Annotated in this window: 52 protein-coding genes, 1 pseudogene and 1 riboswitch (1 of these 54 running past the window's edge); of the genes and pseudogenes, 27 read left to right on the top strand and 26 right to left on the bottom strand. The window is 40.5% G+C overall.

Features of this window, described 5'->3' with window-relative positions; all coding sequences use genetic code 11:
• The 4 genes from treC to BTR25_RS23515 form a co-directional block, all read left to right on the top strand.
• Positions 1 to 107, top strand: the 3' end of a protein-coding gene (treC, locus tag BTR25_RS23530; RefSeq protein WP_075690427.1) for an alpha,alpha-phosphotrehalase. 1,561 nt of this gene lie to the left of the window's left edge; only the last 107 of its 1,668 coding nucleotides appear in the window; its start codon lies off the left edge, out of view; the stop codon is at positions 105 to 107.
• A gap of 88 nt (positions 108 to 195) precedes the next feature.
• Positions 196 to 912 (top strand): trehalose operon repressor, encoded by a 717-nt coding sequence (gene treR / locus BTR25_RS23525; protein ID WP_075690426.1) that lies wholly within the window; start codon positions 196 to 198, stop codon positions 910 to 912.
• A gap of 108 nt (positions 913 to 1,020) precedes the next feature.
• Positions 1,021 to 1,509, top strand: coding sequence for a hypothetical protein (locus tag BTR25_RS23520; RefSeq protein ID WP_139311320.1), 489 nt, complete (start codon positions 1,021 to 1,023; stop codon positions 1,507 to 1,509).
• Positions 1,506 to 2,003: a hypothetical protein gene (locus BTR25_RS23515; RefSeq protein ID WP_075690424.1), complete on the top strand. Its 498-nt coding sequence runs from the start codon at positions 1,506 to 1,508 to the stop codon at positions 2,001 to 2,003. Before BTR25_RS23520 ends, BTR25_RS23515 begins: the two co-directional genes overlap by 4 nt.
• A 61-nt stretch (positions 2,004 to 2,064) precedes the next feature.
• Here BTR25_RS23515 and BTR25_RS23510 read toward each other — a convergent pair whose 3' ends face one another.
• Positions 2,065 to 2,667, bottom strand: coding sequence for a hypothetical protein (locus tag BTR25_RS23510; RefSeq protein ID WP_075690423.1), 603 nt, complete (start codon positions 2,665 to 2,667; stop codon positions 2,065 to 2,067).
• Positions 2,668 to 2,875: 208 nt separating this feature from the next.
• Here BTR25_RS23510 and BTR25_RS23505 point away from each other — a divergent pair, with 208 nt between their 5' ends.
• From BTR25_RS23505 to BTR25_RS23485, 5 genes are all read left to right on the top strand, one after another.
• A complete protein-coding gene (locus tag BTR25_RS23505; RefSeq protein ID WP_075690422.1) occupies positions 2,876 to 5,959 on the top strand; it encodes an efflux RND transporter permease subunit in 3,084 nt (1,027 codons plus the stop codon).
• A gap of 29 nt (positions 5,960 to 5,988) precedes the next feature.
• Positions 5,989 to 7,350: a TrkH family potassium uptake protein gene (locus BTR25_RS23500; protein ID WP_075690421.1), complete on the top strand. Its 1,362-nt coding sequence runs from the start codon at positions 5,989 to 5,991 to the stop codon at positions 7,348 to 7,350.
• A gap of 201 nt (positions 7,351 to 7,551) precedes the next feature.
• Positions 7,552 to 7,848, top strand: coding sequence for a DUF5658 family protein (locus BTR25_RS28690; RefSeq protein ID WP_075690420.1), 297 nt, complete (start codon positions 7,552 to 7,554; stop codon positions 7,846 to 7,848).
• Between the two features lie 142 nt (positions 7,849 to 7,990).
• Positions 7,991 to 8,512: a YfiT family bacillithiol transferase gene (locus tag BTR25_RS23490; RefSeq protein ID WP_075690419.1), complete on the top strand. Its 522-nt coding sequence runs from the start codon at positions 7,991 to 7,993 to the stop codon at positions 8,510 to 8,512.
• A gap of 25 nt (positions 8,513 to 8,537) precedes the next feature.
• On the top strand, positions 8,538 to 8,987 hold the full coding sequence (locus BTR25_RS23485; protein WP_075690418.1) for a DinB family protein: 450 nt from the start codon (positions 8,538 to 8,540) through the stop codon (positions 8,985 to 8,987).
• Between the two features lie 43 nt (positions 8,988 to 9,030).
• Here the strand turns inward: BTR25_RS23485 and BTR25_RS23480 are convergent, their stop codons facing one another.
• Entirely contained in the window at positions 9,031 to 9,696 is a 666-nt protein-coding gene (locus BTR25_RS23480; protein ID WP_075690417.1) for an Ntn hydrolase family protein, read from the bottom strand.
• A 202-nt stretch (positions 9,697 to 9,898) separates the two neighbouring features.
• Between BTR25_RS23480 and BTR25_RS23475 the strand changes: the two genes are divergently transcribed.
• The gene (locus BTR25_RS23475) at positions 9,899 to 10,414 is read left to right on the top strand and encodes a DUF6241 domain-containing protein (RefSeq protein WP_075690416.1); all 516 of its coding nucleotides are present in this window, start codon (positions 9,899 to 9,901) and stop codon (positions 10,412 to 10,414) included.
• Between the two features lie 223 nt (positions 10,415 to 10,637).
• Positions 10,638 to 11,612, top strand: a complete 975-nt coding sequence (locus tag BTR25_RS23470; protein ID WP_075690415.1) for a ring-cleaving dioxygenase — start codon at positions 10,638 to 10,640, stop codon at positions 11,610 to 11,612.
• A gap of 82 nt (positions 11,613 to 11,694) precedes the next feature.
• Here the strand turns inward: BTR25_RS23470 and BTR25_RS23465 are convergent, their stop codons facing one another.
• Positions 11,695 to 12,627, bottom strand: coding sequence for an LCP family glycopolymer transferase (locus tag BTR25_RS23465; RefSeq protein ID WP_075690414.1), 933 nt, complete (start codon positions 12,625 to 12,627; stop codon positions 11,695 to 11,697).
• 429 nt (positions 12,628 to 13,056) lie between these two features.
• On the opposite strand from BTR25_RS23465, the gene BTR25_RS23460 reads away from it, so the two are divergent.
• Positions 13,057 to 13,527 (top strand): hypothetical protein, encoded by a 471-nt coding sequence (locus tag BTR25_RS23460; RefSeq protein ID WP_075690413.1) that lies wholly within the window; start codon positions 13,057 to 13,059, stop codon positions 13,525 to 13,527.
• Between the two features lie 34 nt (positions 13,528 to 13,561).
• Here the strand turns inward: BTR25_RS23460 and BTR25_RS23455 are convergent, their stop codons facing one another.
• A complete protein-coding gene (locus BTR25_RS23455) occupies positions 13,562 to 15,622 on the bottom strand; it encodes a molybdopterin-containing oxidoreductase family protein (protein ID WP_075690412.1) in 2,061 nt (686 codons plus the stop codon).
• A 260-nt stretch (positions 15,623 to 15,882) separates the two neighbouring features.
• Between BTR25_RS23455 and BTR25_RS23450 the strand changes: the two genes are divergently transcribed.
• The gene (locus BTR25_RS23450) at positions 15,883 to 16,146 is read left to right on the top strand and encodes a hypothetical protein (RefSeq protein ID WP_075690411.1); all 264 of its coding nucleotides are present in this window, start codon (positions 15,883 to 15,885) and stop codon (positions 16,144 to 16,146) included.
• Positions 16,147 to 16,313: 167 nt separating this feature from the next.
• Positions 16,314 to 16,781 (top strand): hypothetical protein, encoded by a 468-nt coding sequence (locus BTR25_RS23445; RefSeq protein WP_075690410.1) that lies wholly within the window; start codon positions 16,314 to 16,316, stop codon positions 16,779 to 16,781.
• A gap of 49 nt (positions 16,782 to 16,830) precedes the next feature.
• On the opposite strand, the gene BTR25_RS23440 is transcribed toward BTR25_RS23445, so the two are convergent.
• Positions 16,831 to 17,190 carry a VOC family protein gene (locus BTR25_RS23440; RefSeq protein ID WP_075690409.1) on the bottom strand — a complete coding sequence of 120 codons (360 nt, stop codon included), beginning with the start codon at positions 17,188 to 17,190 and terminating at the stop codon, positions 16,831 to 16,833.
• Positions 17,191 to 17,418: 228 nt separating this feature from the next.
• Positions 17,419 to 18,135 (bottom strand): Crp/Fnr family transcriptional regulator, encoded by a 717-nt coding sequence (locus BTR25_RS23435; protein WP_075690408.1) that lies wholly within the window; start codon positions 18,133 to 18,135, stop codon positions 17,419 to 17,421.
• A 141-nt stretch (positions 18,136 to 18,276) separates the two neighbouring features.
• On the opposite strand from BTR25_RS23435, the gene BTR25_RS23430 reads away from it, so the two are divergent.
• On the top strand, positions 18,277 to 19,563 hold the full coding sequence (locus tag BTR25_RS23430; RefSeq protein WP_075690407.1) for an NCS2 family permease: 1,287 nt from the start codon (positions 18,277 to 18,279) through the stop codon (positions 19,561 to 19,563).
• A gap of 98 nt (positions 19,564 to 19,661) precedes the next feature.
• Here the strand turns inward: BTR25_RS23430 and BTR25_RS23425 are convergent, their stop codons facing one another.
• The 4 genes from BTR25_RS23425 to BTR25_RS23410 all read right to left on the bottom strand — a co-directional run bounded on the left by BTR25_RS23425 (position 19,662) and on the right by BTR25_RS23410 (position 24,924).
• Entirely contained in the window at positions 19,662 to 22,022 is a 2,361-nt protein-coding gene (locus BTR25_RS23425) for a penicillin acylase family protein (RefSeq protein WP_075690406.1), read from the bottom strand.
• A gap of 348 nt (positions 22,023 to 22,370) precedes the next feature.
• Positions 22,371 to 23,237: an N-acetylmuramoyl-L-alanine amidase family protein gene (locus tag BTR25_RS28685; protein WP_075690405.1), complete on the bottom strand. Its 867-nt coding sequence runs from the start codon at positions 23,235 to 23,237 to the stop codon at positions 22,371 to 22,373.
• 207 nt (positions 23,238 to 23,444) lie between these two features.
• Positions 23,445 to 23,759, bottom strand: a complete 315-nt coding sequence (locus tag BTR25_RS23415; protein WP_083652531.1) for a DUF3221 domain-containing protein — start codon at positions 23,757 to 23,759, stop codon at positions 23,445 to 23,447.
• Between the two features lie 130 nt (positions 23,760 to 23,889).
• Positions 23,890 to 24,924: an alpha/beta fold hydrolase gene (locus BTR25_RS23410; RefSeq protein WP_075690404.1), complete on the bottom strand. Its 1,035-nt coding sequence runs from the start codon at positions 24,922 to 24,924 to the stop codon at positions 23,890 to 23,892.
• A 361-nt stretch (positions 24,925 to 25,285) separates the two neighbouring features.
• Here BTR25_RS23410 and BTR25_RS23405 point away from each other — a divergent pair, with 361 nt between their 5' ends.
• Together BTR25_RS23405 and BTR25_RS23400 are read left to right on the top strand one after the other, a co-directional pair.
• A complete protein-coding gene (locus tag BTR25_RS23405) occupies positions 25,286 to 25,903 on the top strand; it encodes a transposase (RefSeq protein ID WP_075690403.1) in 618 nt (205 codons plus the stop codon).
• Positions 25,888 to 27,393 (top strand): YifB family Mg chelatase-like AAA ATPase, encoded by a 1,506-nt coding sequence (locus tag BTR25_RS23400; RefSeq protein WP_075690402.1) that lies wholly within the window; start codon positions 25,888 to 25,890, stop codon positions 27,391 to 27,393. The genes BTR25_RS23405 and BTR25_RS23400 overlap by 16 nt, the downstream gene beginning before the upstream one ends.
• 126 nt (positions 27,394 to 27,519) lie before the next feature.
• On the opposite strand, the gene BTR25_RS23395 is transcribed toward BTR25_RS23400, so the two are convergent.
• Together BTR25_RS23395 and BTR25_RS23390 are read right to left on the bottom strand one after the other, a co-directional pair.
• A complete protein-coding gene (locus tag BTR25_RS23395; RefSeq protein ID WP_075690401.1) occupies positions 27,520 to 29,124 on the bottom strand; it encodes an aminotransferase class V-fold PLP-dependent enzyme in 1,605 nt (534 codons plus the stop codon).
• Entirely contained in the window at positions 29,117 to 29,683 is a 567-nt protein-coding gene (locus BTR25_RS23390) for a glycerol-3-phosphate acyltransferase (RefSeq protein WP_075690400.1), read from the bottom strand. Before BTR25_RS23390 ends, BTR25_RS23395 begins: the two co-directional genes overlap by 8 nt.
• 294 nt (positions 29,684 to 29,977) lie before the next feature.
• Between BTR25_RS23390 and BTR25_RS27880 the strand changes: the two genes are divergently transcribed.
• Together BTR25_RS27880 and BTR25_RS23385 are read left to right on the top strand one after the other, a co-directional pair.
• Entirely contained in the window at positions 29,978 to 30,145 is a 168-nt protein-coding gene (locus tag BTR25_RS27880; protein ID WP_175596875.1) for a hypothetical protein, read from the top strand.
• A gap of 15 nt (positions 30,146 to 30,160) precedes the next feature.
• Positions 30,161 to 30,475, top strand: a pseudogene (locus BTR25_RS23385) (redoxin domain-containing protein); the annotation flags it as partial.
• Between the two features lie 583 nt (positions 30,476 to 31,058).
• Here the strand turns inward: BTR25_RS23385 and BTR25_RS23375 are convergent.
• The 3 genes from BTR25_RS23375 to BTR25_RS27875 form a co-directional block, all read right to left on the bottom strand.
• Positions 31,059 to 32,432 (bottom strand): trypsin-like peptidase domain-containing protein, encoded by a 1,374-nt coding sequence (locus BTR25_RS23375; protein WP_254842785.1) that lies wholly within the window; start codon positions 32,430 to 32,432, stop codon positions 31,059 to 31,061.
• Between the two features lie 222 nt (positions 32,433 to 32,654).
• Positions 32,655 to 33,464, bottom strand: a complete 810-nt coding sequence (gene zupT / locus BTR25_RS23370) for a zinc transporter ZupT (RefSeq protein ID WP_075690396.1) — start codon at positions 33,462 to 33,464, stop codon at positions 32,655 to 32,657.
• Between the two features lie 239 nt (positions 33,465 to 33,703).
• Positions 33,704 to 34,333, bottom strand: a complete 630-nt coding sequence (locus BTR25_RS27875; protein ID WP_075690395.1) for a hypothetical protein — start codon at positions 34,331 to 34,333, stop codon at positions 33,704 to 33,706.
• Positions 34,334 to 34,643: 310 nt separating this feature from the next.
• Between BTR25_RS27875 and BTR25_RS23360 the strand changes: the two genes are divergently transcribed.
• The 3 genes from BTR25_RS23360 (at position 34,644) to BTR25_RS27870 (ending at position 36,874) form a co-directional block, all read left to right on the top strand.
• Complete coding sequence (locus tag BTR25_RS23360; RefSeq protein ID WP_075690394.1) at positions 34,644 to 35,300, top strand: 5-bromo-4-chloroindolyl phosphate hydrolysis family protein; 657 nt, start codon at positions 34,644 to 34,646, stop codon at positions 35,298 to 35,300.
• Positions 35,297 to 36,481 carry a toxic anion resistance protein gene (locus BTR25_RS23355; RefSeq protein ID WP_075690393.1) on the top strand — a complete coding sequence of 395 codons (1,185 nt, stop codon included), beginning with the start codon at positions 35,297 to 35,299 and terminating at the stop codon, positions 36,479 to 36,481. Before BTR25_RS23360 ends, BTR25_RS23355 begins: the two co-directional genes overlap by 4 nt.
• An 84-nt stretch (positions 36,482 to 36,565) precedes the next feature.
• A riboswitch (cyclic di-GMP riboswitch) is annotated at positions 36,566 to 36,656 on the top strand.
• Positions 36,657 to 36,703: 47 nt separating this feature from the next.
• Positions 36,704 to 36,874 (top strand): hypothetical protein, encoded by a 171-nt coding sequence (locus BTR25_RS27870; protein WP_175596874.1) that lies wholly within the window; start codon positions 36,704 to 36,706, stop codon positions 36,872 to 36,874.
• Between the two features lie 29 nt (positions 36,875 to 36,903).
• Here BTR25_RS27870 and BTR25_RS23350 read toward each other — a convergent pair whose 3' ends face one another.
• Positions 36,904 to 37,083 (bottom strand): hypothetical protein, encoded by a 180-nt coding sequence (locus BTR25_RS23350; protein WP_075690392.1) that lies wholly within the window; start codon positions 37,081 to 37,083, stop codon positions 36,904 to 36,906.
• A gap of 170 nt (positions 37,084 to 37,253) precedes the next feature.
• On the opposite strand from BTR25_RS23350, the gene BTR25_RS23345 reads away from it, so the two are divergent.
• The 3 genes from BTR25_RS23345 (at position 37,254) to BTR25_RS23340 (ending at position 40,541) form a co-directional block, all read left to right on the top strand.
• Positions 37,254 to 37,934 carry a copper homeostasis protein CutC gene (locus tag BTR25_RS23345; protein ID WP_254842784.1) on the top strand — a complete coding sequence of 227 codons (681 nt, stop codon included), beginning with the start codon at positions 37,254 to 37,256 and terminating at the stop codon, positions 37,932 to 37,934.
• A 44-nt stretch (positions 37,935 to 37,978) separates the two neighbouring features.
• Positions 37,979 to 38,113 (top strand): hypothetical protein, encoded by a 135-nt coding sequence (locus tag BTR25_RS28565; protein ID WP_303046869.1) that lies wholly within the window; start codon positions 37,979 to 37,981, stop codon positions 38,111 to 38,113.
• Positions 38,114 to 38,471: 358 nt separating this feature from the next.
• On the top strand, positions 38,472 to 40,541 hold the full coding sequence (locus BTR25_RS23340; RefSeq protein ID WP_075690391.1) for a glycoside hydrolase family 3 protein: 2,070 nt from the start codon (positions 38,472 to 38,474) through the stop codon (positions 40,539 to 40,541).
• A gap of 136 nt (positions 40,542 to 40,677) precedes the next feature.
• Here the strand turns inward: BTR25_RS23340 and BTR25_RS23335 are convergent, their stop codons facing one another.
• The 8 genes from BTR25_RS23335 to BTR25_RS23300 form a co-directional block, all read right to left on the bottom strand.
• Positions 40,678 to 42,516, bottom strand: coding sequence for a bifunctional diguanylate cyclase/phosphohydrolase (locus BTR25_RS23335; RefSeq protein WP_075690390.1), 1,839 nt, complete (start codon positions 42,514 to 42,516; stop codon positions 40,678 to 40,680).
• Positions 42,517 to 42,692: 176 nt separating this feature from the next.
• Positions 42,693 to 43,280 (bottom strand): DUF5317 domain-containing protein, encoded by a 588-nt coding sequence (locus tag BTR25_RS23330; RefSeq protein ID WP_075690389.1) that lies wholly within the window; start codon positions 43,278 to 43,280, stop codon positions 42,693 to 42,695.
• A gap of 252 nt (positions 43,281 to 43,532) precedes the next feature.
• Entirely contained in the window at positions 43,533 to 45,716 is a 2,184-nt protein-coding gene (locus tag BTR25_RS23325; RefSeq protein WP_075690388.1) for a GAP1-N2 domain-containing protein, read from the bottom strand.
• Positions 45,713 to 46,981 carry a TRAFAC clade GTPase domain-containing protein gene (locus BTR25_RS23320; RefSeq protein ID WP_175596873.1) on the bottom strand — a complete coding sequence of 423 codons (1,269 nt, stop codon included), beginning with the start codon at positions 46,979 to 46,981 and terminating at the stop codon, positions 45,713 to 45,715. Before BTR25_RS23320 ends, BTR25_RS23325 begins: the two co-directional genes overlap by 4 nt.
• Before the next feature lie 15 nt (positions 46,982 to 46,996).
• On the bottom strand, positions 46,997 to 47,635 hold the full coding sequence (locus tag BTR25_RS23315) for a hypothetical protein (protein WP_083652528.1): 639 nt from the start codon (positions 47,633 to 47,635) through the stop codon (positions 46,997 to 46,999).
• A 66-nt stretch (positions 47,636 to 47,701) separates the two neighbouring features.
• Positions 47,702 to 50,044, bottom strand: a complete 2,343-nt coding sequence (locus tag BTR25_RS23310) for an FtsZ/tubulin family protein (protein WP_075690387.1) — start codon at positions 50,042 to 50,044, stop codon at positions 47,702 to 47,704.
• 110 nt (positions 50,045 to 50,154) lie between these two features.
• A complete protein-coding gene (locus tag BTR25_RS23305; protein ID WP_075690386.1) occupies positions 50,155 to 53,547 on the bottom strand; it encodes a tubulin-like doman-containing protein in 3,393 nt (1,130 codons plus the stop codon).
• 84 nt (positions 53,548 to 53,631) lie between these two features.
• Positions 53,632 to 55,386: a vWA domain-containing protein gene (locus BTR25_RS23300; RefSeq protein ID WP_075690385.1), complete on the bottom strand. Its 1,755-nt coding sequence runs from the start codon at positions 55,384 to 55,386 to the stop codon at positions 53,632 to 53,634.
• 109 nt (positions 55,387 to 55,495) lie between these two features.
• On the opposite strand from BTR25_RS23300, the gene BTR25_RS27865 reads away from it, so the two are divergent.
• Together BTR25_RS27865 and BTR25_RS23295 are read left to right on the top strand one after the other, a co-directional pair.
• Entirely contained in the window at positions 55,496 to 55,645 is a 150-nt protein-coding gene (locus BTR25_RS27865) for a hypothetical protein (protein ID WP_175596872.1), read from the top strand.
• Between the two features lie 127 nt (positions 55,646 to 55,772).
• Complete coding sequence (locus tag BTR25_RS23295; RefSeq protein WP_139311318.1) at positions 55,773 to 56,603, top strand: hypothetical protein; 831 nt, start codon at positions 55,773 to 55,775, stop codon at positions 56,601 to 56,603.
• Between the two features lie 35 nt (positions 56,604 to 56,638).
• Here BTR25_RS23295 and BTR25_RS23290 read toward each other — a convergent pair whose 3' ends face one another.
• The gene (locus BTR25_RS23290; protein WP_075690383.1) at positions 56,639 to 56,938 is read right to left on the bottom strand and encodes a DUF4359 domain-containing protein; all 300 of its coding nucleotides are present in this window, start codon (positions 56,936 to 56,938) and stop codon (positions 56,639 to 56,641) included.
• Between the two features lie 345 nt (positions 56,939 to 57,283).
• On the bottom strand, positions 57,284 to 57,671 hold a 388-nt coding region (locus tag BTR25_RS23285; RefSeq protein WP_175596871.1), incomplete at its 5' end, for a transposase.

The following is a 57,671-nucleotide window of genomic DNA, read 5'->3' as shown; positions in this document are numbered from 1 at the left end:
GGTATAAAAGTGAAATACTCATTTCGAACGTGCCTGTCACCACCAGGAATTTGTCGAATTTCACGTTAGATCCTTATGAATCGGTCGTGTACTTTTTAAAGAAGTAAATCATATTTTAAGGGGCCAGCGTTAAGGGTCTCCTTTGGTTTAGTGGATTTTTCCTGATTTCATGCGATAATAGACTTGGTGATGATGATGAGTAGCAATAAATATATTTCGATTTATAATGAGATTGTCGAAAAAATCCAAAGTGGGGAGCTTAAGCCTAATACGAAACTTCCGTCAGAGAACGAACTTGTTGAAGAATACGAAACCTCCCGTGAGACGATTCGTAAAGCACTTATGATGCTGTCACAAAACGGCTACATCCAGAAGATCAGAGGGAAGGGCTCTTTCGTGCTAAACGTAGGCAAGTTTGATTTCCCGATTTCGGGTCTCGTTAGTTTTAAGGAAATTGCAGAGCGAACCGGAAAACCGTGGACAACAATTGTATACGAGTGTGACCTTATCAAACCGGATGATGAGGTACAGCAACAGCTGCATGTATCCGGGAAAGAAAAGGTGTGGAAGGTACTGCGTTCCCGTAAAATGGATGGCGAACGAATTATTTTGGACAAGGATTTTTTCAATCGGAAATTTGTCCCGGTTCTGACGAAAGAAATTTGTGAAGATTCTATCTATGAGTACCTTGAGCATGATCTTCATTTGAAAATTAGTTTTGCAAAGAAGGAAATCTTTGTTGATGAACCAACCGAGGAAGATAGGCGTTTTTTGGATTTGAAGGATTACAATCATATTGTAGTAGTTAAAAACTCTGTATACTTAGAGGATGCCAGTCTGTTTCAGTATACCGAATCCCGCCACCGCCTAGATAAATTTAAGTTTGTTGATTTTGCGAGAAGAGGCCATTAACAAAATATAAAAAGTAAAGAATCAGCACTTTGCGGCTCGATTCTTTTTTTATACATAAAAGGGCAATGCTTATGACAAAATATTTAGATATAACCTTAAAATGGGGGGATGATGATTTTGGTACAACTCCCGATTTTTATAGATGCCGCAATTATTCTCTTGGTTGTTTATTGTATTAAAAAGAAGAAACTCCATCTGCTTGAAAGCATTTTAATAATATTTGTACTTGAGATGGTCATAACCAGTTACTGTGCCATTTTACATATCAACTTAAAGCTATGGGAGGTTTCGGTAGAACCGAGTCTGAATGCGGTTTTTCGGATTTATGAATCAATCATTAGTCCAGTTATTTGGTTGTTATATTTTAATTTGCTCGCAGATTTAGAGAAGCGTATGACGAAATTTTTCCTAGTGGTCTTAGTTATCTGTATACAAGTGGGAGTTGAGCAATGGTTAGTAGTATTGAAGGTGATCTGGTATTTAGATTGGCAAATATGGCAGTCTATATTAGTTCAGATTTTGGTATTAACTTCGACTTCCTTATTACATATCGGATATCAGAAAATTTTGCAGAGGGAAGGGATTGAGGTAAAATGATGCCGCTTCCGCAAAAATTCGATGCTAATGAATGGTTTCTAATTGTATGGATTATGATTTCCTACGCTGTTGCACTGTACTTACCCAAGCGATTTCCTAGCAGTTTAACGCTTCTTTATATGCTATACGGACCAATCGCGGCGAGGATCTCGGATCATGTTCTTTCATCGCCAAAACATGATTTATATACTCTCATGGATACTGAGAAATATGAGCTTTTTGATGCGATTACCTATTTTCTCTACGCACCCTTTTCATATATTTTTATATACCTTTACGACCGATGGAGAATTAGTGGTTATTGGATCCTGCTTTATATCCTTATTTGTACAACACTTGGCACGATGTATGAATGGCTAAATACATACTTCCATGTTTTTACTTACACGGGGTGGAAACTGACTTATTCCTTTACCGTTTATTTGGTTGTACAGTGTATTGCATTATTGTTTTTTCATTTAACGAAAAAACATGGTGCCTGTCTCCACTTGTAAATATCAAATTCTATAAGTCAAAAGAGCGCTCCTTTTACAAATAAGGAGCGCTCTTTCCTGCTTACGGTGTCTCACCAAGGCCAATAGTAATCGCAAATATATCATTTGCATTGCCTTCATGAGCACTAAAGATAATTAGGAATTTTCCTGCCGGCTCCCAGTCTGGGAATACCTTCGCAAGGTTTTCGCTGTGGTAGACCATGATGGTTTTCGGTAAATCGGTTGTATCGGTATACTCTTTCTTGAGCTGTGCATCCTTGGGAATCAATTGCAGTGCAATTTGTTTTGCTTCTTCTAAAGTGCGGGATTTTTGGTCAGTCGCTTCAAATTGGACAGTGAGATCGACAGCACGATTTTTAATAAACATCGGCAGCAGATAATCCCCTTCAAATCTTCCCATTAACGCAGATCCTTCGTTTTCGCCATACTGTTCCTCAAAAGCAGCCACAGTATCTCCTAAACCAGCATCCACCGAAATTTGTTCAGTCACTTGCTCCTGTGGTTCTTCCTCAGCAGCATCCTGGCCATTGTCCTTGTCTTCTGTGGCAACGGTATCCTCTTTAGCAGGCTCAGGATTGTTTTTTGTTTCATCATTACCGCCACAAGCAGTAAGCAATACTAAAGAAAAAATAAGTAAAAGTGTTAGTTGTAATCTCTTCATCATTTATTTCCTCCTTGCTGAATAACCCGTCCTTATTTTACACATAAACGTAAAAAATTGTACAGAAATAGCAAGACTCAAGTCTTTCACGGCTTGTCACTTGTATCGTATGGGGATGTTTTATATAGTAGACTTGGAATGTAAATATTTGTACATATGTGGCTGTTTGTTTTGTGGCATGCTTTTTGGGCAGTTGAAAGGAGTTTTTCGCATGAGGATTAGTAATTTTTCTATTAGGCGACCCGTTTTTACACTAGTAACGATGTTTCTTGTTTTGATTTTAGGGGCGGTTTCGCTACTGAATATTCCAATGAAGCTGATTCCTGAGATTAGTCCGCCGGTTGGGGTTGTGGTGACTACTTATCCTGGGGCAAGTCCAGAAGAGGTGGTCGAGAAGGTAACCAAGCCACTGGAGGCGAACTTAGCAACCCTGCCAGGTATTAAAACGATGACTTCCACCTCACAGGAAAGTGCCAACTTGATTTTAATGCAATTTTCTTGGACAACAGATATTGATGAAATCCAAAATGAAGTGATTCAAAGGCTTGATATGACCCAGCTGCCTGATGATGTGGTCAAGCCGCGTTTTCTTAAGTTTGACCCTTCACAGTTTCCAATCATCCAGCTGTCTTTAAGTGCAGAACAGGAAGAGGGTGCTCTAAGAGAACTGGCAGAGCAGCTGCAGCTTGAGCTGACCAAAGTGGACGGCATTGCAAGTGTCAACCTTTCTGGTACTTCTGTTGAGGAGGTGAGAGTCGAGCTAGATCAAGAGAAGCTGAGAGATTATCAGTTAAGTCAGGCTGATATTGTTGATATCATCAAAGCCAATAATATTTCACTGCCTGGTGATACGATTTTAACAGAAGGGAAGGAATTGACCACTAGAATTATCAGTACGCTAGACTCACTAGATACGCTGAAACGCTTAACGATCGGCGCCAACCCATTAGATGGGGCAAAAATTACTCTCGATGACATAAGCAATGTCGAACTAATGAAAGTGGATGACCGGACGATTACTCGAACCAACCAGGCACCATCTGTTTTGCTTAGTGTCCTTCAGCAGTCTGACTCCAATACGGCTGAGGTCTCAAGAGAATTTGTCCGGGAACTCGATGCCCTGCTTGAAAAAGACAAGTACATGGGAATTAAATCGGAAGTGTTGTTTGACCAGGGTGACTACATTCAAATGGCCATCGGCAATATTTCGAACTCGCTCCTCATTGGCGGCGTGTTAGCGATGCTCGTATTGTTCTTATTTTTAAAAAATATCAAAAGTCCGCTGATCATCGGGATTGCGATTCCGTACAGTGTCATTGTGACCTTTGTGTTAATGTATTTTTCTGATTTTACCCTTAACATTATGACCCTTGGCGGATTGGCTCTAGGGATTGGGATGTTGGTTGATAACTCCATCGTTGTAATCGAAAACATCTATCGCCATCTATCGATGGGAAAAACACCGATAGAGGCAGCACAGGATGGAACGAAAGAGGTCGGTGCAGCGATTACCGCCTCAACGCTCACGACGGTTGCGGTATTTTTACCAGTGGTTTTCATCACCGGGATTATCGGAGAGTTATTTACTGAATTCGCGCTCACGATTTCATTCAGTTTATTTGCCTCACTAGTCGTTGCGTTAACGGTCGTGCCCATGCTTGCTAGTAAGCTGTTGAAAAAACCTAAACGAATTCTTGTGGATAGGAGACAGAAGAATAGCTGGCTGAAAATACTTGAAAGGTCTGTTCGCTGGGCCCTTCAACATCGCTGGGCAGTGTTATTGATGACGGTGGTTTTACTGGGAATCGGCGGATACGGTGTCACAACGGTAGGGATGCAGTTTTTACCTAGTACTGATGAAGGATTTTTCAGTGTGCGTGTTGAGCTAGAAAATGGGGCAGCACTTACCGAAACGGAAAAGGTGCTTTCTGCCCTTGAGGATGAATTGAAAAATGAAACAGAAGTGGATGCCTACGTTAGTTTAATTGGGACGACACAGGAAGGCTCCTTTAGAGGAAGTACGAATGCTAATATCGCCGAGTTATATGTTAAAATGGGAGAATTGGAGAGCCGGGAAAGGTCTACATTTGAATTTGTAGATGACGTCAAGGTGAATTTTGAAAAGGCAGCAAAGCAGGCAAATAAGACCGCTGTGTTATCATTCAATATGCAATCTTCTACAGGTTCGAGCCCACATACACTTACCTTCAGCGTAAGAGATCATGATGAAGCTAGATTAAATCAATCGGTTGAAGCGATCTACAATGGTTTGAATGACCTTGATGAGGTAAATGAATTAACGACAGATTTGATGGAAACTGTGGAAGAAATTCAAGTAACGGTTGACCGCGAAGAGGCACTCGCACAAGGGTTAGTTCCTGCTCAGGTTGCCATGATTGTGAATGATGTAACCCGTGGTACAAGAGCAACACAGATGGTGACAGAGGAAGGAAATATCTATGCTGTTTTCGTCGAATATGACAGGGATATCACGAGTAATTTAGAAAACCTAAAAGGTTTGTTAATCAAAAAGCCGGAGGGCGGCTATGTAAGGCTTGATGAAGTAACGGAGATTGAAACAAAAAACGGGCCGGTTGATATCCAAAGAATAAACCAGCAGTCAGCCGTACAGTTTACGTTAAAATATAAAACAACAACCAATCTTGGGGATATCTCAAAGGTAGTCGATCAAGAGATTGCTGACCTTAATCTTCCGGATGAAACGGAAATCGTCTTTAGCGGTGACCGGGAGCTGTTAGATTCTACGATGGATGAAATGATTCTCGCCTTTGTTTTAGCGATTGTCTTTATCTATCTTGTGATGGCTGCCCAATTTGAATCTCTCAAATATCCATTCGTGATTATGTTTACCGTTCCATTGATGGTAATTGGTGTTGCGATAGCGCTCACGATCACTAGGACGCCGATCAGTCTAACGGCTATTATTGGGGTCATTGTTCTAGCGGGTATAGTTGTTAACAATGCGATCGTGATTGTTGACTATATTAATCAGAAAAAAGAAAGCGGCATGGATTCTCTCGAGGCGATTGTTGAAGCGGTCAAACACAGGGCAAGACCGATTCTGATGACGGCGTTAACCACGATTCTAGGGTTGGTCCCGCTTGCACTTGGAATCGGAGAAGGGACTGAAATCAACCGTCCGATGGGGATAACCGTTATCGGCGGGTTAATCAGCAGTACCTTCTTAACATTGTTTGTGATTCCGGTTGTCTATAGTTTCTTTGATAAGAATACAAGAAAAACAAGAAGGCTAAGAGAAACTCAGCCACAGTAATTGACGTAAGACTAAAGAGGTATAAAAATATGCATAGGAATACCCCATCAGCTAAACATAAACTGCGCCTAACATCGGTTCAGTTACTAGTTCTCTTTTATTTTGGAGCTGTTTTGTTCTCAACCATTCTTCTGCTTCTTCCCATTACATTAAAAGAAGGAGCAGAGCTTTCATTGATGGATGCACTCTTTACTTCTGCGAGTGCTGTTAGCGTGACAGGTTTATCTACGATTTCATTAACAGAAATATTAAGTGTCCCTGGGACATTTATTTTTGCGTTTATCTTACAGTTCGGTGGAATTGGGGTCATGACCCTTGGGACATTTATCTGGATCATATTTGGTAAGAAAATCGGGTTGAACGATCGGAAATTAATTATGACAGACCAGAATCAAACGAATCTATCTGGTCTAGTAAAATTGATGCGCCATATCCTTGTGTTGTTTCTGATTATAGAATTCATTGGAACCATTGTATTAGGAACTTACTTTTTAACCTATTTTCCGACATGGCAAGAAGCATTTCTACAAGGATTCTTTGCCTCTGTTAGTGCGACAACCAATGCTGGATTTGATATTACCGGCCAATCGTTAATTCCTTTTGCTCATGATTACTTTATCCAATCAATCAATATTCTGTTAATGATCTTTGGTTCCATTGGCTTTCCTGTGCTGATTGAAATTAAGGAGTTCATTTTTACAAAAAAGAAAAAGGCCTACAGATTCTCTCTTTTTACGAAGTTAACTACCTTCACGTTTTTTGTTTTAGTAGCAGTTGGAATGTTGTTAATTCTTATCTTCGAGGTGCATCATTATTTTGCTGATAAAACATGGCATGAGTCATTGTTCTACGCGCTGTTTCAGTCAGTGACAACACGAAATGGCGGACTGGCCACGATGGATATGAATGATTTCTCGACACCTACTTTATTAATTCTTTGTATATTAATGTTTATCGGTGCTTCGCCTAGTAGTGTAGGAGGGGGGATTCGGACAACTACCTTTGCGATTACACTATTGAGTATCTATACCTATGCGAAGGGAAACACGGCAATCAAAGTCTTTAAACGTGAAATAATCCCGGAAGATGTTGTTAAATCATTTACCGTCATTATGACGGCATCGATGATTTGCGGCGTTGCGGTTGTCATGTTGAGCTTTCTAGAGCCGAATCAGCCGCTACTGAAAATTCTCTTTGAGGTCTGTTCGGCTTTTGGGACAACAGGGCTCTCTATGGGAATCACTGCAGACCTAAGCCTCTGGGGGAAAACTATTATTATCCTCCTCATGTTTATTGGAAGAATAGGCATCTTCTCCTTCCTCTTTTTAATCAGAGGAGAAATAAAGGAAGAACATTACCACTTTCCAAAAGAAAAAGTTATTATAGGCTAAACCATGTAAGAGTCTCTTTTTTTAAAGGGGTTCTTTTTTTGTATAAAAATTAGAATTACGGCGTAGGATGGAATATAAGCTAGTTCATAACAAATGTGTTCTTAATAAAGAAGTAATTGTGGTTTTATTATAGTTTTACAGGATATAATGATAAATGAACGTTCTTAATTAAGGTTTTTTATTGGTATAAGAGGTGATAGGATGGTTTTTCTTTTTCACTATTTATCAGTTTTGAATATTTTCGATGGTTTTGTAACTTATTACGGATTAGAGAATCGTTTTATCACAGAAATGAATCCGTTGATGAACAGTTTATATGAGGCGAATCCATGGCTGTTTATTTTTACAAAAATAGCGTTTTCCGCCTGTCTGTACTTGTTCATAATCTTCAAGATGGTACCCAGCTCAAGGCTTACCAAAGGTTTAACGGTTTTTGCCTCAAGCTTTTATACCCTTATCTTTTTCCTCCATTGCTACTGGCTGTTCGAGCTAATCTAAAGAAAGTTTTGTGATTATATAAAGAGCAAAAACGAAGTGGGGGGAGTACCTCACTGGTTGATCTTTCACTATCAGGGTATGTTTATATTGATAGATACGTCATAAAATGAAGAGAAGGTCAATTCATTAAGGGAGGTAAACGATGGAGAATTTACACTATCCGATTGGACTATTTACATTTGAAGGAGAGCCGACGACAGAGGTAGTAGAAGGTTGGATACATGCTATTGAGGCTGCGCCTGCTCAGTTACGAGAAGCGGTGAAGGATTTGCGGGATGATCAGCTGGATACAGCTTACAGGCCAGAAGGGTGGACAGTACGGCAGGTGGTTCATCATATTGCGGATAGTCATATGAATGCATATATCAGGCTCAAGCTGGCATTGACGGAAGAAAATCCGGTGATTAAGCCTTATAGAGAAGAAAAATGGGCGGAACTTTCCGACTCAAGCCTGCCGATTGAAATTTCTTTGGAACTTCTAGAGGCGGTACATAAGAGATGGATTGTTATTTTACGACAACTTCAACCAGCTGCACTTGAAAAAACCTTCATTCATCCCGATGCAGGTGTAACCAAAATATCGATGTATATTGGAATGTATGCTTGGCACGGCCAGCATCATATAGCTCATATCACGTCTTTAATTGATCGGTTGAAGTGGTGATTTTTATATAGGTGGGGTGTTTGAAGTGAAGACGATTGGGATAATGTTCCAACATTTGCATTGGGCAAATCAAAAGATTCTGGAAACATTGAAAAAGGTTGAAGGTGAGATCCCACTGACAAGGCTGTTATTTTCGCATATTCTGTTCGCTGAGCATGTATGGTTTACTAGATTAAAAGGTTTGAATAGTTCGCATTTACCGATTTGGGATGATTTGAGTCTGGAAGAGTGCGAGAAACTGGTAATGCAAAATTATCAAGACTTTACGGAATTTCTAAATGGAATAGGGGAAGAAGAGTTAGAGGGGATTATCAGCTATAAAAATAACAAAGGCGAGGAATTTCAAACTTCTGTTCGCGATATCCTTACCCACATTGCTCTCCACGGTCAGTATCACCGTGGTCAAATCAACCAGAGACTGCGCAGTGACCATTTCGAGCCAGTAAATACTGATTTTATCACCTTTGTAAGGTAAACACGAGAGCGGAGTTGAAGTCGGTGCCTGGCACCGACTTTATTTAATATGGCTGCAAGATCTTGTGTTTGATGTATTTTGTATAATCTTTGGAAATGACGAGGCTGTCGACAGGCCCGCCGCAGGTGGAAATACCATCTGAAAATCTTAGGTAATTGATGGTGGTTCCGACGATAAATTCAGCCAAATCGATGGCATCTTTAAGGGGCATCAGCTTGAAGTTTAATGGTGTTTCTTGCAATAGTCTGCTGATGGGGGCAATTTCCCCGTGCCAGCTTGCAGAATAGGTAATGACTTGATTAATTTCGGAAAAGTTCTTCCTAATAATATGTTCTCTATTAACTAGATAAACATAAGGCACATCAGAATCATAGCCGGCTAAATAGAAGCTGATGTTGTATTGCTCGGTGCCGTTTCTAAGCAGATCGTTATGAAGCTTGTCAGCGACTTCTGGAATGGTAGTAGAGTTCAGTACCTGACGTTTATCAAAATCACGCAAAAAATCCGCTGTTGTTTTTCCTTCAAAAAAGGCATCACCGCAAAAAGAAATCCCAATGGTTGTATTTCGGATGAGGAGTAGCTTTTGGGCTTGATCGGAAAAGATAAAGCGGTCGACCATCCCATTTTCACGTGTGTAAGACCCCAATAATCTACTGTCTGATGCCATCGCCATGCCCTCTGGTACACAAACGATTGAAATAATTGTCATGATTTCCCCCCTTAATAGATAGTTCTATTAAAAGTAAGAATAACCTTTGTTTATTATAAGAACAGTTTAGGAACATTTCAATTTCGTGGAATTCTGTTGTTGGAAGCCAAGTGGTTAATTTAGATAAAAATAGGAGATATTCTTCTTTGCAAGATTGATATCAAGTATAATCATAGAAAGAACTAATAGGGGAGTTAACAGCATGATTAAGAGATTCGGATTATTCAAAACGATTATTGGATTGAGCGCTTGTATCGTGGGGCTTTATTTTTATTTGAACAGCGGGGTTGTTCAAATAGCAGGTTCTAAGAAAGATGTTTCTATTGAAAAAGCGGTAGCTGAGATTGAAAAAACTTTTAAGAAAGAAACTTCTCTGTTGGTTGAATTTAAATATGGAAACATGGGAGAAAATGACCTGATCCAGGAAGTTCATAATATGACCCATCAAAAGGTTCATGCAGAAGACAAATGGGGGAAGTCTGAGATTACAGCAGAAAAAATTGAGATGTTGTTTGACCTTGTAATGGAAACCTCGTTTTCAGATGATGAAACGAAGGACATGCTCGTAAAAATCCTCGAACCCTGGAGAAAAGGCGACTTCAGCAATGCCCTCCGTGCACACAACACCCTTTGGGCATACCAAAAAGGAACCGTCGGCCGGGCAACACGATTGTACACCCCGCAAGAAGAACTAGAATACATAGAAAAAAACTATTAAGGTTACAACAATAAAGGTGACAGGCACCGCTCGTGGACATTTTGGTCGTTTTGTATTTTTATGGTGACAGGCACCATAGAAATACAAATTCCCCCATTTGTACGTCTGGGGTGGACAGTGTTGTGTGACCTGTGCCTGGTTTGACTTTAAAGATGGTTGTTTGTTACAATTATCTTGAATTCGAGATAATTTTCGAATATAACTCTCTTTGGAGGTTTAAAATATGAAGTTATTAGGTTTACATCATGTTTCGATCTTAACGGGTAAGGCAGAAAGGAATTTCCACTTTTATACAAATGTTTTAGGGTTAAGGCTTGTCAAGAAAACGGTAAATCAAGATAATACAGAGTCTTATCATTTATTTTATGGTGATGCAAAGGGTAGTCCAGGCACGGAAATAACCTTCTTTGATATTCCAGGGTTAGGTCATACCTACCCTGGCGTTTCGAGTATTTCTTCCACTTCGTTAAGGGTGAGGGACACTGCAGCACTGCATTATTGGCAGGAACGTTTTGGAAAGTTAGGAATTCAGCATGAATCAGTTGCAAAGCGAGCTAATCGTGATACTTTGGCTTTTCAGGATTATGAAGGGACCCGGCTTATTTTAGTGGCAGATCATGCTGAAGCAGGGGTAGCGGCAGGTGAGGCGTGGGAGGGAAGCGATGTCCCGAAAGAATATGGCATTATCGGTCTTGGGCCGGTGACCTTAACGGTTAAAGTGGCTGAGCCAACGATTGGAGTTTTAACAAGTGTTATGGGATTCACTTATGCAGGCTCTTATCCATCGCTAGCTGGAGACTTTCCTGATATTCAGGTGTATTCAACAGGTGAGGGTGGTTCAGGTGCAGAGGTTCACATTGAGACTAGACCAGATTTGCCTAGAGAGCGTGCAGGTCGGGGTAGTGTTCATCATGTTGCCTTCCGCGTACCAAATGAGGAAGAGTATAATTACTGGGCAGAGCGGATCGCAGCGTCTGGGCTGATGAATTCAGGAAAGGTAGAGCGCTACTATTTTAAGGCGCTGTATTTTAGAGAGCCAAATCATATTTTGTTCGAGCTATCTACTGACACTCCAGGGTTTGATGTGGATGAGCCGCTGGAAACCTTAGGTGAGAGTTTAGCACTTCCGCCATTTTTAGAGCCACGACGTGCTGAAATTGAAGCTAGGTTACGTCCGTTGGATCTAGAGGCGGAGTAACTCTTACGAAAATTGAAAAGCAAGCTGGCTGAATTTGTTCAGTAGCTTGCTTTTTTACAATGTTCATAAAGCTCCAAATCATCTATTCATTACCCAGCTCAAGCTGTGTTTGAAGTTCAGTTCGAATTCGCTGCTGTTCCTCTTGTGAAACAAGGCCGTAATAAATGCCGTCTATTAAGGTTCCCTGCTGCTTGATTTCTAATTGCTGCACACTCTGTGCTGCATCACGGTAGTTTTTTTGAATTTCCACGATCTCAGCGAAGGTTAGGTTGGTTTTTAGATTTTTTCCTAATGCTGAAAAGATATCCGCGAAGTTTGTTAAGCTCGATAAGCTTGCTCCTTCTCTAATTACCCCTTGAATGATCTGCCGTTGTCTCAATTGCCTTCCGAAATCTCCTCTAGGATCCTGGTAACGCATCCTGGCAAAGCTTAAAGCTTTTTCTCCATCAAGGGTAATCTCGCCTTCGGAAAAATCAAATCCGTTCTCCGTAAATGCGAGGTCATTATGTACGGTTACACCACCGACTGCATTAACAATATCTTCGAAGCCCTCCATATTAATTTGTAAATAGTAATCAATCGGAATGCCAAGGAAATTTTCAACGGTATCCATCGACATGGGAACTCCGCCAAAAGCATAGGCGTGATTAATTTTATCTTCTTTTCCCATACCTATAATATTGGTACGCGTATCGCGGGGAATACTGAGCATTTTTACTGAATTATTGTTAGGGTTGACTGTTAAAACAATGATGGTGTCCGATCTGCCTTTATCTCCTTCACGTTCATCAACGCCTAACATGAGAACAGAAAAAGGATCTTTTTCTTCAAACATAACAGGTGCCGCTCGTTTTTCTGATAGTTCTCTTTCAATGGGATGATGCATGGTAACCACTGCTTTTTTAAAGGAGAAATATATGGTTCCTGCATATGCACCTAAAGCAATAAACAGGATGAGAAGGCAGATTCCGGTAATTTTTAAACCCTTTCTACTTTTTACAGGTTGAGAGCGCATTCAAAAAAACCTCCATTAGTATCATCTAGTAAAAATGCTCTATTAAAAATAGAATAGAATGATTTTTATCCATCCAAAAATTGCTATCCATAGTGGAATACTTAAAGAAGCAGCCCACAATAATCCGATAAAAAATTCCTGTGCCTCCAAAGGATCCACTCCCAGCTTTAGAGTTGGTTTTTTTGATAGTTTTAATCAATTTTTTCAGGTATACAAATTTTGGGTTAAATTTAAGATAGCAAATGGATGATGGGAAAAAGGGAGAATATTGTAAGCTGAAAAAAGTTTTCTTCGACAAATTCTGTAGGACTTAGGTTCTATCTCTTATAGTCCAATTGGTATAAAACAGTAGACGAAATAACCATACTATTTAGCCGGGGTTGGACATATTCTTAGAGTAATCATAGTTTGTCATAAAAGGAGATTTTCATGTCTAGAAGGTATAGACCACCGAAGGGAATAATAATTGGAAGTTTACTGGTTTTTAGCGTTATTACGGTTTTCCTGCTCGTAAGATGGAGTCTTTTTTCACCCGGTAAGCAAGTAAAAGAAGTGGTTGAAGAGTTTTATAGCTATGAACAAGCGGGAGATTTTGCCCAATCATGGGGGTTGTTCCACTCAAAGATGAAGGAAAAGTTTAGTAAGGGGCCCTATATCCAGGACCGGGCCCATGTATTTATGAATCACTTTGGAGTCGAAACCTTTGACTTTGAACTTGGTGAACCAGAGGAACTGAAAAAATGGAACCTATCCAAGGAAGGTCCGGAGATGAAGGAAGTCTTTAAAATCCCCGTAACCCAAATCTACAAAGGAAAATACGGAAACTTCACCCTCCACCAAGAAGTCTTCGTCATAAAAGAAAAAGACCAGTGGAAAATCGCCTGGGACTACAACCAATAGAAAACCTTTAAGCATATGAAAAAGGTGAAAGGCGTTATGACCGCCTTTCACCTTTTCCTATTTTTTCAACGCTTACTCTACCTGAGAAGAAGGTAGCCCCTCCGCCCATGTCGGCAATTCGGTCAGGTGTGAGTGAGTTGACGAGCTGTTTGGTTCCTTTGCTGTCGGCCCAAAGACCTTGAGTAACGAGGACTCCTGGCAGCACATTCTCTCCAACCGCTGCGTGTAATTCGCATTCCCCGCGCTGGTTCCAAACCCTTACCATTTCACCATCTTCAATCCTTAGCAGTCTGGCATCCACAGCATTTATGTGGATACGGGGTGTTTCTTTTTCAAGCTTTACATGCTTATAGTTGTTTGAGAAGGTAGAATTTAAGAAATTGTGGTTAGGTGCCGGAATGAATAGAAATGGATGCTCCCCTTCTTCCTCGGTTTTTAATGGTAGATAAGTAGGAAGTGGTGGGTATCCAGCTTCTTTCATCCGTTCTGAATACAGCTCGATTTTACCGCTTGGTGTTGGCAGTTTTCCTGTTAGTAGGGGCTCCACCTTCGCTTTCACAAAGTGCTGCTTCTTTAAAGCCATGTAATCTATCTCTTCTATATATTGGTTTCTCGGGTTGTTCAGTGCCTGATCGATCAATTCCTCTTCAGTCTCAGTAAAGGCAGTGTCCTCATAACCCATCCCAGCCGCCAGCAGACGGAAGACTTCAACATTTGACTTAGATTCAAAGTACGGTAGAATCACCGGCTCTTGAAGTTGAGCGTAATGATGCCAATAACTTGTGTAAAGATCTGTATTTTCAAAGGATGATGTCGCAGGCAGAACAATGTCAGCATATCGGGCAGTTTCGGTTATAAATAAATCATGAACCACAGTAAAAAGATCCTCACGTTCAAGGCCATTTCTTACTTTATTCCCCTCGGGTGCCACGACTGCAGGATTTGTACCGTATACGTAGAGGGACTTTATTGGCGGATCTATGGGAGAAAGCAGGGCGTCGCCGAGCTGGTTCATATTGATGATACGTGTGTTTTTATTTTTTAAAAGGTCCGGGCGTTGTAACTGACCTGAATTAATGGCTAAGTATCCTGAATTTCCTTTAATCGCACCACCGCCCTTAAGTAGCCATTGACCTGTTAGCGCTGGGAGACAGGAAACGGTTCGGACAAACATGCCGCCGTTGTCATGGTGTTGAGGGCCATTGCCTATCCTTATAAAAGTTGGGAAAGTTTCCCCATACATCCGTGCGAGCTTAAAAATGTCTTCTACTGGGACACCGGTAATTTTTGAGACAGTAGCAGGGTCATACTGTGTGATATGCTGACGAAGTTCCTCATGTCCAGTGGTGTATTCCACTAGGAAAGCAGTATCGACCATTTTTTCTTCGAATAAGATATGCATGATTCCGAGAGCAAGAGCGCTGTCTGTTCCTGGTAAAATCGGAATAAACCAATCTGCAAATCTAGCAGTCTGGTTTTTATGAACATCAATTACGATAATCTTAGCCCCATTTTCTTTTCGAGCTCTTTGTGCTAGTGCCACTTGATGCATGTTCGTACTTGCCGCATTAATGCCCCAGAAGATGATTAGCTTGGAATGGATGGTATCCTCAGGGTCAATCCCAAGACTCGCACCCATTGTATAGCTATAACCAACCGAACCTGCAGAGGAACAAATGGTTTGGCCAAGGCGGGATGCCCCTAGTTGATGGAAAAAGCGGCGGTCCATTCCTTCTGCGTTCAGCCTCCCCATGTTTCCGTAAAAGCTGTATGGCAAGATGCTTTCAGGGCCGTGGGTTTGGATTGACTCCTTCCACTGAGAGGTAATTGTGTTCAACGCCTCCTCCCAGCTAATGCGTTCAAAATTCCCAGACCCTTTTGGACCAATTCGCTTCAAGGGGTATTTTAAGCGGTTCTCATCATAAATCCGATCATGAATATTCCGAACCTTATTACAAATATTTCCCTTAGTTACCGGATGCTCTGGATCCCCTTCCACCTTCACAATCCTTCCATCCTCTTTATGCAAAAGCAAACCACACTGATCCGGACAATCCAACGAACAAACCGACCGAAAAACACCGCTTCTCTCCATAATTTAAACCTCCATTCAACAACTGTCCATCCCAGGCGTACAAAGTAGTCGTTTTGTCCACGGGCGGTGCCTGTCACCGCAAAAATACAAAACAGCGACATTGTCCACGAGCGGTGACAGGCACCGCGTTTTTAGTCTGTTGTATTAGTTATAAAATATTTTTTCGTTTTTTCCAATATTTTTGCCTTTGGATAGGTGTCTGCTAGATATTTGGATTTTGGGTAAACTAGCGAATAGGATTTAGGTGTAGGAGTGATGGGATGCAAGTGAATGGCGGGATTATTTCTGGTGAGTTTGATGAGCAGTTGAATGAGTTTACGTTGCAGCAGGTCAAGTATTTTCAAACAGAATCGATCATTAGAGAAAGTCAGTTAACTGCGCTCTATCAGTATTTGAAGAAGCATGAGAAGGATGCGGATGGTCAAATCATTACCTTGTACGACCAAATGCCTGTGCGTCTGAGTCAGGAGGAAATCAAGCTTCTGTTAACAGACCTTGAGAAAGTACACTCCATGTACCACTAAACCTAATCCCCAATAAAATGGGGGATTTATTTGTGTAATTGAAAATGGCCACTTTACGAAAATTTATGTTTCACTCTCCAATTTTAGGGTAAATAGTAGCTAAGTTGACAAGCCGTCAAAAGGTCAACCCAATTACAAATAAACATTAAAACCAAGGAGATGATGATATGTCAAAAGCGGTTGTTTTTGAAAAAGGGCCATTTTCCAAGGTACATTCTGTTTTAACCAGCCAAGGGTTTCAATTAATTAGCAACGACCATTCTCTAAAATACAGTGTGAAATTAAAAGATTCTTCCACTCAGTCCATCTACCAGTTAGAGATTCCCGTAAATCCAATTAAAGAGGGATCCACCCAGGCGAAGCTGGGTTCACCAAATTTATATGGCGACAAAAGGATACCCGAGCCAGTAAGGGAAGCGGCAGAGAGCAAGCTTTATGAAATTGCGGACTATATAAAAAGTAAATTAGTCATAAAAAATCGATCAGCCGACCAGGCTGAAGAGAAAAATACAATGGTTCGGAATGAAGCCGACATGAAGGAACTTGGAAAAGTAATGGAGTCTATGCAGACACAAGCAGAACTAGAAAGAGATGGAATGTTGACAGATCCTGAACAATACGAATCAAAGGTCTAAACGCATAACAAAAAAAATCCAGGAGATATCCTGGATTTTTTTAATGGCGTTAACGAAGCATACAAATCATTAACATATTTGCATCAGGGTCTTTAATATTAAAAGAGTGTCCATGTTCAATATCTGTAACGATTTCGACTCCTTTTTCTTTCATAAACCGATAGGCCTCGTGGATATCTTCCGTGTTAAAGTGGAACATCGGGGTTCTGGCATAAGCATCTTCCGTGTAAATCTTACTGTCGAGCACGAGATTTAATCCATTATTATCTAAAGGTATACAACAAAGATGACCTGCTATAATCTCATAAGCTGGTTCCAATCCTAAAATGGAGCAATACCAGTCTCTTGCCTTATAAATATCACTGACCGGTACAAAAATCGCCCCAACTTTATTTGTAATAATCCCCATCCATCATCAATCTCCTTTGTGTATTAAACTAATCCTATTTTCTTCATGCACAGCAGAAAATCCTTCAGCCTACACGAACAAACAAAAAAATCCAAGCATAAGTGCCCGGATTCTTAAAATAACTGTGAACTAGTTAACAAAATTAACGTTAACTCCTTTACTGAAGAAATGACGCACATTTGCTATATTAATATGGGCCATTTTTGTCCCGCTTAAAAGGTGCGTCACTTATAGGTTCGTCCACTTTCTCATGGCAGGATTTTCTTCCGTTTCGCCGCACATGCTCTCGAGTTTATTTTTATCCAAAAGGAATAGATACTTTCCGCGGATATCAATTAATCCCTCATGTTGAAAATCACCTAGCGTTTTTGAGACGGATTCTCTTGTTACACCTAACATACTCGCCAGCAGTGATTGATTGATTTTCAAATCGATTTTATAAATACAGCCTTCTGGTTTTCCAAAATTATAGTAGAGATCAATCAGAAGATTAGCAGTCTTTGCTCGGACATCGTAAAAGCTCAAATAACGAACTAAACGATTGAGCGCACGCGTACGTTCCACGAGGATCATGTACGCTTTTCGTAAAACGGAAGGATATTTCTCAACAATCCGAAGAAAGTCCTGCCTGGAAAGTAACCAAACAGTTATATGATCTAAGGCCTCAATGGAGGAAATTCGGTGATTATCGTTGGATAATGCTTCTACCTCACCAATAATATCCCCTGGTGACGAAATGCTGAGTACAATCTCTTTGCCTTCATGAATCCGATACACCTTGACAATCCCGGACCGAAGGATATACACATCTTCACTTTGGTCGTTCTCAAACATGAGTACGTGGTTCTTTTTTAACTTTCGTTCTTTTAAAAGCGGGAGGATTTGTGAAAAATCATCCTTAGGAATATCTGAAAAGATGGGGACTTCTGAGAGGGTAGAAATCAAAGAATATTCCTCCTTTCTGTCATATTTTAGGGCCGTTAATAAGCCTATTACCAGTAGTCTAATCAATTTGATTGTACTTGAACGTGCCAGGATTGGCAATTTGCTCTTGCTCTATGAACTAAATACTTAGTAGAAAAAAGGATGATCGTAAAATTGAATAAACTATTTAATATACAAAAAGAAAAAACGAGTGTCAGAACGGAGATTTTAGCCGGACTTACTGCATTTATGACCGTCGCTTATATTATTGCCGTCAATGGAGCGATCCTAAGTTCAGCAGGAATGCCTTATGAAGCGGTGACGATTGCTACCGTCATTTCTTGTTTTGTCGGGTGTATGCTGATGGCACTTTGGGCAAAATCCCCGTTAATTATTGTGCCTGGGATGGGGGATAATGCGTTTTTTGTATTCACATTAGTATTCTCCCTCGGGCTTACCTGGCAGCAGGCATTAGCAGCCGTATTTATAGCTGGAATTGTGTTCACCTTGACGACTGTTACAAAAGCGGCCGTTTATCTTTCACAGTCGATCCCGAAATCGATGATTCATGCAATGACTGCAGGTATCGGCTTTTTTATCGCCTTTCTAGGTTTGAAAAATGGCGGAATCATCGTGGCAAATGAAGGGACGTTCGTAGGACTTGGCGATCTAAGTGACCCGCGTACATTGACAACCTTACTAACACTATTGGTTCTCCTGCCGCTTTTCCTGCGCAATGTAAAAGGGAATTTCTTAATAGGAATTATCGCAGGGACGATTATTGGTGCCATGTTAGACATTGTTGATTTATCATCATTACGTGACTTCAGCTTTAACTTTAGCGGGTATGGTGAAGTGTTTTTAGCTTTTGATTTTAGTGCGATTAACACGGTGAATTTTTGGACAGCTGTTTTCTCGTTATCAATGGTGATTATTTTTCAAAACATGGGCGCTCAGCTGGGAATGCTTCCGGATAAATCGAAATTCCGAAAGTCGTTCCAGGCAAATGCCATTTCTGTAGTAGGGGCGGGGATATTTGGCTGTAGTCCAACGACAACCGCAGCCGAATCGGCAACTGGAATTGCGGCAGGAGGGAGAACCGGGCTAACCTCTTTTACGACGGGACTTCTCTTTATACCAGCGTTATTCTTGATCCCTTTATTTAAAGTGATTCCTAACGAAGCGATTGCTCCTGTGTTTATTATTGTCGGAGGTTTGATGATTCAAAGTTTAAAGGAAATTCCGTTTGATGACTTTACCGAAGCATTTCCAGCTTTCTTGATGCTGGCGATCATGCCGTTAAGTTTCAGCATCGCAAATGGGATTGCATTTGGCTTCCTTGTTTACCCGATTCTAAAGCTGGTTACAGGACGGAAGAATGAAGTTTCCATTACCATGTACGTCATCGCCTTCTTCTTCTTGATCTACTTTTTATTAGGATCTCTATAAAGAAAACAGGCACCTTCATCTTGGGTGCCTGTTTCTCTTGTGCTTTTTTTAAAATAACCCCCCTAGAAGCACAAGCAGAGAAGGGGGTCTGACGGTTGTTACTTTTTATTAGGTTTTAAAATATCGAGAATCATCGGTTTGTATTCCCAGTTGGCATATAGTAATCTCTGGTCATCGAAATGAGACGAGAACGGATTACCACTTTGTCCAGGCGGCAGGATGTTCACACTCTTCGTACTAGCTTTTGAAAACTCAACGATTTGGTTATAGGTGCCTCGGTTCATGCTCAAGATAGACGGGACTCCTCGTGCACCGAGTTGCTGGAAGTTAATTTTTCCGGTAGTGGTCCGCCAATTGGCCATTTCTTTGCCCTCGTTAGCTACAGTAAGCTTTTCTACAGCAGTTTGTAAGCTATCCGAAACGATTTGATTAAGGTCTAGTTTTCCAAGAAACTTAAATTTCGTACCTAGGTCTTCTTCATTAGCATGAAGGACATGATATAGTAGGTCACTCGTAACCCCAGATACTCCTTGTAACTCTTTATATACATTCGTTTTAACTTCACTAAACCAAGCTCTAAAAATGGTAAGGCCAGAGTCGTCATATCGGTCATCTTTGTTATCATCCCATTGGAACATGTCCCAGTTCTCGATGATGGTCGCCGCTTCATGAGCACTTTCTGAGAGATTTTCATTCAGTTTTGATAACATTATTTCTTTAAAAAAGTAGGCATCCAATTCAATATGACCGGCTTTCTTATTTATTTCCTCCATATCATTCCACGAAACCTTTTGGAGAGATGCCAGCTGATCTAGGATAAATCCAACTCGGTGGGTTGGTCCAAACACAGCCTCAGTATATTCCCAATCGGTGCTGGGTTTATTGTTCCAGTTCGCAACATAGCCTTGAGCGGGATTAACCGCTTGTGTATTCGTTTCAAATGGAGCAATACCATTCCAGTCTTGTGAGCCATCACCCAACATTGGCAAGCGATTATCCGTTCCTTCTGCTCGGAGTGCATTTTGTCCTGTAATCCAGTAGCCGATGTTCCCTTGCTTATCGGAGTATAGGAAATTATGGGAGGTAGGAATCTTTTTCGCAGCTTCTTCAAACTGTTTGATGTTGCTGGCAAGGTTAAAATCATAGAAGCCGACCATTGCCTCAATCTCCTGTCCCCAATGAGAGCGTTTTTGGCTATATGCAACCAGGTTATTCTTGCTAACGACTGGACCGTAAACACTGCGATAAACGTTGTAAGCAATTGGAGAACCGCCAGCGACTTTAATGGTTTCAGTTCGAACCTCAAAATCTGTCCATTTTCCTTTATACCAATATTGATTTGGATTAGCTGGATTCACTTGGAGAACAAATGTATCGATCTGGTCACCATATCCAGTTGTGGTTGTCCAAGCAAAGTCATTGCCTCTGCCAATAAGCGGAATCGGACCAGCTCCGGCAAACGCCATTCCAACAGTGTTATAGCCAGCCCCATGAATTCCGACTTCATGGGCTATCTGTGGTGCAGAAAAGCCCATTTGCGGGCCGCCTAGTAAAAGGGTACCGCCATTAGCGCTTCGTGAGGGGCTGACAACCCAAGCATTACTTCCGCCCTTACTTGGAAAACCGAATTTCTTTTCAATATCAATTTTCATTTGCTGTTCAGTTTCAAGCTGTTTGGCAACATCTTCACTGTTAGAAAACTTTGCAAAATCTAGCTTGTTTGATGATTTCTTAACGGATTTATCTGTTTCACTCTGAAGAGATACGGGTGCAGTCGGGTCATTTTTTAAATAAATTGTTTCGAATATCTCCCGACCTTCTCCTGGAAACTTTGCTTCTAATTGATTCAATCTGTTCATAGCTGAAAGTTCACCGCCACCGCTTTCCCCAAACCTGCGCACCATTAATTGCTGGACTTTAAGTGAATCAACAATCGTCCATTTCGCAGGTTTTCTACCCTGGAATTCTGGAGGGAGGGCAGAGGAGGGTATGATTTCTATGTAATGGTTGATGCCGTCGATATAGCCCTGGAGCCCGCGTTTCACGTAGTCAGGCAAATGTTCAAATTGTTTTAGAGCCTCTTCATCGGTATAACCGTCACGGCGGATTACCTGGTCCTGTCCGATATTTGCAACACCGCCAAAAACCTCCGCCATTCTACCGCTGGCAACGAGTCTCGATAACTCTGCCTGCCAGAGCCTGTCCTCTGCGGTTGCATAGCCTGCTCCGAAAAATAAAGATGCGTCCGTTTCAGAATAAATGTGTGGAACACCATAGGAGTCTCTGACAATTTTAACCTGCTGACCCTGATGGTTTAAAAGTTTGGTAGATTCAATGGTATAGGCTGAAGATTCTTTAGGGACCGCCTTTCCTAGGGCGAGTTCTGGAGTGGGTACTACTAAAAAATAAGCAGCAATGAAAGAGGTGGATAGAACCTTTAAAAACTGTTTCTTTTTCAATAAATTACCTCCTTAGTAATAGATACAAATTCACTATAACGCATTATTATTGTGAAAAATGCAAATCTATGAAAAGGTTTTCATAGAAAAAGTGTTTGTTTCCGACACCATTTTTACTTTGAATAGACAATATGCTTTTTAATGTCACTTTATGATATTGCAGACAAAACAGGGACTCTGTTAAGATAGTGCTGAACGTTATAACAAACAATTAACACAAAAGAAGTAACTCGCAGCTGGCGGTTACTTCTTTTTGTTAGCTGTGACAGGCACACAGAAATACAGCAATTCGTTATAAAATTTTCTAGAGATCCAATAGATTGGAAGGCTACTTGGAGTGCTATCTTGCTATTTTATGGTAGCTCCTGTTTCAGGTCCTGCATAAATCTGAACTTTTCCAAGCTGAAGTGTTTGAATAATATATACATTGGGCTGTGGCTCTCCTAAAATCGTGTATTGGAGGCCGCCAAATTTACTCGGGCGTAAGCGGGTTGGAAGAGCATTTGCTTTAACTGGCTGAACATTTAGCGGATAGACTCTCCATTCGTTGACATGTGCTGGAAGATATAGGGTTCGTGTGCTAGAGCCAGAACTGGAGCCAGGCGCTGAGACCGTGCTAGGGCCAGTACCAGATGTTGATCCCGTAGCGGGCGGTGTTGAAGTGTTACCAGTCTTTTGCAGGCTAAAAGCTTTAGCAATCCCGTTCACATGGCCGCGGGCAACGTTTTCAATCCAGTTAGGATCCTTCATCCTCGCCGCATCATTACTATTGTCGATAAAACCGTTTTCAGTTAAGAGAGCGTCCATTGTAGATTCACGAATCACATGGAAGTTTGCCTTTTTGGCACCACGGTCAGTCATATTGTTTAACTTCACAATCTCTGGATGAATGATACGCTGAATATCCGCTGTACGAGAACGACTCGATAAGGCATCGTGAATGTAATCCTCGTAGCCGGTACCGCCGCCAGCATTAATATGGACAGATAGGTAAAAATCTGCTCCCCAGGCATTTGCATTGTTTGTACGCTGCTGCAACGAAACCGTTTGGTCCCCGGTACGACTCATCCTTACCTCTACATTCTGGTACTCATTCACCAGAATATCCCGAATCCTATTTGCAATCGAAAGCGTAACATGCTTCTCCTGCAACCCATTTCCAACAGCCCCCGGATCCGAACCCCCATGTCCAGGGTCAATAAAAACCTTCACCATAAATATCACCTCATCTTTTTATATATGAAAAAAGGGCTGAAAAGGTTCAATTGGCGGGGGCTTTCGGTGCCGCTTACGGTGCCTGTCACCGTCCGTGGACAAATCACCTGATTTGTCCGCCTGAGGTGGACAGTGACAAAAGTCGGTAGTAAAAAAAGCTTGGTTGTGTTAATAAATAACACTTCCAAGCTTTGTCATGCGGTTTGATTAGGGGGTAATTAGTTCTATGTTTAGTGCAGTCGCTTGTAGTGGGTAGGATTCCCTAATTTTTCCGTCTGTCCAAACTGCGACGGTTTGGTCAGGTTCGAAGTTGGTGTTCTCAGCGTTTTTAGGTAGTGTAATCCAGATTAACCCTTTATCTGGATCGTCTACTAATATTGCTTTGCTATCAGCATCCACCTCTTTAATAACACCAGAAACGTCATACTCTCCTTTTACACTGTCGTCTTTTTGAATGCAGCCAGCCAACCAGATAAAGCTAAAGAGTATGGCAAAGAGCAGTATTTTTTTCACCGTGTACATCCCTCCAGTTTTATATTATCTGGCAAAAGCTCTTGCAAGAGATACCATTTAAGATTCTCAGCTCAATTAGGGTAGTCTTCAATTTCCTAGCAGCAGTAAATGACCAGCAGAAATATTTATTCTCCATTTTTTACTGGATAACCTCCGTTTTGATCGAGTTAATGAGAAACCTTTCGATTGCCTTTGCATCTTCTGGATGGAACATATGGGAGGAATTTTCATACCAGACCATTTCCTTCCCTTGTGGTGCTTCAAGCTTTTGAAAAAATTCCTCAACAGGTATGCCGTCAACATGAAAGTCCTGCTTCCCATGCAAAAAGGCAATAGGTACTTCAATTCGTGTTAAGGCCTCAAGGTTAATTTCAGCAAAATCCTCAATCAGTTCTTGGGTGTAGGTTAGATTGTATGAACTATAAAAGGTATGAAATATGTCCTTTAATGTATATTCCGAGCTATTTAGAAAAATCTTGAACGCACCGCCCATTCCTGGGTGTTTCACCGTTTCAGTAGTGTAAATCATTGACTTATACTTGATTAAGGGGCGGCGGAATTCTGTCCATTCCTTTAATTTCATGAAAGGGGGACGGCCAATTTCCTCTAGTTTTTTCAAGGTCCTTTGGTCGTTTGCTTTCTCGGCTTTATTTTTCAACCAGTCATAGCAAAGAGCATCGTTATTTGTCCAATTTAAGATTTGTGATATTCCGAAGTAACCATAAAGTTTTTCCGGGTAGCGTGAGGCAACCGATAGTCCAATAATGGTTCCCCATGAGTGTGCAGCCAAATATACCTTCTCCTGCTGAAAACGACTTTTTAGATTATCGATGAGTTCTGAACAGTCGAGAATAAATTGTTCTACTCTTAGTGTTTCTGCTGAGAGATCTTTGCTGAAAGACTTGCCAGCGCCACGCTGATCCCAGAAGACCACAACAAAATGCTTAACTAATTCTTTGGTAGAAGTTGATACGGCATAATCCTGCCCGCGCGAAACAACACCTGGAATCGGCATGCACGGACCTCCATGAACATATAATAAAACAGGCTTCTTAGGATCCATAGCCTGAATCAAAATCGTCTGCTCCACACCACCCAAGACAATCCGCTCAACCGAATCAATCCCCGAAGCAGGAATCAAAAAATCACGCTTCTTAATAAAATACCCCATCATCCCAAACCCCTCTCTATAACTATAGTATAATACTTAAATACCAAATATTACATACTCTACTGGGTGACAATACTTGGTGACAGGCACCGCCCGTGGACAAAGTGGTCGTTTTGTATTTGTGTGGTGACAGGCACCACACAAATACAAATTACCCTATTTGTACGCCTGGGGTGGACAATGTCATTAGAAAATTTTAATAAGGAAGAAGGATTATGACGGATGCTGTCGAATTGGTTAATACGTATCCCGCATTTATCCCTTCATCTTGTTTTGTTGTTTTCGTCTTAATTCCTTTACCTGCCCTAACCTAATACCAACCCTAAAACCAATCCAATTTTAATTGAATGAAGGAGTGACTGCTATGGGCCGAAGACGCCGTGCGTTTTTTGAAGGTGCAAAGTATCATATTACGAGTCGGGGAGTTCGAAGGTCTACGCTATTTTTTGATGATGAGGACAGAATCAAGTACCTTAGTTTGTTAGAAGAGTCGAGACTGCGCTACTTCTATACACTCCACGCCTACTGCCTCATGACCAACCACACTCATCTTCAGCTTGAAACCACCACTATTTCACCCGCCATCATTATGAGTTACCTCAATACCCATTATGCCAAGTATTTTAACAAAAAATATGAATATACTGGCCATGTTTTTGACAAACGCTATAATGCAGAATTATTAGATTCACTTGATTATGAATTCGATGTAAGCAAATATATTCACCTTAATCCATTAAAGGCGGGGTTAGTGGATATACTTGAGGACTTTCCATGGAGCAGTTATTTAGATTATGTCAATGGCGAAGTGTCTTCCCTTGTTAATCCCCAATATTTGCTGTCCTATTTCCCAAAACCTGCATCCCAAAAATACGAGGAATATGTTAAAGCCCCTTTTATGGAGTTATATTTAGATAAAAACGGACAGGTTATCATGCTTTCAAATAAATTGGAGGGTACACCACCATGTGTGCAACCGTAACTAGTATTGGATTGAAAGGAATGGAAGGATATCGTGTCAATGTGGAAGTAATGTCTTTTGTCGGAACAGATTCTATTCGCATCGTCGGACTGCCAGATGCAGCTGTGAAAGAGTCTAGAGAAAGAATTATTGCAGCATTTCGTTCATTGGAGCTGTCGCTCTCTGGACAAAAAGTTATCATTAACCTGTCACCTTCAGAGCAAAAGAAAAGTGGACCGATGTTTGATCTAGCTATGGCCATTAGTATGCTTGTTAGCTTGCATGAACTCAATGTTGAAATCCCGCCTAATACAGCATTTATTGGTGCGTTATCGTTGGACGGGGCCATCGTCCCTGTGGTTGGAATGCTGCCGGCTGTGCTTGCAGCAAAAAAACTTACCATCCAAACACTATATATGCCTTATGATGAAACTTTTCCAATCCTCGAATTTTCAGACCTCAAAATTATCTTCGTGTCGTCATTGAAACAGGTAATAGACCATTTGTCAGGGCGAGGACTAGGTGTCCCTGTCATTTTTCCCAAAAATAATGTGGAACGGTACGAGATGAAGAGTTTAACAAATTTCGAGCAGGTTATGGGGAATAAAAATAGTAAAAGAGCTTTAGAGGTAGCAGCGGCTGGGGGCCATCATGTCTTAATGACCGGTCCGCCTGGGTGCGGAAAAAGTATGCTGGCTGAAAGCTTTCCCTCGATTTTACCAGCCTTAACAAAGCAGGCACAGCTTGAAGTGATTAGTCTATACCAGTTAAGCGGAATTACCTGCCCTGACACTCGATTTCCTCCTTTTCGCAACCCGCACCATTCAGCGTCAGCCATCAGCATAATTGGTGGAGGTACCTATCCAAAGCCCGGTGAAATTTCATTAGCCCACCAAGGTGTCCTTTTTCTAGATGAAATGGCTGAATTTCCGAAAAAGTTGCTTGATATGCTGAGACAGCCATTTGAAAATGGAAAAATTACGATTAGCCGAACACATGCGACGATTTCATATCCTGCAGAGTTCACTTTAATCGCGGCCATGAATCCTTGTCCATGTGGGTATGCAGGATCGAATACTCATTATTGCACATGTACGAAGAAGCAGGTAATATCCTATAAAAATAAAATATCTGGTCCGCTTCAAGACAGATTTGACATTCATCTTTCCCTAAGACCCGTAGTATTTTCTGAGGATCTTAATAGAGAAGAATCATCTGAGATTGTTAGGGATAGAGTGGAAGAGGCAAGAAAACGTCAATACAATCGATACGAAAAAGAAATTTGTAATAGCAGAGTAACTTACGATGTACTCCTTCAAACAAGCCCGTTAACAGTTGTTCAACAAAGGAAACTTCAACATCTTTCAGCCAGAAAAAACTGGAGCAGCCGTACACAAATAAAAATCATCCGCCTGGCACGCACCATCTCGGATCTCAATGGAAGTCCAGCCATCACCGACCAAAGCATAGAGGAAGCAATCAAGTTAAATGGTGTTAAATATAGATGTTGAATATAGGTGACAGGCACCGTCCGTGGACAATTCCCCTTATTTGTCCACCTCAGGCGTACAGTTGAACATAAAAATCACTCCTTAGCATGCCGCTGAAGGAGTGACTCCTTTATAAAGGTTATATCGTTAGCGCTGAACCAGAGTCTTAGTGTTATTTATATGTTCATAGCTGACAATCCGGTGCAGCAGGTTGACCATTTTTTCAAGGTCGGCCTCATGGTAATCGTCAATACAGGCGAATTGTATCCAATTCCGCTGCTTTAGGTATTCACTTTCGTAATGCAGCTGATAGCCATGATAGTAGACTAGCTCACCTATAGCAGCAGACGATAGGCGATAAGGGCTTGCAATGGTTAGGATGATCGGTGAACTGTTTTCTTCACTTATGATCGTAAACTGGTACTGTTTTAGTTTTTCTTTTAAAAAATGATGCCTTTCAGCGATTTTTCGATAGGTTTCGATATTTATATTTTCCAGGGCTGCCAATAAAGCTTCTAAGAGATTTGACGACTGTGAAAAGGGGATGCTGTCCTTTTGCATGTAGTAGCCAAGATCAAGGTATTTTGGCAAATCTGATGATGGGGTTACTTCATGCTGATGGAACACAAAAGACAATCCGGTAAAAGCCCTCAATGCTTTGCCGCTTACCCCAGTCGCTAAAAATACACCCTCTAAATCAATCTCCATAGCCCCTATTGAACTTATGCAATCTAAGCAAAGTTTAAGGCTGTATTCATGTGCAATAACCTTCAGCAAGTTTACATCGTTCAACATGCCAGAGGAGGTTTCACTATGAACAGCCCAAATCCAGGTGGTTTCAGTGGTCAAATTGGAAACGATTTCTTCTTTAGTGAAGGCTTGACCCCATTCTTTTTCAACTACTCCATAGGAAAGCCCAAGTCGGCCAGCTTGTTCCGTTAAACGGCTGCCAAACTCTCCGTTTACTAAAATAAGCCCTTTGCCACTTTCCTTGGAAAGCTGTGCTGCCACGACATCATTTGCGAGTGTCCCCGACCCTAAGAAAACCTCAACATAATGACTGTTAACCATTTGACATAAACGACTTTTAGCTGTCGTCAGCTTTTGTAGAAACTCCTCTGATCGATGAGAAATCGGAGTCCTACTCAGTGCATTTCTTACATTTTCAGAGATTTGAACAGGACCGGGCAAAAACGGAATTGTTGCTGGGAGGATTCTACCTGCAACAGATTCGTCAAAAGTCTTTTTCGTTAAATACATCGGTTGATAAAGGGCATCCTCCGTACCGGTTAAATGTGCAAAAGGCTTGAAGCCCATTTGCCCATAAAGCTTTAACTGACGGACGGTTCCTGATATAACCGCAATGTCGTAACCTTTTTTTAAACAATACTTTATTAAAAACTGGACTAACCCTAAAAAGACTCGTCCATTGCGAAAATCCTTTTTAACAGCTAAAAGCCTGACTTCACAAGGATAATTGATAGGAAAATCAAGCTGCTGCTCAACAGGACCAATTTTTCGGTCGAGTGAAAATGGACGATTTGCACGAATGGCAATCATTCCTACAACTTCCGAATCTTTAATACAAACAATATATGTATTTTCTGAATGAAATTGGTCTACTAATCTCTGTTCAGCATTCGGTGAATGCTGGGGAATTTCCTCAGAAAAGGTTAGATAATTTAAACGGTGAATTTGTTCAATTTCATCGTGAGAGGAGGCAATTTTAAAAAAATATTCATGATTATCCATTTCGTTTCAGCCTTTCTTTAACATTTTCTGTATGTGCTAGAAGGATCATGACCACAAGGGCTATTTCTATGATGAAACTTAGCACGTCATTATTTCTGTAAAATAGGAATAACGGGATGATGAGAAATGTCCCTAATCCTGCAAGGGTAAAGCTCCTAATAAAGGGGTAAAGAACGCCAAAAGTCAAGATTATCACTGGAACAAGCAGGGGCTCAAAGGTTAGCATGCCGCCGATGAAGGTTGAAATCCCTTTTCCGCCTTTAAATTTTAGGGTGACGGGCTTAAGATGACCAGTTATTGCTAATGCTAGGCCAACCAACTGGACAGGTTCCGCAAATTGAAAGTAGCGGGCAATTAGAACAACAACGGCCCCTTTTAGGGCATCTCCAAGGAAAATGACCACAAAAGCTAGTTTTCCATGCAGGCGTCCAGCATTCCTGGCACCGATATTACCGCTTCCCTGGCCGCGAATATCGACCTGGTAGAAAATTTTTGAAATCAAAAACCCGAACATTATACTTCCTAGTAAATAGGAAGCTAAAAGATAAATCCAGATCATTTACACCCAACCTTTAGTTTTGAATTCTATCATAACAATGAAGATGCCCACTTTAACAAGCAGTATATCTTCACTTCATGAGAACGAAATTTTGAAGAAGGAGTAAACGGGGATAAACTGCCCGTAATAGCCCGATAAATTTAACCTAGCCATCAGTGGGAAAAAGAAAACCCATTGTTGGAAGTTTCATATTATTTCCATTATAATATGTTTCTATAATTATTCACATAAACTTTATCAATTTTCCTACCCTATTGGGTATAATAGATTTGGAATTGTTTGAGGAGGTGAAGTATGAGTACGCATAAACTTAAATTTTTCATGGTATTATTCCTGGCTATGAATGCATTCATGACGGGGTGTTCAGGCTCTGATATATTACTGGATGATGAAGAAAAGGAAGTCAGCTTTGAAAATCAGGTACAGCCTTCATTAATATTCTTTTTTACAGGAGTTGGCTGAGACTATTGCAAATCGCAGCTGGTCGAGCTGCAGAAAAACAAACAGATGTTTGCTGAATTTCCAGGTAATATCTACGCACTTAGTTCAGATACAGTAAAGCATCACCAAGAATTAAAGGAAGAATTAGGTCTGGAGTTTACAATCCTATCAGACGAAAAGCTCAAATTAATCCAAGAGGCTGGGATGAAAGACCCTCAAGCACACAAATCGCTCAGAGGCTTTGCCATCCTAGACAAAGACGGAAAAATAATCGCCGCCCAAGAAGTAAACCCATTCGGCATCGAAATGGCCAACATCATCACCTATGCTAATGAAAAACTAGCAAAATAGGGGACAAAAAAGGGTGACAGGCACCGCTCGTGGACAAATACCCCTATTTGTCCACCTCAGGCGTACAGTTGGATGATATTTTTGGAAAAAACATCCTCTGATATGTGAGGATGTTTTTCTTATGGCAGGGATCCATATCTTCTAGGTGGTTAATCTCCGCCGCCACCTCCCCCTGAGTCGCCGCCAGCAGAGTCATTGCTTGAGCTGAAGGAGGCCTCACTGCTGGTGTAGTCGTGGTCGTGATGATGGTGATGGTGATGGTTTGTGCTTCTCCTATTTGGAAAGATCAAAAACGCGATAATAATTGTGACGGCCCCAAGAAAGACTTGGGCATTGAAGATAAGATAGATTCCATAGATAAGTATAAGGAAGCCAATCAAGCGGATGAATGTTCTCAGAAGCATCTCCTCCTTAAAGATCCTCTATATTTATAGATATTATTTCCCATTGCTTTTTATACTTTGACTTCAAAGAACAATGGTTAAATCTTCCCCTTTTATGTAGGTAGAAATAAAAACGAAAAAGGATGTAGTTATAGTAACCCCTACATCCTTTTTGGTTAAATCAAAACATCAAAACCTACCTACTCGTCGTTCTTTTTCTCCTGTTTTTTCTGCTGCTCCTGAAGAGCAAGGATGATGTCTTGAACATCAATTTTTCCGTCATTGTTTAAATCAGGTATAGTCGATTGCGGAGTAGGCGGTGGCGTCGATGCTGGTGCCGGTGCTGCTGCAACAGCGGCAGCTTGCTTTTTCGGTTTAAAAGCAAATGTAAAGACTAATAGAATGATAATGAACAGGCCTGCAACCCCATCGACAATGTAGAATATTGTTTTATAGTCTGACCATAAGGTTTTACTATCTCCAGTTCTTTCCTCTGAATTAGCGATGAATTTTTTGATTTCTGAATGATTCGGATAGATTCTCTGAACTGCTTCAAATTTATCTAAAGCATTCTTGTAATAGCCACCCCAATAGAGTTCCAAGCCTTCCTTATATAGCCGGTCAGTATCACTTCCGGTATTCTTTGCACCTGCTTGGTTAACGAACTCTTTTACCGTATTAACCGGTACTGAAAAGTTAAAGCCTTGAACTTCCTGGCCGTTAACGGTGTCGCCTCTAAACGTTAATAAACCAATAATTTCTCCTGCTTCATTGATGACAGGTCCACCGCTATTTCCGTGGGTGGCAGCAGCGTTAATTTGAATGACTGGGCTTCCTTGCTCTGTTTTCTTATCAGTAGCAGAAATTTGTCCGGCATTCATAGAAGAAACGAGGGATGAATCTGGCGATAATAGCTCAGAATCAGCAGCTGCCGGATAGCCGCTAACCCAAATATTATCTTGATTTTGGATATTGTCGGAATTTCCGAGTTTTAATGTTGGAAGGTTCTTTCCTTCAATCTTAAGGACAGCAACGTCCTTCCCTTCATTTACAGGGGCACCATAGCTTTTTACCTCACCATCAAGAATATCTCCTCCTGGTAAAATAACTTTTAGTACTCTTTGGATGCCAGTATATTGCGTGTAGGTTAGCATATAATCATAGGCTGTATTGTAATCTACCTGAAAATAGTCAGCCATAATACCGACAAGCTGTTCGAAGGCTACATTGGCAATATCTGTATCCTCTAATTGGGTAGATTCAACTACATGGGCATTCGTGACAATATAGCCGTCGGAGCTAATGATTGCACCTGACCCTGATCCGCCAACAACAGATTGATAGTTTAGCTGAGCTAAGATGGCATCGACTTCAGGATCATTTGGATTATTAAACTGCCATCCGACAATAGCATAGTCAATAATCCGGACTACAGCTGGCTTCGTATGCTCCGCGAGCCTTTGTGCTTGCGAGACCTTTCCCGTTTCTGGTTTCATACCCATAAGGACAAACGAAGCAACAATTACGCCAATTAGCAGCAAACATAATGGTATGGTAAAAAAGGCCCTTTTCACCAAACATTCACCCTCTTCACGAATTTTAAATTTCCCAACTAATATATGCCCGTCAAATACCAATCAAACTTTGTCTAAAAAAATAAATAAGCCTCGAAAAAAGTTGGTGCCTGTCACCACTCGTGGACAAATCGATCAATTTGTCCACCTCAGGCGTACAAATCAAAAAGCCAGCAAATTATGCTGGCTTTCGTTTTTTTTATTGGAGAATAACATGCACTGCTAGATAAATAGTAAGAGGCTGAGCGCCATGACCGCCATTCCACCGATTAGACCGTAGATGGATAGGTGTGTTTCATCGTATCTTTTGGCAGCGGGCAATAGTTCATCGAGTGAGATGAATACCATAATACCTGCTACTGCTGCGAAAATAACTCCGAACATAACATCATTTAAGAATGGCATCAAGAATAGATATGCTACAAGGGCCCCGACTGGTTCTGACAAGCCTGATAAGAATGAAAGTTTAAAAGCCTTTTTCTTGTCGCCGGTTGCAAAATAGACCGGTACAGATACGGCAATACCCTCAGGGATGTTATGGATGGCAATTGCCACAGCAATCGCAATCCCCAGCCCAGGGTCCTGCAAGGCAGAGGTAAAGGTAGCGATTCCTTCAGGAAAATTATGAATAGCAATTGCAAGGGCAGTAAATTTCCCCATTTTTAATAAATCTGGTTTTTTTTCGTCTATTCCAGGTAGTTTCATATCTTCAACAGTCTTAAGCTCATGGGGATTGGATTGCTTTGGAATAAATTTGTCAATCATGGCAATGAGAAGCATTCCTCCAAAAAATCCTCCAACCGTTAACCAGTTTCCTTGAACAACTCCTAGTGCCCCAGTAAGTGCATCTTTTGCTTTTACAAAAATCTCAACCATTGAGACATAAATCATTACACCTGCAGAAAACCCAAGGGTAACAGATAAAAATTTCGTATTGGTGTGTGAGGTGAAAAAAGCAAGGAGGCTTCCGATGCCCGTTGCTAGACCGGCCATTAAGGTAAGTCCAAACGCTAACAGTAAATTCTCCGTCATATTCTCTTCTCCTTTAGATATTACTTATTTAAATATTTTGAATAGTATTATATATGCGCTAACTCAGAAATGTTTCCTTCGAGAAACATTTTACACCTAACGAAACAAAAATAATATTAAAAACTTTTTCTATAACGAAAATTTTTTAAAAAGTGAATATGCTGTATGTAACATCATCTAAAAAACGTGAACACCCTCAATTAATCTGAGGGACATTCACGTTTGTTAATATATCTTAATTAAAAGGTATCAGTGTCGAAGCCGTAGCCTCCGGTCCCAGGTCCAAAGCTGCCATAACCGCCAGCACCCGGTCCAAACCCAGCCCCCGGTCCAAACCCAGCACCCGGTCCAAACCCAGCACCTGGTCCAAACCCAGCACCCGGTCCAAACCCAGCACCGGGTCCAAACCCGGCCCCCGGTCCAAACCCAGCCCCCGGTCCAAACCCAGCCCCCGGTCCAAACCCAGGTCCAAACCCAGCCCCCGGTCCAAACCCAACACCCGGTCCAAACCCARCACCCGGYCCAAACCCAGCACCCGGCCCAAACCCAGCACCTGGCCCAAACCCAGCCCCCGGTCCAAACCCAGCCCCCGGTCCAAACCCGACACCCGGTCCAAACCCGGCACCTGGTCCAAATCCAGCACCCGGTCCAAACCCAGCACCTGGTCCAAACCCAGCACCCGGTCCAAACCCGGCCCCTGGTCCGTGGAAGCCACCGATTCCACCGCCGCTAAAATTAGATCCTAAATACCCTAGACCAGCCCCAATGAGACCTGCACCTAATGGTCCAATACGTTCAAATTCCTGATATCCTTCGTAAGGTGTATTTCCATATTGAGTATTAACAGGCATATTCATCGAATGATACATCGATTCATCTCACTCCTCTTTCTATCTTGATTCATTCCTATCCTATGTACCAACCTCCGTTCTTCTTGGGCAGGAGCCCAAGATATTGAAAACGGTCGAAATAGTAGAGGTGACAGGCACCACAAAAAATCGGTCTTAGGTCTTAGATTTGATTACGTTTGTGGTCTATGGATTGCAGGAGTTTTATGGTGTATTGTTGAAGTAATGGAAGACTAGGCAGAGTTTTTCATTATTTTACAATTAGATGAAACATTCTAATTCATTTATTCGTATGAATAGTTAGGAATTTTATTGTCAGGAGTCGATTATAATGAACCGATTTTTATCGTTTCTAGTGCAGTCGTTTGTGACTGTTCCGTCCGTTGTCACAATTTGGTTAGTCAGCATCATTGGGTTTGATCTTGCATTCTGGCTTTCAACAGGCTTTGCCATAGCTGGAGGTGCGGCTGTTTCAATGATTACATCCGCTATAATGACAAACCGCTTTTTGAAAAAACACCAACTAACAAGAAAAGAATACCGATATATTAAAAAGAATTTAGATGAAGCGAAGCAAAAAATAACCCGCCTAAACAAAGCGTTATTTTCCATTCGTGATATTCCGACCTTAAAGCAGCGGATAGATGTGCTCCGGATTACGCGTAAAATCCATAGCCTGACGAAAACAGAACCAAGAAGATTTTATAAGGCTGAGAAATTCTATTTTTCCCACTTAGACTCTGTTGTGGAATTAACTGAGAAATATCGCTTTTTATCCGTACAGCCGAAGAAGAGTAACGAGATCAATCTTTCGCTTTACGACACACGGCAAACCCTAACAGATCTAACGAAGGCTTTAGAAGAGGATTTGTACTATATCGTTTCCGATGACCTAGACCATTTGAATTTTGAAATCGATGTAGCAAAGCATTCAATCAAAAAGCTTAATGATTCAAAAATAGAGCAAGAAAACAGGAGGACAAAATGAGCGAAAATAACCACTCTCCGCAATTAAAGAAAACAGGAAATATATTAGACGATATCCTTGCCAATCCTTTTGGTGATAATGAACTTGCGCCTCAGCCGCAAGCATCCCCACAGGTTCAAGAAGCAAGGCCTGTCAAACTAATTGATGTCATTCCCGAAGAGAACCGGGCGAAAGCATATCAGCTTGCAGAACAAATTGATCCGACCAATCACCAGGCAATGATTACGTACGGTACCCAGGCACAGGGAAAACTCCTGTCATTCTCCCATTCCATGCTTGAGCATGTCCAAAAGCAGGATATCGGTGAGGTGGGGGAAATCATTGCCGATTTAATGAAAAGACTAGATGAGGTTAATCCAGATGAGCTAAAGGATGGCAAGCCGTCCTTTTTGGCGCGGATGTTTGGCAAAATCTCTGGTTCTCTTCAGGAAGTACTCTCGAAGTATCAAAAAACGGGGGCACAGATTGATCGGATTAGTGTAAAACTAGACCGAAGCAAGAATGTTCTATTATCTGATATCAAACTACTTGAACAGCTATATGAGACAAATAAAGAGTATTTTCATGCTCTGAATGTGTATATTGCAGCGGGTGAATTGAAACTTGAGGAGCTTCATCATAAAACAATCCCTGCAATGAAAAAAGCAGCGGAAGCAATGAATGATCAAATGAAGTTTCAAGAGGTTAATGATATGATTCAATTCGCCGATCGTTTAGATAAGCGGTTGTATGACTTGAAATTAAGCAGGGAAATTACGATCCAAAGTGCACCGCAGATTCGTTTGATTCAAAATACGAATCAGGCACTTGTAGAAAAAATTCAATCGTCTATCATGACTGCTATTCCTTTATGGAAAAATCAAGTGGCCATCGCACTGACGTTAATTCGTCAACGCCATGCAGTAGAAGCACAGAAGAAGGTTTCGCAAACAACCAATGATTTATTGCTGAAAAATGCTGAGATGCTGAAGACAAATACGATTGAAACGGCTAAGGAAAATGAGCGCGGTTTGGTGGATATCGAAACATTAAAGAAAACACAGGAAAACTTAATTACTACCCTTGAAGAGACTATGCGAATTCAAGAGGAAGGCCGTCAGAAACGCCGAATTGCCGAACAGGAACTGGCAACTATGGAAAATGACTTAAGGCATAAGTTATTAGAAATTAAAGGAAATTAGTTGGAGGCAAGGCAGCCTGACTTGGGTCTATAGACTCTTTATAAATATTACAAACTAACTTATATTTTTAATAAGCACATAAATCGTACGAAACGGCAAAACTATTGAAAAATGGTGACGCAAAACTATAGGGGCTAATGTTAATGTTATAGAACGATGCCAGCCAGTTACCGAACACGACAACTCCGCGATTTATGTAAACCAAATTAGGGAGGGCTCCATGTGTTATTAAAAAGCATGCTTATTAAGGGTAAATATTTTTATCATGTATTTCAACAACGCCATAATGAGTTATTGCAGCAGGACTGTCTTTGTGAAGAACTAAAGACAGAGCTGAAAGTGAAAGCGCTGTACCACAATAGTAAAGCAATAGAATTAGGAACGATGATATAACAAAAAGCCGGGATCTCCGGCTTTTTTCTTTATACTTTCTCAAAATTGAATTTTTGAACAAAATTACAGTGTGAACAGGCTCTGCCAATCAATTCTTTAGATTCCGCATCTTCATAATAGACTTCTTCATTCTCACAAACGGGGCATTCTACCACATGGAAAATTTGACGTTCTCCTAAAATAGCATCTAACAATACTTCAAAGTACATATCTTGCACCCCTATCTACTATTATTCATTTAAAAATATCAAATTGAATCGGAGAGATATGATGAATCTTGTCGGTTCTAAAATAAATTTTTCGACATAACCTGCATTCCCATAGTTAGAAGATAGTTTTTTGATAAAATAAAATTAAACTAGGGTATTAGTGGAGGTAAATGATGCTGATAGAATATATTGCTACGAGTGTAGAGGATGCAATTGTCATTGAAAAATCAGGAGCAGATCGGATAGAGCTTGTCGCAAGTTTAGAGGAGGGGGGCTTGACTCCGAGCTATGAACTGATTGAGAAAGTGGCAGCAAGTGTGAACATCCCAGTTAATGTGATGGTAAGGCCGAACAGTCAATCCTTCGTTTATACAAAAAGCGATCTGGAGATGATGAAGCGCGATATTTCCATCATTGGCTCAATCGGTGTTAATGGAGTAGTACTGGGGATGCTGAATGAAGCAGGAGATGTAGATTTTCGCCAGTTAGATGAACTTTTACAAGAAACAGGTAATCTAAAAGTTTCCTTTCATCGAGCAATTGATTACTCAAGGGACCCGGTCCAAACAGCTAAACAACTAGACACATATAAGGAGATTAACACGATTCTGACCTCTGGGGGACTAGGAGATTGGCCAAACAGAATGGAAATGCTGCTTAAAATGAAGCTAGCTTGTAAAAATACCGAACTACTGATTGGCAGCGGGCTTTCAAAGGAGAATATCCTTGAAGTACATCGGCTTGTCTTCACTGGAAGCTATCATTTTGGAACGGCAGTCAGAATAAATCATAGTGCACTTCAAGGGGTATCTTTAGAAAAAGCAACGGAGATTGTTGATATGTTAAAGTAATAAATGGGCATATTAATTGTAAACCTAATAATCGGAGTGTGTTCATGAAAAAAGAAAATGATCAAACGAGTGAAGGCTTAAATCAACTGTTCGAGATTATTAATGCCAAAGGAGACACGGGTGAGCTGGAGCAGATTGTTGAACATAATGAAGAAGTTAAAAAGCGAGATCAATCCTAATAAAAACAAGGTCTGGATCTGGGTCCAGACCTTGTTTTTTGCTTATTAGGTCTTTGGTACTATAGACGCTGGGACATCTTCCATAATATCATAAAAAATGGAAGCGTTGTCATTTTTAAGAAATACATAACTAGACTCTTTAAACGAACTAGTTAACTGAGGGGGATAGAAAAAATCGTTTCATGGTTTATCCATGTAAAACAAGTCAATAATTTAGAAGGACTAATTCATTTTCCACATTAACGAATTACTACAGCTGTTGAACCACTATCCGTACTAGGACTTCAAGAATATTCACACTACATCCTATCTACCTCACAAAAACAAAAAAAGCATCAACTAAATAGGGAGGCAATATATGCGCACTTTTTTTAGGAGTTTTATGACTTCAATTTTGGTATTGGCATTAATTTTAACAGGAATGCCGGTTTCCAATTCTCTAGCGGCTGCATCAGGTGTAACTGATTTAGTCATTGATTTAAACGTTCCACAGGTCATGAGGGAAGTTAAGGGAAATAAGCTTGATTTAACCCCTCTCCAGGTTTATGACGACGGGCGCTTCATGATAGCTTCGAAGAGTGTTACCTGGAAGTCTTCTAATAAAAATGTAGCTTCTGTTTCGGCAGATGGAGAAGTAACTTTGTCTGGGCACAATGGAAAAACGTTTATATCTGTCAGTGATGGGCGGTTTAGCGATCGGATTTCCATTCAATATAAAGGGAATCAAGGCGAAATACTAGTTGAAAAAGAAAAAGGCAAGCGTTATGACCTAATCGGCCATGCAATCAAGCATATGACGATGGAGGAAAAGGTCGGGCAAATGCTGATGCCAGATTATCGAAATTGGAACGGAAATAATGTTACCGTAATGCTGCCTGAGATAGAAAAGCAGATTAAAGATTTCCATCTTGGAGGCGTTATTTTATTCCTCGAAAATGTTGTCACTACTGAGCAAACCACCAGACTGGTAAATGCCTATCAAGAGGCAGCCGAAAAGTATAACATGCTGGTTTCTATTGACCAGGAAGGTGGAATTGTAACACGTCTTCAGTCAGGGACACATATGCCTGGGAACATGGCACTTGGGGCAACAAGATCTGAAGATGTCGCTGAAAAAGTAGGCCGAGCAATTGGCGAAGAGCTTCACTCTCTTGGAATTAATATGAATCTAGCTCCTGTATTAGATGTGAACAATAATCCAGATAATCCAGTTATCGGTGTTCGCTCATTCGGTGAAGACCCTGAATTGGTTGGTAAAATGGGCAATGCCTATATCAGAGGACTCCAAGATAGCGGGACTGCAGCAACTGCCAAGCATTTTCCAGGACACGGTGATACAGCAACAGATTCACATATCGCTTTGCCTGTTGTCCCACATGATATTGAACGGCTAAAAGCAGTGGAATTATACCCGTTCCAACAGGCAATGAATGCAGGAATTGACGCAGTTATGACAGCACATGTCACTTTCCCTAAGATCGATGATACAACGGCAATATCTAAAAAGACCGGGTCAGTAATCCCTGTACCAGCTACCCTTTCTCACAAGGTACTAACAGGCCTTATGCGAGAAGAAATGGGCTACAACGGACTTATCATTACGGATGCTATGAACATGCTTGCCATTGCAGATCATTTTGGTCAAGTGGATGCGGCAATTCGTACCGTGAAAGCAGGATCTGATATTGTTCTAATGCCGGTTGGTCTTGAAGCAGTAGCAAACGGACTATATAATGCCGTAAATACAGGCGAAATTTCAATTGAGAGAATAGAGCAATCTGTTGAACGAATTTTTACCTTGAAGTTAAATAGAGGCATCATTAAAGCTGAAGTAGAAAAGAGCATTGATGAGAAAGTTTCCAAAGCACTTCAAGTTGTGGGTTCAGTTGAACATAAAGCAGTGGAAAAAGAGGCAGCTGAGAAGTCCATAACTCTTGTGAAAAATGAAGGGGTACTGCCACTTAACGCTGCTGCAGCGGATAAGATTGTTGTTGTTGGATCGAGTGCAACAACGATCGCTGCTGAGCTACAAAAGCATCAAGGAAACGTAACAGTGATTAATACTGCAGCACCGCTTTCTGCTAGCAACTTGGCTGTTGTAAAAACAGCAAAATATATCATTATCGGAACAAATACCTCTACTGTAAGTGCAAGAGCAGTGACCACAAACATAATGCGGTTAGCGAATCAACTAATTACTGAAACGGATATCCCAGTAATTGGAGTAGGCATCAGAAACCCATACGACATAATGTCATACCCGAATGTTGATGCCTATCTGGCCCAATACGGAACAAGACCGGCCAGCTTTGAAGCAGCCGTCAACACCATCTTTGGCGTAAATAACCCAACAGGAAAACTGCCAGTAACGATCTTCAACCAAACTGGTGGAATATTATACGGCTTCGACCATGGGTTAGGCTACTAAGTCTGCCCAAGCACGGTTCCTGTCACCGCCAGTGGAAAAATAGCTGATTTGTTCGTCTCAGGCGGACCGTAGATGCAGCAATAGCACTTATTATAAAAAAGAGCCCTTTTCATGAATCCATGAAAAGGGCTCTTTTTTAGCTGTTTATTGCTTCAAGGAGTTCATCTAGTTCTCCTGTTTCGTCTTGTTGTTTAACCATGCTGATAAATGGTTCGACGAATTGGGGGTCAAACTGTTTACCGGCACACTCGCGAAGTTCGACGATGGCTTCTTTAAATGTCTTGGTCTTTTGATAGGGCCGCTCGGTGGTCATGGCATCGAACGAATCAATCAAACAAAGGATCCGGGCAAGCTTAGGAATGGATTTTCCTTTCAAGCCATATGGATAACCCCTGCCGTCATAGCGTTCATGATGCAGTTCGACTAAGGGGACTAAGTCTTCTAACTTCTTATTTGTTGATATGATTTCTTTCCCCCAGGTAACGTGTTTCTTCATCGTTTCCCACTCATGTGGCTCAAGCTTTCCTTTTTTGTTTAACAAATCCCGAGGGATTTCAATTTTCCCAATATCATGAATAAGAGCACCAAGGATCAGTGTCTTTCTTTCATGGTCGCTTAAATTGAGCGTTCGGGAGAAATCAACCGCATATTGATAGACGCGCTTACTATGTCGATACGTATAAACATCCTTTGAGAGGAAAATCTTTAACTGCTGTTCGGCTTCCTCTATATCTTTTTCAAGTGATAGGGAGCGCTGTACGGAATATTCAGAATGCTGATTATAGACTTGTACTAAATTTTTTCCTTGGTCCTTTGCTGCGTACATCGCTTGGTCAGCTTTATTAAGAAGCTCAGAAATGCTGTAGGTTTCCTTTTCACTCTCTGCTATCCCTGCTGAGAAGGACAAACAGCCGTAAGGGAGGCCTTCCACACCTTTATAGTAAGTGTCATTTGTTTTTTTACGTAATTCATTCATGAACATATAAGCCTTTTGGCGATTTGTATTCGGCATCAGGATAGAGAATTCTTCACCACCATAACGCGAAACCACATAATTTTGTGACTCAGCTTCTTTTTTTAAAAGAGAGCCAAATTCCTGAAGCAGGTGGTCTCCTTGAATGTGGCCGTATAAGTCATTGTATTTTTTGAAATCATCAATATCTAGCAGAACGACACTTAAAGGCTTGTCAGATTCTTTCGCCACTGCAACTTCCTCTTCCAATAGTTCTTTAAAATAGCCGTGGTTATTCAGACCAGTCAAGAAATCCATGTTCGCCTTGTTCAAGGTTTCTTGATATAACTGAAAATGCTGATTAAACGCTACAGACAAGAGAATGGCAATGCATACAAACAGAAAAAGTCCGAAAATAGGATGTCCTTCAAGGATGATTCCAAGCACAATTGAAAGTAATAGCGTACTCAAATAGCTAACAATAAAGGTTTTATCTTTAATAATCCCACTCATTAACTTAATTGAGCTTTCAGTTTGCTGCAGGAAGAAATATAAACTAATTAAAACGGTATTTAAAATAAAATATGCACTTAGTGAAAGGATGTAAGGCAATAAATTATTAGTATTCATCTGGTATAGTATTCCGCCTGTGAGTACAAAAAGGTAATAAGCAGCTATCATCATAATGCTATAGATGGCAAAATTAAATAAATGCTTCCACCAGGCAATCTTCCATTTATAAATAAAATAAATAAGTGAATTAATTAATAAAACTTCTAATGTAAAACCCAAGCCAAATAAGAAAATACTTGCTAAATAGATAGCCGAGTCCATCGAGATAGAATTTCCCTCAGGAGGGATGGGGATTGTATAGTGATTTAGGAGTAAAATGGCTCCAACCAAAGCGAAAGCAACGTGCATTTCTGGTGTGTTTGTAAAATCAATGTGGACTCCAAACATAATCATTCCAAGTATAGTAATCACAAATAAGTAAAGGTTTTCAGGTCGTTTCATTCTCGCCATATTAATCACTCATATCTAAAAAATAGTAGAAGGGAGAAGTGCTTCTAAAAACTAGCTTCTCCCTTTTTAATATTATATAAGTTTCATTCCAGATGTTAAAGCAATAATTACAGAACCAATAATAATTGCATTAAACAAAATTCCAGTTAATTTGATGCCTTCAGGTTTTTGTTGTTTCATCTCGTTTCACCTCCTTTCAAGGAGAGAAGCCGCTTCTTTCCATTAGAGTGTTGAAGCATTAGATGCTGGATAAAGATGAAAACACCAATATTCATGATGATATCACCAATACTAATAATTTGAGTCCTTGGGTATGGATCGGTAATAGGGATAATATCACCAAGAAACCCGAGCCTAGTGGCTTCCGTTAATGCGGCATGTTTAGCATATAGCTGTTCTTTAAGGATATCTAGATATCCAGGTTCCAATATAGAGGCCGCATTCAAGGATACTGGCATCCGCCCACCATTGGCCGCCATTACAATAAAATTCAGGAAAACACCAATTAATATAATGGTAAATCCGGGGTGATCACGGTTGAGAAAAAGGAACAGTAATCCAATTATATAGACTGCTATGAATATATAATTACTAGCTAATGCAAGAATTTCATAGTCGTTTTGATACGTGAAAACAACCAATTGAACAACTAATAATAAAGGGAAAACCCAGCCCCACTTTAACTTAAGCTGTGAGAAGGCACGTAAATTGCCCTTTCGGAAAAAACCCACGAGTAACGAGAAGATAATACCGTCAAATACCATTAAGGTTACCATCCTATGCTAGATTATTTGAGTAAAAACTTAATTGAAAATTCCACCTAGGAAAAAAATTCCTACAATGAATATAATAGAGTTAAAGAATTGTCGAAATCAAGAAGTATTTGTAGAATTTTTTTGAAAAACGAATTTTTTGACGAATTAATGGAAATTATGTGAAATTTTCTCTTTGCTATACAAAAAAAGCATCCAGCTTGGATGCTTTTGTTAAAGCTCTAGTACAACAAGCCCCAGCCTTCATGAGCGATGGCTGCCATACTTTTTTATAAATTTAACAATCCCGCTAGCGGTTTCATTTTGGACGTCCTTGAGAATTTTTTTGAGGCTGTAATTTGGCGTGTTCAGTAACTCTTTACGGACGGCCTTTTTTTTCCAAATAGAGTTAGTGTTATAAATAAGATAATTTTTGAGTGAACGATGATAATCAAAATCTGGACTGCCATTCTTTAAGTTCCAGTTAATAAATGCCAACATTATCTGGTCATCTGCATGTTTACTTAAATAGTTGAAAAGCTGTGAGTAGTGAATTCCGCCTTGGTTATCATCGAACGCGAATAGAATATGCTCAAAGTACTGCTTAGATATATCCTTGGAAAGCACTTTTTTCATAACCTCTCTAAGCTGTTCACGATTCTGATCGATTGACGGCTTCAGATATAAGTCCGCGGGAAAGGTTGGGGTACTGAAAAGGTCATTTAGCACGATCAGAATCAAGTGCTTATTAGAAACCTCCTCCTGAATCACCCTCTTAACATTGAGCTTGCCAGTATTTAACCTGGCGAATGTTCTAAGATCTTGAAGGGTAATCGTATCCAAGTCAATTCGGTCAAGCAAGGCTTTCTCTGAGCAGACCATCATCAAATCTTTAAATTCAGTATGGTGATCGCTGACTTCCAAGTCTATAACCCTTTGAACAGGGATAAAAGGATCAGGTGCATCATGAACAGCCTTTGACGACTTTTTGAGCATAAGCGTCCGAAAGTGTTCATTTTTTACTAGCCCTGGTACAGTCGCCATCAGCTTTTTTAACGCAGCTAAAAGGTCTTCCATTTGTGTAACTGGCCTAAACTTTTCATCCAGATGCCTAGCCAATAGACATTCGTGATCTAGGCTGTTACTGAGAAATTGAAGGACGGAGGGATATAAAACCTTGTCCGCTTCCATGACACTCCATAGTTGATGGAAAAAAGCTTCATCCTCGGTTTGTGAAAGGATTTCATGTATAAAGAAAAGCGTTTCTTCATGAGGCTCCAGTTTGTTGAACTCAAGAACCGCCCTTAAAGAATCTACGATTGTCGCCGATTCTATATCGAATTTCGACTTTGGTGAAAGTTGAATAAACAGCTCAACTAAATCTGTTTTCTGATCTTTATCTGCCTGCAAAAACTTCAGTAAACTGTTAAGGAAGCCTGGTTTATTTTTTTTATAAAAGGACATGTCGCTCTTTGTCAGCGTTTGATACAACGTGGTTAAGTGGTAGTAACTAGCTAGTTCGAGCTTCACTGCTTCCGAGAGGCCCGATAGGATTCTCTCAGCAAACTCAAAAAAATCATCTAGAGTCTCGGAAGCGGAAGCATATTGCCATGCTAGTTCCAAATATTCATGCTGAATCCCAAAAAGGTCAACCCCCGTTATACTGCCCGTCGTGAAATCAAAGATATACTGCTTTTCCATTGCACGGTCATGATCGTTAATCGTACCGGGTTCAAAAAACATAACATGAATATATTTTTTACCCTCAGGTTCACTTGTGAAAGTCAGGGCACCGAGCTTTTTACGGTAAGTGTAGGGGAGATAGCTAACAAGCAAGGCTAAAAGCTTTTTAGCCTGTTTCGAATAATCCTTTAATGGTGTATTCAATGCAATAAAAATCTTTTTCTTTCCAGAAATCGAGTTCATCAAAGCAAATAGCAGCTGTTTAAAAATCGTTTCTGTAATGGCCAGCTCTAAAAGGAGCTCGTCCATCCGTGCGTTGAACCCCATACCATCATGATTAATCTCATCTACCTCAGGAAGAACGGGTCCTAGTTGAATGTCATAACCTGTTTTAAAATCACTTACACCAAGTAACTTAGCAGGACATTTAATAAATTGTTCCTTACCAGACTTCGGAATTACATAGTTATGCATGAAAAAGGTGCTCCGCTGACCGGTAAAATCAGCGGGAACAAACTCGGCCTGGCCGATTATTAACTCTCCTGATTCAGGCTGGATAATCGTTAAGGCTTCGGGATATAGTGTTCTGTCCCTTTCGCCGTGCTTTATAAGTGTTTTAGGAGAATGATAGATACAGATAGGGTGCAAATATTTTTTCACATAGGATTGAGCAAGACCAGTTGATATCGCAATCGTGTCATATCCGTCTGTCGCATGGAAGATCCCGCCTCGTTCTCGAGTATAGATTTGCTGTTGTATTTTCACTGCTCTTGTCTCCCCTCGATAAAGCCAAGCTTGTATAAGAGCCAGATGAATGGTTCATCCACACGAATGGGACTGATTATTCCACTAACCTGCTGGTCAACGGGATTACTGCCAAGCGCTGATACGGAAAAAAAGGAGGTGTCCTTAAAATAAGCATCGAGTGCATTCACAAAGGCGATGTCGACTTTTTCAAGAAACCGCCGGATTTCGCCATTTATATTTTCGTATTCATCAAGATTTAGATAATCCCGGTGGCTAACATTGCGGAAAACATTGCTGTTATGGCGAATATACTCACCATCTTCCGCCTTCAGGGCATGTAACAGGTCGCTCTTTGTCAAGACAACGGCAGTAGGAATGCTGGTTTTATTAGTTTCCTGATGGGCAATAAAATCGCCAAATAAAGAAATAATCACCTCGCGAGGCTCATCTGCTTCACCGACAATTTTTCCTGGATTTTCACCCATTTGAAAAATGAGTTTTTCACGGATGGTACGGATTTGCATGGGGTCAACTAGGAATAAAATCCCTGCAGAGTTCTTAATATGAGAGGCGTGAAGTTTAATATACTCCTTATCCGTCATTCCTTCACCAGCAACATCAAAGAAAACTAATGTCAGTGGAGGTTGCTCTTCATTTTTAAAGACAAATTGAAAAATAAATGGTTCTTGTCTTCTCGTTGTTCGTGTCGATTCTAGAAGACTGCCATTCTCAAACAATGGAATTTCATATTCCTGGCGAAATCTTCTACTGATCGTATTATCGAGCGGAATACAGGCAGCATCAAAATTATTAGCCGTTTTTCTTTGTAAGGTATAAATTAATGAAGTCATGTATACTGACTTCCCAACTGACGTCGCTCCCACGATTGAAACAATATTGCTGGGATGTTTACCAGCTGTAATGGGAAGGTCGTTATGGCATTCAGGGCAAAGACGGTTCTTAGTTACAACGGAATATTTATCAGTGACACCCATAAGCACCTTGTTGGAATAGAGCTTATTTTCGTCAGGGATCATCGAGAGCTCAATGACCGCTTCTAGTTCGTCGATTGGCGAGAGGCCAAATTTTTCACGGTATTGATTCAGTATCTCATCCTCTTGAAGTGCTAAGGTTTCATCGTCATCACGATGATGGGCTGCACGAAAGACAACTGCCTCATGATGAAATTTTGAAAAGCAATAGGGACAAACAATATCGTAAAAGGGCAATCTTTCTACTTTAGGTACCTTTTTCTCAAACATTCTCTTTAATAGACCAAACACAGTATCATCTCCCACCTATAGAGGAATCAGCTCGTACATTTCTGCAGATTTCTTTCCCTCGTTAAAAAAAATACGAATATACTCATTTTTGTCAATTTCGATTTCAGGAAGGCTTGTTTCACCGACTGGAAAATTGCGGACATACGGGAACCAGGTTCCGTCTCCAAGTGAGATGGGTACAGAATCCCTTTTTCTTACATAGCATAATAGCTCTTTATCTAACGGTAATTCTGTTATAATCGCCATTTTAACCATCTTTTTCTTTTGGAAGAGTTTATTTTTATACGTAATCGAAAAATAAACCTTTGCTCTATTTCCGGCAATATATATGAGATTATTTTCATTTTTCTGACTGAAAACACGAAGCTTTCCATCATGCTTTTGGCAGGGGAGTATCTGATAGGCAAATTTCCCGAATGTGTCTAATCTGCCAATATACCCTTGATTTGCTTTATATTCCTCGCGGGTGTAGAGCTTTAGGTCTACCGCTGTAAGCTCAGCCGCCGGACGAAGCCTTCCGCTTTCTGCCTTGTATAGAAAGACAAAGTCAACCTCCTTTGGCCAATACCAAGTTAAATGGATTTCTGAATTACTGATTGTACAAGTTATATCCCTGATTTCATATTCAGGGGAGGGAAGGGGTTCCATAAACATTTATAATCACCTCTTTGCCTAATCCTTTTGAACCTATCATTTGGAAATTTTCAAACGGGCATGTTTCTATCCCCTAACCTTCCATGTTTCTGCATGAAATTCATAGCCATTTTCTAAATATGCCTGATAATAACGTTCAGCTTTTTGGTAGTATAGTAAGTCCTTTAGTTCAAACCCGCCCATTAGTGCAAGTTTTTCAATTCCAGTGCTCTTTTTTTCATGAGCACAGCCTACTTTACAATGGTTTGCTTCATTCTCTTTTTCTAAGGCGTATGTCATGAATTTGCTGTAAAAGTCACCAACAAAGTATTTTTCCTCATGGCGGTGTACTTGAGAATAGTTATAGACTTCAATTTGAACTGCCGAGTTTTCACGCAGACGCTGATATAGCTGCTTAAACAACGCTTCCCTCGAGAGGATGTCATGGTTATCGTATCCCGTTCTTACATTGGCTCTTCCTAATAGCTCATCTTCAAAGCTGCGGTGAAATTCTTCCTGACTAAGCACCTCACGATCACAAATGAGAAGCAATCTTTCCAGCAGTTTATATGGACCTTCCTCGAGCAAATACGACAGATTGCCAAAGTAACGTTCTTCAGAGAAGAAGTTTGCACCGCGTTTTTCCTGCAATCTGGCAGTGACATCATGGATAACGGTCTGATAATATTCAGGGATATTCTTGTCTAAATATTCATCCGAATCATAAAGACTTTCGGCGGCAGCCTGCTTTAAAAGAGACTGCACTTCATCTATTATGTTAATCTTCTTGCATAAGGATTGATGGATTTCCTGAAGCACTAGCTGATATTGCTTTAAAATCTCTAGCTTTACTTTAAGTCTGTTCATTTCGTATTTCGTGCCGTAAACAGATTCAAAAAAGTAATGCAGATAGCTTTTAAGATTTCTTTTATCAGCAAATAGGAGTGATCTCTTAAAGTCACCATCATCCACTTGCTGCTGATATTGCTGCTCGAGTCTAGCTTCGGCTGCTAATAGATCACTTCTTGTGGTCCGAAGCATTTTATTGACTTCTGTTGCTGCGCTTGGCAATACATCAACAGAGGTCCACAAGAAAGCACAATAAATTCCAAAATGTTCATGATTCAGGATTTTTTTACTAACTAGTTTGCGTAACTGATCAGTCATGTTCAAATTCTTAAGCTCAAGCTGCACCGGCTCTTCAAAATTTGTATAGAAAAACAGCTCAGCTCCACTCTCAAATAAATAGTCCTCTGCTTGCTTGACGGTCAATCGTTTAATTTCCTGATAGGAATGGACGGTGCCTATTAGTCCATTCATATCGACAAGCTTTTCTGAAGAGGGAAGGAGAGTACGGATCTGTTTTTCTAAGTGATATTCACTAAGCTCAAACAGCTCAAGGATTTTTTCAACGGGCTGAGTACTCGTTTGTTTTAATCTTTCAATTACTTCTGTAAAGAAAAGACTGGCAGTATTTATTGCAATGGTTTTATTGGGACGCTTTACATTACTGAAACCCGCAGAAGAATAGACTGGTTGTGAACTGTTACCTTTAATGGCCAGTCTAAATGCAGCATGACTATAACTGTCCATTTTTTCATGATAATCGGTTATCATTTTTCGATTTTTTAAGAGATTAAGATGACTTATCAGTTCATAGTTTTGCTCTTTTGCCTCACTTGTGAGCAATCCATTTTCATTTTTGTCGCTTAATAGATAAACCAGATCGAATAGTGGGGAGTGGGAGTGTGTAACGGCAAGCCTTAATGAGTCCTCGGTTAGCTGCAGTTCTTCCTTGAAGAAATATCCATCTTGCTGATACAGATCGAGTTCTTTTAAAAAGCTATTACCGCGTGCGGCTGAAAGGGCAAAGTTTGATTCATCCTGTATCTCAGTCAATAAACCATACAAATCGACTTCAACCGATTTATAGGATTCTTGGAGAATGCTTTTTAGCAGTAAAGTAAACTCTTGAATAAGAATATTCATCGGGTCATCGATCCTTGTGATAACACATAGGTTCAGCTTTTGTAATGACGAATAAACCTTGCCGTATTCGGCTATTTTCGAAGATAGCCTGCGAAAGGTTTGATTAAGTTTAATCAGTCGAGTGTCATCCTGATAAAAACTTTCGTAGATTAGCTTTCTTTGCAGCTTTCGTTCAGTTGTCACTTCTGGCAGCTTGAAGGAGAGAACATTTTCTTGACTCAAGGACTTAGTTTGATAGGCATGAAAGTAAACAACTCCGGAGCTGTTGTGCCATTTTCCCTCATTTATATGAATAATAGATTCTAGGGCATCACAAACATGATCTCCTAGAAATAAAAAGACAACTGGATGATGTACACTGCGCTGCTCTGAATCTTCAAGAGTTATTTCTTCAAGCTGCTTTGTAAAAGCCTCAGCGTAGATTTGTAATAATTCTCTCAAGCTAGTTCCCTCCCCTGTTGAAAAGATATGACCAGACCACACACTTGTCTGCATGTGGTCGTTTCATTTTGTATCCTGGTCGAGCTCCAAGCCAAGCGGCCCCTTCTGTTTTATGATTTCAATTGTCGCAGCATGTTTGTTACCTTCATCATCATTTCTTTATAGAACTCATACAGTTCCTCGCCGTTTGCCAGGTCTTTGTGATCGTAATCTAGGTTTTCCTTTTCTTTTTGATAGCTAGCGGCCATTTCTTCTAAAGCGAAAATCAGCTGCTTAGTTCCTTCTTGTTGGATCAGTTCTTGGCTCCGTTTCTCCGATTTTTGTAGAAGCTGATTAAGCTGTCTTGGCGTAAGGGCTGTAAATGACTTAAATAGTTCATATTCGACGAATTCAGTTGTTTTCATTACATTCACTAACGGCTCCCAAGCATCCTCCTCTACTTCCTTATCGTATACGTACAAAGCACCGCGCTTGCAGATGGTCCTTGTATAAAGTGCTTCAATAAATTGGTTGAGGCTTGTTTCCAGGTTTTTCTGTGTATCAATGAATTGCTGAATGACCTTAATTTCTTCTTGAAGAAGATGATACTTTTTCACTTCCAGCTTGATTTTTTCAATTAGCTTGGGTGAACGGATGAAATTCTCCTTTGCCAGCTCCAGTGTGGTACTGCCGAATATGTCACTCGCATCCTCTGATTCCATTCCGCCAGCCAACATGCTATTAAGTTCTGTCTGCACGCGTTTTATATTCCCTAGAGTTGCTTTCCTTAACTTTTTGGGATTAACTTTATGCTTTTCAAAAAATAACTCTAGTGACAGCGGTCTGGTAAAGAGACAGTGATAACGGGCACTAGTATTCTGTTCGCTGTCTTTTTCGACAATACAGCCAAAGCTCTGTGCTTGGTCAAATAACTCCCGAATTTCACGGTTGTATTTATGCACACGTTCATTACGGTACGTATCTCCCCATGACTGTTCCGGAATAGGGGAAGGGAGGTAAACCCAGTTTTCCTTGTCCGTTTGAACAAGATGTCTGCCGATTCCCTCTTTTTCTAAAATGGTCTTTTCATAAGATTTTTCATAAATGTGTAAAGGAGCATAGGCATACAATGGAACGCCATTTTTAGTATTCAACCAGAAAATTCGATTTTTCAGTTCACTTTCCTTAATCGTGAATCTTGAATGACTTAGCGCATGCTTTTCAAAGTTTTTAATTCCATTAAAAATATTCGGTGCTTTCACTGGAACAGACACAAACCCCCACTCCGGGAAATGAAGCTGGCCGTTACTATTTGCGAGATGGAAGACAGGTAGAGCATCACGGTCCAAACGTGCCGCAATCTCTTGCTCGATAATTTGGTCAATCGGCTTGTCATCACCGTACTTTAAGCGGAGGAAATCTTCCATTGATTTCGTAATCAGTTGTCCGAATTGGTCGGTTAAAAATGTTGAAACTGTGCCAACCACATCCACATCATTGTCATTGATCCAGTAAACGGATTTTTCTAGGAGCATCTCGGACCATTGTCGTACGAGTAGCTCACCGTCTTTGGAGTCAAACATTTGCTGAATTTCACGAGCAACATCTGGGACACTGACTAAATGCCAATAATAGGTGACAGCTGAATCATGTTTGACTTCCTCTCCGTTGACGAGAATATCCGCATTTTTTTGGAAAATTCCTTTCAGCGTTTCAAGGATTTCTTTATAAACTTCATAGATCTTTGTATTCTGGTTATTCAAAAGCTGGAATAAATCTTCATAGAATTCAATCATTTCTTCTATCCGGGCTTTCTCCGCACGGACATCATACTCGTTCAGCTTTGCTTCAATAAAGGCATTCTTTTTACGATCCTTTGTAATAAACGCACTTCTGGCTTCCTCTAGCTTGTTATTGGCGTAGTCCATTTCGGATTGAATCGCCCTTGGCAGCCGTTCTAAACGATCACGAAGTCCGTCAATATATAGCTGAATAGACTTTAATAAACAAAACCCGTCATTAGAGTAGACTAAGCGTGATGCGTAAATCGGCCCTTTATTCGGATGCAAGAATAAACGCTCCATGTGGCGGCGGAATTCTTCTTCGATTTCTCCTGGCAGCTGTCGCTTGCATTTCCGGTATTGCTCCTTGGCTTTCAGTAAAAATTCTCTGTCCAATTCCTCATTAATATTAATAACCGGGTTCCTAATGACATTGTTATAGGAAAATCGGTCGCTGTTTTCAAATCCTGATAATGGTTCTGGTACGCGTTCATTAAAGCGCTGATGGACTGAATCCAGATCAATCCGCAATCTTTCGGCAAACTGCACTATGTCTGCTTGATCAGGATTTGATTCAAACATCCTATTCATTTTTTCAAATAGCTTATGTCCGACATAGGTGGTCATTTCTTCTAACGGAATTTCGGCCATGCTAGCACCGATGATGTTGTATTGATAGTTAACGGCATATGGCTTTGGCATTTGGGCGATGTTGGTGCGGATGTTGCTGATATAGTCGTGAATCGCAAATTCTTCGCCTGATTTTTTATCTTCATTAGCCATGAAGTTAGTAATATTTTCGGCGGTAACGTTCATGCAGTAATCATAGGCATTTTCGAGCCATTTACCTTCGAGATTCTTTCCTGAAATTAAATGACAAAGATTAAACGGCGGCATGGGTGAGTTAACGTTCAGTAAACTGCCATATTTCATTTTGAAACGCTCATTTCGCTCATCAACATTCATCCAGTAATCAAGCTCTTTTAATGCTGCATAGCCATTTTTTTCAATATATTCGACGGTATGGGAGCTAAGTCCGCGCTTTGAAAGGTTAACATCAGGTGTAAATAAATAGCCGAGCATACTAACCTTATCTACACCAGTTGAACCATACTTTCTCTCAATGATTCCCCTCGTAATGTAGGCAATGTCAAGGTAGCAGCCACTGCCGGTACCGCCTGATAAGCCGGTTAAGATAAAAACGTATAGCTTTTTTCCCGTACCTTCTAGGACAGAATCAATTTTTCTTTCTATCGTCTGAACGACTTGATTGATTTTCGTAAAAAGCAGCAGACGGCCAGCCTGACGGACACCGGATGCACCGCCAATGCCGTCTGTAATTAAAAGCTCAGGCGATAACCATTCTTTAATATAGGGTTCAATTGTGCTACGGTTTTGGAGCAGTCCCCCGATTTCCGGATTTGATAACAAAACAAACTCTTTATTCGGATCTAAACCAATGTTTTTATATTTTTTATTACGGTCATATTCATTTGTTTCAAATGCGAGGAATTCGATATTGTTTGGTTTTTCGCGTTTCTTTTTTGATAATGGATCTTGCGGGAGCTTGAAACGACGGTTCACTTGATACTTCAATCTAAGCAGGGCATCAATGCCTGTACCTCCTAAGCCAATAACCAGCATAGGATTGTCAATCGTGGAGACTCGGATTTTTTCAGAAATAATGCCTCCGCCTAAGGAAACATCTAACTGCTGGATATGTTCTCTTACCGATGCTTTCAATTTTATTTTCCCTCCCAAATTGTTCTAATTGGCTAGCTGCAGTCCCCTAGAGGAGCGGAGCATATGAAGGCTCCGTTTTTTGAATTAGCTTATATATTCTATATATATGGACTTGTTGGCCTTTTTCAGTACAATCCTAAGGCGATCGTTACGTTTAATTTGCTGGCCTTTTCTGGCATCAATTGCCCGGCCGCTTCTTTCAATCGTGCAGTCGGAGGCATTTGTCATGAGCAAGGTATCGCCAGCAATCGGCTTAAAAATAATTTGTTCCGTTTCTGAAAATTCAGGTGCAAGCGATAGTAGCTGATGCAGACGCAGCTTTCCTTTAAAGGTTTTGAGTTTTTTATATTGCGGGTTTGAACGCTCACCTGTGTCTTCGTTCTTGATTTCCACTATCATTTGACCAGTGAAGCCGCGTTTAGGACGTTTGACCATCAGATAGATGGTAATGGCAATAAACAGAATCAGAGCACTGGCAGCTATTAACGGCCAAACTGCATTCCTTTCTTCTTGGGTTGTCACCGGTTTGACTTTGGCTGCTGCTGGCATAGTTGCTTTTTCGACAGATAGCTTATGTGGTTCTGTTTCACGAAAAAAGCTATTAGCCTCAGCCTTTGCTACCACTTCATAATTCGATGCTTCACCGATTTGGAATTCGGCGGTAAAACCATTTGCAGTAGTGCTCATCATGAATTCCTCTGTTTTCCCTGTGTCTAAATTTTTCACTAACATCGTTGCTTCCATTGATTCATATAGGTCTATATTTGAAATATGCTGGCCGTTATCTTCAAAGAAGGATGTGATTTTAATGATGTCTTCAGTCTTATAGCTTTCGTTAGAGAGTGACGCCAGTTTAAGCTGCAAATCATAATTAAAAATGAGATTGATATCAATTTTATCCTCGGGGACTCCTTTAACCTTGAGAGTCCAATCGCCTTCTTTAGGGTTGACTAATTTCATCATGGAGTAGGACTTTGATTTTGAAAGTAGAAGCTGATCAGATGGTATGATCTGCTCATTGCCAGAAGGATCGAGTAATTTAACCTCTACGGGCTGATCTGAGATAAGAGAAATGTTAGCTTCGATCACATTTTGATTTGGAACGTGGATGTTTATGTCTTGGAAATCTCCATTGGCGGTAAGTTGTCCAATGGGAACAATCTTTAATTTTAGATGGCTGGCAAATATTTCACTAATGATTACTGGTAAGTCGTCGGCAGTTGAGGTCTCAAAAAACACTCCGTTGGTACCTTCCGCAATATTTTGGAGGACCTTTTTATTGAGTTTTCCGTCAGCATTCAAGCCGATTGTATAAATTGGATAGCCTTTTTCTTTAGCAGCAGCAACTGCCTCGGTAAGGTCGTCATCAGCCTCTTTTGACGTTTTACCTTTTGCTTTATTAAGGTCATTGTTTCCATCCGCTAAGAGGACAATCAGTGGAGAATATACTTCCTCATGGCCCATATCCAATTGCTTCACCGCTTCTTTCACCCCAACGGAAATGTCAGTATTCGGAAATTTTGCGAGGGAATCAATAAAACTCTTAAGGTTACTCTTATCCTGTTCCGACCCAATTTTAACGAGAGCACTTTCTCTAATCACTTCGTCAGCATAGGCGATTACGCCAATCTTATCACCATTTATTGAGGCCATATCGACGAACATTTTCATCGCTTCATTACTGATGAGATAAGGATCGCTTGTCAGCATGGATTTACTGACATCCACCACGAGCATCGCTTCGATTTTAGAGGAATTTGAGGCGTGTACATGTAAGGTATTAATATTACAAAATATGAATAGGATAATTATCAAACTATTAAAGTATTTTTTCATCATTTGTAACCCCCACTAGGCAGTATAGATATAATGACGGTTTTGTCGGAAACGTAATATATTTGAACTAGTATTCAGTTTTTTTCTACTATAGATAGGAAGGGGTGCAGGGATGTATTTAGCCTTATTTATTAGTTTTTTAGTTGTCATCCTGCTCTGGAAATTTACTAAGCTGCTTAAAAATAAAAAGAAAAGCGGAGACTTTGAAAACATCGATGATACCCTTGTTACGATCCTGAATGAAGGTGATCAGATTGGCTAAACAGGCTGCCCGGCTCCCAAAGAAAAAAAAGACTGAATTTAGGTTTCAAAAATTAAAAATGTGTAAGAAATGTCAGCGCTATTCAGTGATTAAGGAAGAAAGTTGTCCTGTATGCGGGAGCACTTATATGGGGGTTGAATCTCTGGCCAGATCTATTCTAAAGAACCGTGTATTTTCTGAAACGATGTTCATTCTCATTTTTGTATGTGCTGGTATTATTTTTTCCCCCACACTTACCATGCGCTATTACTCTCTTATTGCTAGTTTAGTCTTCGCAATTTGCTATCTTGTATTGATGCTTATTTTTATAAAAAGTGAATATTACACCCAGTTAAAACAATTGTTTTTTCATGATTTAAAACGAATTAAGGCAGGAATTCAATCTGACAGTAATCGTGCTAAGACCGATGTTTCGGAGGGACAGGTTGCTGCTGGTTATGATAAGCTCCGTGAAATCTGTGATTTGATTGACAACGATCAGCTGAAAAACTGCAGTGTCAAGGCTTTAAATGAAATTGCCCTCCGCAAGGACATGGAGCTGGAAATAGAGCAGCTTATTCCTTCATCATATGATAAAGATTTTGTGAAATATGCACTTGAGGTGCAAAAAATTAACCGCATGCTTGTTACCAAAAAGGTTATTTCCTATTTTAGTGTGTATCGAGATGGAGTGGTTAGAGATTTTGGGATAGACTCGCTGATTACGGTATTAGATTCTGCACTTAGAATGAAGCTGTATATTCATGAGTTCTCAGAATTTATCCAAGAATATATTGATTATTTTCCAAAGGAAAGGATTCTCAGACTTTGCAGGATCGTAAATGCTCATCCAGAAGAAGATTGGGGCAGCCTAGCGGATACGATGACACGGATGGTTGCGGTAAAGTTTCATTACGATCCAGATTTCATGCCATATATCTATAGTGGAACCTCAAACATGAAAACATATGAGAATTAAAAAAAGACCAAATGGAAGTCATTTGGTCTATTGCTTTATTCTTTTTTTGAAATCGGAATGAATTGATTAAATACTCCGATACAAGTAACCTGTCCCATTCCAATTTCTGTGAAATCTGTCTTGTAGATTGTGAATAGCATGTAATCAGTATGTGTGGTTCCTATATCAAAGACCTTGTTGCCAGCCAATGATAGAATGCCCTTTTCTAGTACATTCGAAGATTGGTCCATCGCTGCATGAGTCATAAATTCAATATACTCAGAGCGCCCGGGGTTTGTTTCCGATAAAATAAATAAAACGACTACCAATAAAATAACTGAAATAATCCGTTTCATTATCTAGGCCTCTTTTTCTGCGAATTTTTAGTAAACTTATCATTAAGTATAATTTGGGTAGGTGTTTTTGTAAATATTGGATAATAAATTTGCTGATTTATTAATGTAATTATGCTACATTCAATCTATTAATATATTAGGCTGTGTTGATTAGATTTTTGCGAAATCTGCTTCGCTTTCCGCGGGCGGTTCGGGGATCCTCCTCGGCGCTTTGCGGAGGGCACTGAAGAACTTCCGTTTTTTATATTTTATAAATAAGGAAAAGACATTATGGATGAAAAAAGACAAAAAAAGCAACTTCCTACCGAAATTCGAAGGAAAGTTGCTTATACCTCTGCCTATTTCCTATTCTTTTTCATTAAGAAGTTTTATTATCCGTTTGAGATTGACAGCGAATATGGTTGTGGCTCCTTGAATTTCCATACCAAAYAAACCCGAGGATTTGGCTGTTTCAAAACCGTGCCCATGCTTGAGTTCACTATTTTTTGCTTCAATTTTATAGCGGTTTTTTGCCAGGGTTTTAAATCTTTCCGTTTCTTGAAATGCTTCCTGGTCTAGATGCTCAGTAGACTTGATTGTTATGGAATAGGACTTGGTTTTGGCACCTTCCTGATAGCACCCTTCGCGGAAAGGGCAGACTTTACATTTATTAATATCAAACAAATACTTGATCCTAGCGTTTTTATCCTGGTTCTTTCTACCATCGTATTTTTTGCGAATCGCCATGTCATGT

Source organism: Bacillus sp. MRMR6 (assembly GCF_001940785.1).
Classification (GTDB): domain Bacteria; phylum Bacillota; class Bacilli; order Bacillales; family Cytobacillaceae; genus Neobacillus.
The sequence above is the reverse complement of the archived record's forward strand: the minus strand, read 5'-3'. Positions and strand labels throughout refer to the sequence as shown.

Coding starts and splice junctions, on each gene's coding strand:
- treR (WP_075690426.1), top strand. CDS start 196: ATGAGTAGCAATAAATATATTTCGATTTATAATGAGATTGTCGAAAAA.
- BTR25_RS23520 (WP_139311320.1), top strand. CDS start 1,021: ATGATGATTTTGGTACAACTCCCGATTTTTATAGATGCCGCAATTATT.
- BTR25_RS23515 (WP_075690424.1), top strand. CDS start 1,506: ATGATGCCGCTTCCGCAAAAATTCGATGCTAATGAATGGTTTCTAATT.
- BTR25_RS23510 (WP_075690423.1), bottom strand. CDS start 2,667: ATGATGAAGAGATTACAACTAACACTTTTACTTATTTTTTCTTTAGTA.
- BTR25_RS23505 (WP_075690422.1), top strand. CDS start 2,876: ATGAGGATTAGTAATTTTTCTATTAGGCGACCCGTTTTTACACTAGTA.
- BTR25_RS23500 (WP_075690421.1), top strand. CDS start 5,989: ATGCATAGGAATACCCCATCAGCTAAACATAAACTGCGCCTAACATCG.
- BTR25_RS28690 (WP_075690420.1), top strand. CDS start 7,552: ATGGTTTTTCTTTTTCACTATTTATCAGTTTTGAATATTTTCGATGGT.
- BTR25_RS23490 (WP_075690419.1), top strand. CDS start 7,991: ATGGAGAATTTACACTATCCGATTGGACTATTTACATTTGAAGGAGAG.
- BTR25_RS23480 (WP_075690417.1), bottom strand. CDS start 9,696: ATGACAATTATTTCAATCGTTTGTGTACCAGAGGGCATGGCGATGGCA.
- BTR25_RS23475 (WP_075690416.1), top strand. CDS start 9,899: ATGATTAAGAGATTCGGATTATTCAAAACGATTATTGGATTGAGCGCT.
- BTR25_RS23470 (WP_075690415.1), top strand. CDS start 10,638: ATGAAGTTATTAGGTTTACATCATGTTTCGATCTTAACGGGTAAGGCA.
- BTR25_RS23465 (WP_075690414.1), bottom strand. CDS start 12,627: ATGCGCTCTCAACCTGTAAAAAGTAGAAAGGGTTTAAAAATTACCGGA.
- BTR25_RS23460 (WP_075690413.1), top strand. CDS start 13,057: ATGTCTAGAAGGTATAGACCACCGAAGGGAATAATAATTGGAAGTTTA.
- BTR25_RS23455 (WP_075690412.1), bottom strand. CDS start 15,622: ATGGAGAGAAGCGGTGTTTTTCGGTCGGTTTGTTCGTTGGATTGTCCG.
- BTR25_RS23450 (WP_075690411.1), top strand. CDS start 15,883: ATGCAAGTGAATGGCGGGATTATTTCTGGTGAGTTTGATGAGCAGTTG.
- BTR25_RS23445 (WP_075690410.1), top strand. CDS start 16,314: ATGTCAAAAGCGGTTGTTTTTGAAAAAGGGCCATTTTCCAAGGTACAT.
- BTR25_RS23440 (WP_075690409.1), bottom strand. CDS start 17,190: ATGGGGATTATTACAAATAAAGTTGGGGCGATTTTTGTACCGGTCAGT.
- BTR25_RS23430 (WP_075690407.1), top strand. CDS start 18,277: ATGATCGTAAAATTGAATAAACTATTTAATATACAAAAAGAAAAAACG.
- BTR25_RS28685 (WP_075690405.1), bottom strand. CDS start 23,237: ATGGTGAAGGTTTTTATTGACCCTGGACATGGGGGTTCGGATCCGGGG.
- BTR25_RS23415 (WP_083652531.1), bottom strand. CDS start 23,759: ATGTACACGGTGAAAAAAATACTGCTCTTTGCCATACTCTTTAGCTTT.
- BTR25_RS23410 (WP_075690404.1), bottom strand. CDS start 24,924: ATGATGGGGTATTTTATTAAGAAGCGTGATTTTTTGATTCCTGCTTCG.
- BTR25_RS23405 (WP_075690403.1), top strand. CDS start 25,286: ATGGGCCGAAGACGCCGTGCGTTTTTTGAAGGTGCAAAGTATCATATT.
- BTR25_RS23400 (WP_075690402.1), top strand. CDS start 25,888: ATGTGTGCAACCGTAACTAGTATTGGATTGAAAGGAATGGAAGGATAT.
- BTR25_RS23395 (WP_075690401.1), bottom strand. CDS start 29,124: ATGGATAATCATGAATATTTTTTTAAAATTGCCTCCTCTCACGATGAA.
- BTR25_RS23390 (WP_075690400.1), bottom strand. CDS start 29,683: ATGATCTGGATTTATCTTTTAGCTTCCTATTTACTAGGAAGTATAATG.
- BTR25_RS27880 (WP_175596875.1), top strand. CDS start 29,978: ATGAGTACGCATAAACTTAAATTTTTCATGGTATTATTCCTGGCTATG.
- zupT (WP_075690396.1), bottom strand. CDS start 33,464: ATGACGGAGAATTTACTGTTAGCGTTTGGACTTACCTTAATGGCCGGT.
- BTR25_RS23360 (WP_075690394.1), top strand. CDS start 34,644: ATGAACCGATTTTTATCGTTTCTAGTGCAGTCGTTTGTGACTGTTCCG.
- BTR25_RS23355 (WP_075690393.1), top strand. CDS start 35,297: ATGAGCGAAAATAACCACTCTCCGCAATTAAAGAAAACAGGAAATATA.
- BTR25_RS23350 (WP_075690392.1), bottom strand. CDS start 37,083: ATGTACTTTGAAGTATTGTTAGATGCTATTTTAGGAGAACGTCAAATT.
- BTR25_RS23345 (WP_254842784.1), top strand. CDS start 37,254: ATGATGCTGATAGAATATATTGCTACGAGTGTAGAGGATGCAATTGTC.
- BTR25_RS28565 (WP_303046869.1), top strand. CDS start 37,979: ATGAAAAAAGAAAATGATCAAACGAGTGAAGGCTTAAATCAACTGTTC.
- BTR25_RS23340 (WP_075690391.1), top strand. CDS start 38,472: ATGCGCACTTTTTTTAGGAGTTTTATGACTTCAATTTTGGTATTGGCA.
- BTR25_RS23335 (WP_075690390.1), bottom strand. CDS start 42,516: ATGGCGAGAATGAAACGACCTGAAAACCTTTACTTATTTGTGATTACT.
- BTR25_RS23330 (WP_075690389.1), bottom strand. CDS start 43,280: ATGGTATTTGACGGTATTATCTTCTCGTTACTCGTGGGTTTTTTCCGA.
- BTR25_RS23315 (WP_083652528.1), bottom strand. CDS start 47,635: ATGTTTATGGAACCCCTTCCCTCCCCTGAATATGAAATCAGGGATATA.
- BTR25_RS23300 (WP_075690385.1), bottom strand. CDS start 55,386: ATGATGAAAAAATACTTTAATAGTTTGATAATTATCCTATTCATATTT.
- BTR25_RS27865 (WP_175596872.1), top strand. CDS start 55,496: ATGTATTTAGCCTTATTTATTAGTTTTTTAGTTGTCATCCTGCTCTGG.
- BTR25_RS23295 (WP_139311318.1), top strand. CDS start 55,773: ATGGGGGTTGAATCTCTGGCCAGATCTATTCTAAAGAACCGTGTATTT.
- BTR25_RS23290 (WP_075690383.1), bottom strand. CDS start 56,938: ATGAAACGGATTATTTCAGTTATTTTATTGGTAGTCGTTTTATTTATT.